The sequence below is a fragment of the Chelativorans salis genome (assembly GCF_025336525.1).
GTDB lineage: Bacteria > Pseudomonadota > Alphaproteobacteria > Rhizobiales > Rhizobiaceae > Chelativorans > Chelativorans salis.
Genome location: NZ_JAOCZP010000004.1, coordinates 277,660 through 334,618 on the forward strand (window position 1 = coordinate 277,660; position 56,959 = coordinate 334,618).

General features: G+C 64.1%; 50 protein-coding genes and 2 tRNA genes (2 of these 52 running past the window's edge). 24 read left to right on the top strand and 28 right to left on the bottom strand.

Annotated elements, in window-relative coordinates:
* From queC to N5A92_RS15115, 6 genes are all read left to right on the top strand, one after another.
* A protein-coding gene (gene queC / locus N5A92_RS15090) for a 7-cyano-7-deazaguanine synthase QueC (RefSeq protein WP_425248588.1) crosses the window boundary here: on the top strand, window positions 1-141 show its end. 606 nt of this gene lie to the left of the window's left edge; only the last 141 of its 747 coding nucleotides appear in the window; its start codon lies off the left edge, out of view; its stop codon occupies window positions 139-141.
* Between the two features lies 1 nt (window position 142).
* Window positions 143-709: a VUT family protein gene (locus tag N5A92_RS15095; RefSeq protein WP_260904217.1), complete on the top strand. Its 567-nt coding sequence runs from the start codon at window positions 143-145 to the stop codon at window positions 707-709.
* Between the two features lie 463 nt (window positions 710-1,172).
* On the top strand, window positions 1,173-3,641 hold the full coding sequence (locus N5A92_RS15100; RefSeq protein ID WP_260904219.1) for a DEAD/DEAH box helicase: 2,469 nt from the start codon (window positions 1,173-1,175) through the stop codon (window positions 3,639-3,641).
* Window positions 3,638-4,516, top strand: a complete 879-nt coding sequence (locus tag N5A92_RS15105) for a hypothetical protein (protein ID WP_260904220.1) — start codon at window positions 3,638-3,640, stop codon at window positions 4,514-4,516. The genes N5A92_RS15100 and N5A92_RS15105 overlap by 4 nt, the downstream gene beginning before the upstream one ends.
* Window positions 4,513-7,800 (top strand): hypothetical protein, encoded by a 3,288-nt coding sequence (locus N5A92_RS15110; RefSeq protein ID WP_260904222.1) that lies wholly within the window; start codon window positions 4,513-4,515, stop codon window positions 7,798-7,800. The genes N5A92_RS15105 and N5A92_RS15110 overlap by 4 nt, the downstream gene beginning before the upstream one ends.
* Entirely contained in the window at window positions 7,797-8,495 is a 699-nt protein-coding gene (locus N5A92_RS15115) for a hypothetical protein (RefSeq protein ID WP_260904223.1), read from the top strand. The genes N5A92_RS15110 and N5A92_RS15115 overlap by 4 nt, the downstream gene beginning before the upstream one ends.
* On the opposite strand, the gene N5A92_RS15120 is transcribed toward N5A92_RS15115, so the two are convergent.
* The 4 genes from N5A92_RS15120 to N5A92_RS15140 all read right to left on the bottom strand — a co-directional run bounded on the left by N5A92_RS15120 (window position 8,482) and on the right by N5A92_RS15140 (window position 19,106).
* Entirely contained in the window at window positions 8,482-14,799 is a 6,318-nt protein-coding gene (locus N5A92_RS15120; RefSeq protein ID WP_260904224.1) for an AAA domain-containing protein, read from the bottom strand. The two genes, N5A92_RS15115 and N5A92_RS15120, sit on opposite strands and share 14 nt — an antisense overlap.
* On the bottom strand, window positions 14,796-17,015 hold the full coding sequence (locus N5A92_RS15125) for a hypothetical protein (protein WP_260904225.1): 2,220 nt from the start codon (window positions 17,013-17,015) through the stop codon (window positions 14,796-14,798). The genes N5A92_RS15120 and N5A92_RS15125 overlap by 4 nt, the downstream gene beginning before the upstream one ends.
* A 473-nt stretch (window positions 17,016-17,488) precedes the next feature.
* A complete protein-coding gene (locus tag N5A92_RS15135) occupies window positions 17,489-18,673 on the bottom strand; it encodes a Fic family protein (protein ID WP_260904227.1) in 1,185 nt (394 codons plus the stop codon).
* A 358-nt stretch (window positions 18,674-19,031) separates the two neighbouring features.
* Window positions 19,032-19,106 (bottom strand) — tRNA-Gly (locus tag N5A92_RS15140).
* 206 nt (window positions 19,107-19,312) lie between these two features.
* On the opposite strand from N5A92_RS15140, the gene N5A92_RS15145 reads away from it, so the two are divergent.
* The 3 genes from N5A92_RS15145 (at window position 19,313) to N5A92_RS15155 (ending at window position 21,224) form a co-directional block, all read left to right on the top strand.
* Complete coding sequence (locus N5A92_RS15145; RefSeq protein WP_260904228.1) at window positions 19,313-19,810, top strand: prolyl-tRNA synthetase associated domain-containing protein; 498 nt, start codon at window positions 19,313-19,315, stop codon at window positions 19,808-19,810.
* Between the two features lie 90 nt (window positions 19,811-19,900).
* Window positions 19,901-20,893 (top strand): thioredoxin, encoded by a 993-nt coding sequence (gene trxA, locus N5A92_RS15150; protein WP_260904231.1) that lies wholly within the window; start codon window positions 19,901-19,903, stop codon window positions 20,891-20,893.
* A 121-nt stretch (window positions 20,894-21,014) separates the two neighbouring features.
* Window positions 21,015-21,224 (top strand): Trm112 family protein, encoded by a 210-nt coding sequence (locus tag N5A92_RS15155; RefSeq protein ID WP_260904236.1) that lies wholly within the window; start codon window positions 21,015-21,017, stop codon window positions 21,222-21,224.
* Between the two features lie 24 nt (window positions 21,225-21,248).
* Here the strand turns inward: N5A92_RS15155 and N5A92_RS15160 are convergent, their stop codons facing one another.
* Genes N5A92_RS15160 through N5A92_RS15170 form a run of 3 tightly spaced genes read right to left on the bottom strand, consistent with a single transcriptional unit; the run spans window position 21,249 to window position 26,987 of the window.
* Window positions 21,249-24,602: an error-prone DNA polymerase gene (locus N5A92_RS15160; protein ID WP_260904239.1), complete on the bottom strand. Its 3,354-nt coding sequence runs from the start codon at window positions 24,600-24,602 to the stop codon at window positions 21,249-21,251.
* A complete protein-coding gene (locus N5A92_RS15165) occupies window positions 24,599-26,080 on the bottom strand; it encodes a DUF6504 family protein (RefSeq protein ID WP_260904695.1) in 1,482 nt (493 codons plus the stop codon). Before N5A92_RS15165 ends, N5A92_RS15160 begins: the two co-directional genes overlap by 4 nt.
* Window positions 25,998-26,987, bottom strand: coding sequence for an ImuA family protein (locus tag N5A92_RS15170; RefSeq protein WP_260904241.1), 990 nt, complete (start codon window positions 26,985-26,987; stop codon window positions 25,998-26,000). The genes N5A92_RS15165 and N5A92_RS15170 overlap by 83 nt, the downstream gene beginning before the upstream one ends.
* A 183-nt stretch (window positions 26,988-27,170) precedes the next feature.
* Between N5A92_RS15170 and N5A92_RS15175 the strand changes: the two genes are divergently transcribed.
* Both N5A92_RS15175 and N5A92_RS15180 read left to right on the top strand, forming a co-directional pair.
* A complete protein-coding gene (locus tag N5A92_RS15175; protein ID WP_260904244.1) occupies window positions 27,171-27,614 on the top strand; it encodes a metallopeptidase family protein in 444 nt (147 codons plus the stop codon).
* Entirely contained in the window at window positions 27,607-27,945 is a 339-nt protein-coding gene (locus N5A92_RS15180) for a YunG family protein (RefSeq protein WP_425248594.1), read from the top strand. Before N5A92_RS15175 ends, N5A92_RS15180 begins: the two co-directional genes overlap by 8 nt.
* 6 nt (window positions 27,946-27,951) lie before the next feature.
* Here the strand turns inward: N5A92_RS15180 and N5A92_RS15185 are convergent, their stop codons facing one another.
* Together N5A92_RS15185 and N5A92_RS15190 are read right to left on the bottom strand one after the other, a co-directional pair.
* Window positions 27,952-28,158: a DUF1737 domain-containing protein gene (locus tag N5A92_RS15185; RefSeq protein ID WP_260904250.1), complete on the bottom strand. Its 207-nt coding sequence runs from the start codon at window positions 28,156-28,158 to the stop codon at window positions 27,952-27,954.
* On the bottom strand, window positions 28,155-29,045 hold the full coding sequence (locus N5A92_RS15190; RefSeq protein WP_260904251.1) for an HpcH/HpaI aldolase/citrate lyase family protein: 891 nt from the start codon (window positions 29,043-29,045) through the stop codon (window positions 28,155-28,157). Before N5A92_RS15190 ends, N5A92_RS15185 begins: the two co-directional genes overlap by 4 nt.
* Window positions 29,046-29,158: 113 nt before the next feature.
* Between N5A92_RS15190 and leuD the strand changes: the two genes are divergently transcribed.
* The 3 genes from leuD to leuB all read left to right on the top strand — a co-directional run bounded on the left by leuD (window position 29,159) and on the right by leuB (window position 31,353).
* Window positions 29,159-29,764: a 3-isopropylmalate dehydratase small subunit gene (gene leuD / locus N5A92_RS15195; protein WP_260904253.1), complete on the top strand. Its 606-nt coding sequence runs from the start codon at window positions 29,159-29,161 to the stop codon at window positions 29,762-29,764.
* Between the two features lie 13 nt (window positions 29,765-29,777).
* Window positions 29,778-30,170 (top strand): RidA family protein, encoded by a 393-nt coding sequence (locus N5A92_RS15200; protein ID WP_260904254.1) that lies wholly within the window; start codon window positions 29,778-29,780, stop codon window positions 30,168-30,170.
* A 70-nt stretch (window positions 30,171-30,240) separates the two neighbouring features.
* Window positions 30,241-31,353: a 3-isopropylmalate dehydrogenase gene (leuB, locus tag N5A92_RS15205; RefSeq protein ID WP_260904255.1), complete on the top strand. Its 1,113-nt coding sequence runs from the start codon at window positions 30,241-30,243 to the stop codon at window positions 31,351-31,353.
* Window positions 31,354-31,391: 38 nt separating this feature from the next.
* Here leuB and N5A92_RS15210 read toward each other — a convergent pair whose 3' ends face one another.
* The 3 genes from N5A92_RS15210 to N5A92_RS15220 are packed head-to-tail and all read right to left on the bottom strand — an operon-like array spanning window position 31,392 to window position 32,477.
* Window positions 31,392-31,535 carry a peptide ABC transporter permease gene (locus N5A92_RS15210; RefSeq protein WP_260904256.1) on the bottom strand — a complete coding sequence of 48 codons (144 nt, stop codon included), beginning with the start codon at window positions 31,533-31,535 and terminating at the stop codon, window positions 31,392-31,394.
* A gap of 57 nt (window positions 31,536-31,592) precedes the next feature.
* On the bottom strand, window positions 31,593-32,069 hold the full coding sequence (locus N5A92_RS15215) for a DUF6644 family protein (protein ID WP_260904257.1): 477 nt from the start codon (window positions 32,067-32,069) through the stop codon (window positions 31,593-31,595).
* 12 nt (window positions 32,070-32,081) lie between these two features.
* The gene (locus tag N5A92_RS15220) at window positions 32,082-32,477 is read right to left on the bottom strand and encodes a DUF6152 family protein (RefSeq protein WP_260904258.1); all 396 of its coding nucleotides are present in this window, start codon (window positions 32,475-32,477) and stop codon (window positions 32,082-32,084) included.
* Between the two features lie 381 nt (window positions 32,478-32,858).
* Here N5A92_RS15220 and N5A92_RS15225 point away from each other — a divergent pair, with 381 nt between their 5' ends.
* Both N5A92_RS15225 and N5A92_RS15230 read left to right on the top strand, forming a co-directional pair.
* Window positions 32,859-33,893: an aspartate-semialdehyde dehydrogenase gene (locus tag N5A92_RS15225; RefSeq protein WP_260904260.1), complete on the top strand. Its 1,035-nt coding sequence runs from the start codon at window positions 32,859-32,861 to the stop codon at window positions 33,891-33,893.
* Between the two features lie 4 nt (window positions 33,894-33,897).
* Window positions 33,898-34,353: a GNAT family N-acetyltransferase gene (locus N5A92_RS15230; RefSeq protein ID WP_260904264.1), complete on the top strand. Its 456-nt coding sequence runs from the start codon at window positions 33,898-33,900 to the stop codon at window positions 34,351-34,353.
* A gap of 6 nt (window positions 34,354-34,359) precedes the next feature.
* On the opposite strand, the gene N5A92_RS15235 is transcribed toward N5A92_RS15230, so the two are convergent.
* From N5A92_RS15235 to N5A92_RS15265, 7 genes are all read right to left on the bottom strand, one after another.
* Window positions 34,360-34,974, bottom strand: coding sequence for a class I SAM-dependent methyltransferase (locus N5A92_RS15235; protein ID WP_260904697.1), 615 nt, complete (start codon window positions 34,972-34,974; stop codon window positions 34,360-34,362).
* 73 nt (window positions 34,975-35,047) lie between these two features.
* The gene (locus N5A92_RS15240) at window positions 35,048-35,509 is read right to left on the bottom strand and encodes a MarR family winged helix-turn-helix transcriptional regulator (RefSeq protein ID WP_260904266.1); all 462 of its coding nucleotides are present in this window, start codon (window positions 35,507-35,509) and stop codon (window positions 35,048-35,050) included.
* On the bottom strand, window positions 35,506-36,090 hold the full coding sequence (locus N5A92_RS15245) for an amino acid synthesis family protein (protein ID WP_260904267.1): 585 nt from the start codon (window positions 36,088-36,090) through the stop codon (window positions 35,506-35,508). Before N5A92_RS15245 ends, N5A92_RS15240 begins: the two co-directional genes overlap by 4 nt.
* Window positions 36,083-36,970 (bottom strand): UPF0280 family protein, encoded by an 888-nt coding sequence (locus tag N5A92_RS15250; RefSeq protein ID WP_260904268.1) that lies wholly within the window; start codon window positions 36,968-36,970, stop codon window positions 36,083-36,085. The genes N5A92_RS15245 and N5A92_RS15250 overlap by 8 nt, the downstream gene beginning before the upstream one ends.
* On the bottom strand, window positions 36,967-38,493 hold the full coding sequence (locus N5A92_RS15255; protein ID WP_260904269.1) for a 6-hydroxynicotinate reductase: 1,527 nt from the start codon (window positions 38,491-38,493) through the stop codon (window positions 36,967-36,969). The genes N5A92_RS15250 and N5A92_RS15255 overlap by 4 nt, the downstream gene beginning before the upstream one ends.
* Window positions 38,490-41,234, bottom strand: coding sequence for a molybdopterin-dependent oxidoreductase (locus N5A92_RS15260; protein ID WP_260904271.1), 2,745 nt, complete (start codon window positions 41,232-41,234; stop codon window positions 38,490-38,492). The genes N5A92_RS15255 and N5A92_RS15260 overlap by 4 nt, the downstream gene beginning before the upstream one ends.
* Window positions 41,231-42,091: an FAD binding domain-containing protein gene (locus N5A92_RS15265; protein WP_260904272.1), complete on the bottom strand. Its 861-nt coding sequence runs from the start codon at window positions 42,089-42,091 to the stop codon at window positions 41,231-41,233. Before N5A92_RS15265 ends, N5A92_RS15260 begins: the two co-directional genes overlap by 4 nt.
* Before the next feature lie 257 nt (window positions 42,092-42,348).
* Here N5A92_RS15265 and pncA point away from each other — a divergent pair, with 257 nt between their 5' ends.
* The gene (gene pncA / locus N5A92_RS15270) at window positions 42,349-42,948 is read left to right on the top strand and encodes a bifunctional nicotinamidase/pyrazinamidase (protein ID WP_260904274.1); all 600 of its coding nucleotides are present in this window, start codon (window positions 42,349-42,351) and stop codon (window positions 42,946-42,948) included.
* Window positions 42,949-43,129: 181 nt separating this feature from the next.
* On the opposite strand, the gene N5A92_RS15275 is transcribed toward pncA, so the two are convergent.
* The 8 genes from N5A92_RS15275 to N5A92_RS15310 all read right to left on the bottom strand — a co-directional run bounded on the left by N5A92_RS15275 (window position 43,130) and on the right by N5A92_RS15310 (window position 50,767).
* Window positions 43,130-43,837 carry an ABC transporter ATP-binding protein gene (locus tag N5A92_RS15275; RefSeq protein ID WP_260904275.1) on the bottom strand — a complete coding sequence of 236 codons (708 nt, stop codon included), beginning with the start codon at window positions 43,835-43,837 and terminating at the stop codon, window positions 43,130-43,132.
* A gap of 2 nt (window positions 43,838-43,839) precedes the next feature.
* On the bottom strand, window positions 43,840-44,571 hold the full coding sequence (locus N5A92_RS15280; RefSeq protein ID WP_260904698.1) for an ABC transporter ATP-binding protein: 732 nt from the start codon (window positions 44,569-44,571) through the stop codon (window positions 43,840-43,842).
* A complete protein-coding gene (locus N5A92_RS15285) occupies window positions 44,568-45,521 on the bottom strand; it encodes a branched-chain amino acid ABC transporter permease (protein ID WP_260904279.1) in 954 nt (317 codons plus the stop codon). The genes N5A92_RS15280 and N5A92_RS15285 overlap by 4 nt, the downstream gene beginning before the upstream one ends.
* Entirely contained in the window at window positions 45,518-46,399 is an 882-nt protein-coding gene (locus N5A92_RS15290) for a branched-chain amino acid ABC transporter permease (protein WP_260904281.1), read from the bottom strand. Before N5A92_RS15290 ends, N5A92_RS15285 begins: the two co-directional genes overlap by 4 nt.
* A gap of 121 nt (window positions 46,400-46,520) precedes the next feature.
* Entirely contained in the window at window positions 46,521-47,825 is a 1,305-nt protein-coding gene (locus tag N5A92_RS15295) for an ABC transporter substrate-binding protein (RefSeq protein WP_260904284.1), read from the bottom strand.
* A 148-nt stretch (window positions 47,826-47,973) separates the two neighbouring features.
* Complete coding sequence (locus tag N5A92_RS15300; RefSeq protein ID WP_260904286.1) at window positions 47,974-49,404, bottom strand: hypothetical protein; 1,431 nt, start codon at window positions 49,402-49,404, stop codon at window positions 47,974-47,976.
* Window positions 49,405-49,484: 80 nt separating this feature from the next.
* Window positions 49,485-49,823, bottom strand: a complete 339-nt coding sequence (locus N5A92_RS15305; protein ID WP_425248589.1) for a hypothetical protein — start codon at window positions 49,821-49,823, stop codon at window positions 49,485-49,487.
* Window positions 49,820-50,767 carry a DUF72 domain-containing protein gene (locus tag N5A92_RS15310; RefSeq protein ID WP_260904305.1) on the bottom strand — a complete coding sequence of 316 codons (948 nt, stop codon included), beginning with the start codon at window positions 50,765-50,767 and terminating at the stop codon, window positions 49,820-49,822. Before N5A92_RS15310 ends, N5A92_RS15305 begins: the two co-directional genes overlap by 4 nt.
* A gap of 209 nt (window positions 50,768-50,976) precedes the next feature.
* On the opposite strand from N5A92_RS15310, the gene N5A92_RS15315 reads away from it, so the two are divergent.
* Entirely contained in the window at window positions 50,977-52,275 is a 1,299-nt protein-coding gene (locus N5A92_RS15315) for a Gfo/Idh/MocA family protein (RefSeq protein ID WP_260904306.1), read from the top strand.
* Between the two features lie 223 nt (window positions 52,276-52,498).
* On the top strand, window positions 52,499-52,681 hold the full coding sequence (locus N5A92_RS15320) for a hypothetical protein (protein ID WP_260904308.1): 183 nt from the start codon (window positions 52,499-52,501) through the stop codon (window positions 52,679-52,681).
* A 121-nt stretch (window positions 52,682-52,802) separates the two neighbouring features.
* Here N5A92_RS15320 and N5A92_RS15325 read toward each other — a convergent pair.
* Window positions 52,803-52,892: transfer RNA gene (locus N5A92_RS15325), tRNA-Ser, on the bottom strand.
* 272 nt (window positions 52,893-53,164) lie between these two features.
* On the opposite strand from N5A92_RS15325, the gene N5A92_RS15330 reads away from it, so the two are divergent.
* The 5 genes from N5A92_RS15330 to proB all read left to right on the top strand — a co-directional run.
* Window positions 53,165-53,845 carry a 50S ribosomal protein L21 gene (locus N5A92_RS15330; protein WP_260904311.1) on the top strand — a complete coding sequence of 227 codons (681 nt, stop codon included), beginning with the start codon at window positions 53,165-53,167 and terminating at the stop codon, window positions 53,843-53,845.
* A gap of 98 nt (window positions 53,846-53,943) precedes the next feature.
* A complete protein-coding gene (gene rpmA, locus N5A92_RS15335; RefSeq protein ID WP_260904312.1) occupies window positions 53,944-54,213 on the top strand; it encodes a 50S ribosomal protein L27 in 270 nt (89 codons plus the stop codon).
* A 117-nt stretch (window positions 54,214-54,330) separates the two neighbouring features.
* Window positions 54,331-54,918 (top strand): GNAT family N-acetyltransferase, encoded by a 588-nt coding sequence (locus N5A92_RS15340; protein WP_260904313.1) that lies wholly within the window; start codon window positions 54,331-54,333, stop codon window positions 54,916-54,918.
* Window positions 54,919-55,022: 104 nt separating this feature from the next.
* Window positions 55,023-56,060 carry a GTPase ObgE gene (obgE, locus tag N5A92_RS15345; RefSeq protein ID WP_260904314.1) on the top strand — a complete coding sequence of 346 codons (1,038 nt, stop codon included), beginning with the start codon at window positions 55,023-55,025 and terminating at the stop codon, window positions 56,058-56,060.
* Between the two features lie 205 nt (window positions 56,061-56,265).
* Window positions 56,266-56,959: the 5' portion of a glutamate 5-kinase gene (gene proB / locus N5A92_RS15350; protein ID WP_260904317.1), read on the top strand. The gene runs 470 nt beyond the window's last position; 694 of the gene's 1,164 nt are visible here — the first part of the coding sequence; its start codon is at window positions 56,266-56,268; the stop codon falls past the right edge of the window.

The following is a 56,959-nucleotide window of genomic DNA, read 5'->3' on the forward strand; positions in this document are numbered from 1 at the left end:
AGTCACACTTGCTATCAAGGTGAGCGTACAGTTCACGACTGGGGACGCGGATGTGGCCTGTGTCCCGCCTGCGATCTGCGCGCCCAAGGCTATCTGAGGTTCGTCGCCGATCCACATCTACAATCTCAAGCGAGCATCTGAAATGGCTGATGTAGACCGCATTCGCAGGTTGGAAGGCACCGTCTTCTTTTTGTGTTTCGCCGGATCGATCCCATTGTCGAACTGGCTCATCGGGAATGTAGGAACGACTTGCCTCCCTGACGGTCCATGCTTGATCCCAGTGGCGCCGGGACTGGAGGCGCCAAGCGGCGTTCTGACGGTAGGCCTTGCATTGACACTACGCGATCTTGTGCAGCGGCGACTTGGGCTCAACTGGTCAATTGTCGCAATTGCTCTTGGCGCATTTCTCTCCGCGACCTTTGCGCCTTCAGCGCTAGTCGTCGCGTCCACGGTTGCATTTCTGCTGTCCGAATTCGCGGACTTGGCAGTCTACACGCCGCTGCAGCGCCGACGATTCATTCGCGCTGTCATCTTAAGCAGCGTCGTGGGTCTCATTGTCGACAGTATGGTGTTCCTTTGGCTTGCTTTCGGCTCACTGGATTTCTTGGCTGGGCAGGTGGTGGGTAAGTCGTGGATGGTGCTGGCCGCTTTGCCAGTCTTGGCTTGGTTGCGGTCACGCGATCGTCGACTGGGGATTCAGCCCGCCTAAAGCTGAGAGATCTGCGCGCGACTTCTCGCGGTCTCATGCTACGCCGAAAGGGCAGAAGTTTCGAGTGGAGGCATCGACCGAGGCGGACATGGGCATGGTGACCGAGTGTGGTGGATCGGCCTTTCCCCCGGTATCGCATGTTGTACGCGCCCAAGCGCATCGTCATGCTCGGTGAGGCGCGAGCGGACCGGACTCGCTTCCCAACCAGCGTGTGATCGAGTTTGCGATCTACGGACTACACGACGGGAAGAGCCGGCGCTGAGTTCCTGCGAGCCAGGATGCTGCCTATCCGTGACCTTGCTTACCAAACAAATTGAGGAAGACCCTACTTTAGTGCCACGCGACACTTGCTTATCTGCCTGAAAGCCCACTGTTGCACTTGATGTTTCTTTGACGGCCGTGCCAGTTTCAATCCGCCAGAGGGATAGGGGGCGCTTCGATTTTGGCACGAGCACACGGTCAAGTGAATCAGGGCGGCGACTTGCAGCACGAACCGGGCTGGGTAGAAAGCTCGATCGCGCGATGTACCCGCGCATTGGCGTCGGCCACGAGAGCGGCGGACCGCCTTGCGCTGGTTCGCTCGTTGATTCGCTTAAGAGGTGGAAGGATCGACCTATCCGATCTTGATAGACCGCTCACGCTCGACGAGTTCGCTCTACTCTCGCGCTTTGGTCTTGCGCAAACCAATTCGGAACGTTCGCTGCGAATTATCGACGAAGAAGACGCACATGACCTCATTGGTCTGGGCGCCGCCTTCAAGTTTGACGCGGTTCCGCGGCAGGCCTACGAGCCTGCGACGCCCGATGGCGTCCTGCTGCGGCTGACCAATCATTCCCGCTATCGGACGGCGACGCAAAAGGCGGCGACGCGGGCGCTGCTGACTCAACCCCCGGGCTCGGGCCTATTGGTCAGTATGCCAACCGGATCAGGCAAAAGTCTCCTGTTTCAGATCGCCGCCAATTTCGAACGCGAGATCCATTCGGGCGCCTGCGCGATCGTTGTAACTCCGACGATCGCACTCGCATTGGACCATGAACGCACCTTGTCCGGAATGACGGGTCTCGAGCACAGCAAAGCGCTGACAGGAGATACGCCGCCCGCCGAAACAGAGGCAATCATCAACGACTTCCGGCGTGGACAGGTGCCCATTTTGCTTCTCTCTCCGGAGAAAGCACTTAACCCTTCTATCCTGCAATATCTGGTCGAGGCGGCCACCCCGCATTCGGTCGAATATGGACTAGACGCGCGCCTCACCCATATCTTCGTCGATGAAGCTCATATCATCGAGAGTTGGGGGCGCAGTTTTCGTCCCGATTTCCAACGGCTGCCTGCCCTGCTTGCACGACTAAGGATCGCTAACCCTGAAATCCGCGCGGTACTTCTGTCGGCAACTCTACCCGATAGTGCACGGAAGCTGTTGGAATACGGCTGGAAGCTTGATGGAGCCTGGCTCGAAGTTGATGCTAAGCTACCGCGCTTTGAGCATGACGTCGTCATTGCGCACTATGAATGGGAAAGCCAGCGCCGAGCTGCGCTCGACTATCTCGTAGACCGCGCGCCACGCCCATTGATCATTTATACGACGCAGATTGCCGACGCCGGTGTGCTCTACGCGCGCCTCAGGGATGCTGATCACGACTATGCGCGTGTAGCGCTGTTCACCGGCGACACCGGTTCGCGTGATCGCCGTCGCATCGTCGAGGACTGGGCGAAGGACCAGATCGACATTGTCGTTGCCACCTCAGCGTTCGGATTGGGCATAGACAAGGCCGATATCCGCTCTGTGATCCACGCTTGCCTGCCCGAAGGTCCCGCGCGCTGGTATCAGGAGATTGGCCGTGCCTCCCGCGACAATGGCCAAGGGTTCGCTGCCTGCTTGTTCGTTGAAGGCCCTGCCCTCAGCGACGTGAAACAGGCTTACAGCTTAGCAACCTCGGGATGGCTGACGCGCGAGCTCGCCGAGGAGCGCTGGGCGGGATTGCTGAAGGCCGCATCCAACCGGCGCTATGACGCCGAATATATGCAGATGACTCTCGACCTCGACGCTTTTCGCGAGGGGTTGCGACCGACCGCAGGCGACTGGAATCGCGGTTGGAACATGACTTTGCTGACACTCATGCAGCGGGCCGGTGTACTGCGTGTGCTGTCTATCCCATCAGAAGGCGATCAGCCCGACTTCTCGTGGAATATCGAGGTCCGTGATCCCCGCGCTCTGAACGGCGTCGACGACGATGTATGGCAGCGGATAAGTGATTTTCGCGATGCCGAACTTGCCGAAGCCCGGGCAGACCTGGACGCCTTCGTCGCGGTCATGCGCCATCCCGACCGGGCATGCGTTACGCGCACCGCTTTTGAGATCATCGAACCGCGGTCCTTCGCCCCACCTTGCGGGCGTTGCCCCGCCTGCCGCAAAAACAGCGTCAACCCGCCCATTCATCTGGTCGCGGCGGGGCTAGAAAAGTTCTGGCCCGACGCCTTGCCTCGACGCGGCCGCCTTCCCGCAGACGTGCTGCTGGTGACGCCGCTGGATGCTGATTTCGGGCGCGGTCTTCCCAGTCTGATCAAAACACTGACCCTGGTTGGTGTAGATCAGATTGTCGTGCCACACGGATGGGCGCCCAAAACCGCCGAGTCTATGGTACAATCAGGGACACGATTGGGATTCGTGCTCGACGAGCGGGAATGGGTAGGGGGTAATCAATTGGCTAATGTGACGACGGCAATACTCATGCCGGCGGATGCTTTACAAGCCCAGGCAATGCTCGATCGGATCGAAAATTGTCGCAGTAGCAGCAGCGTGCCGCTGCTGGTCGTTGCGCGACCCGAGCGCGTCTTGCGCGGCCGCCGACTCGATCAGACGATTTCGCGCTACGCTCCCTATGCTGAGGATCAGTTACTGGCGCTCGCGGGCGGTGAGGATGCTGGCAGATGACGCTGCTTTCCAGTCCGCAGGGAACGCCTGAACGCGTTTGGTCGTTGGTCGCCGGTCTGTCGGCCTTGGGCGGTACGTTGCAGCGGGCCACCTATGATGGTCTGCTCAATCCAGGCTTCGAGCGCGATGGCGATGAAGTGAAAGCGAAGGCGACCCTTGCGGCGGACGCGCACAATGCTGCCCTCAGCCTTAACCTTGTTGAGAGTAGCCGCGATCAGGTCACACTCTCTGTCAACGCGCCGCAAGATTTCATAGGCTTCGCCGATCTCGTGCATGACCGCCTCGTGGCGCTGGAGAGTGGCGATGCCGACACCACCATCCTCGAAGGCTTCGCCTGGATTGTTGCCGAAAGCGACCGGCAGGGCGGCCTTGAATGGATCTATCAGAGCGGACGTGACGAGTTTGCCGATAAGGCCAATGAAGGCCTCGTAGGCAAGGAAATGAACACTACCAAAGCGGTCGCGTGGCGTCGCTGGCTGACGTTTATGGGGCTCGGCATCACCCTGCCCCATGATCGTGCTGCACCAAATTTCCCGTCGCCCGCCGCGCGAATCGCGCGCGAACTGGGACGCTCGGGCTTTGTGGCTGCTACTAAGATGCCCGCCAAGGAATTCCTTGAACTGCTTACTCAACGAATGCCCTACCTTGATCAGGGCCGGCTGTTCGTACAGGCTTGTCAGCGCATCGGGTATGTGTCCACCAGCGGGCGTCTCTCGCCGCTTTTGAGCGCGGCGCTACGCGATCTTCATGATGACCATACCTTACAATTGGTGCCGAGTGGCGACGCCGCGGAGCGAGTGCGATTGAGTGAGGACAGCGCCCATACGATAGATACTTTTACAACCGTCATCCTTTTTCCCGGAGAGGCTGCATGAACGCACCAGTTGCCGCCTGTTGGCGTGCGGAGGATGCGCGCGCCATTTTCGTGACCGAAGCGCTCGAGGGCAATGACGCGATCTTCCTTGCCACTCACACGCCAATTGAAGGCTTCGATGTAGCCGGACGTGACGCCGGCGAATTCTCGGGACAGGACGAGCAGGCGATCCTTGAGGCACTAGGCGATCCGACGCGACAGCACGCATTCTGCGTCGTGCAAGGCGAGCCCGGTTCGGGCAAGTCGCATCTAATCCGATGGCTTTCGGTCAACTGGCCCCATACTGGTGATATCAAACTGCTGCTCCGGCGTGCGGACGGTAGCCTTGAAGGCGCGATCCGGCAGTTGCGCGACCGTCTGCCAAGTGAGTTCGCGCCACTGTTCGACAATCTCGGCCAGCGCCAGAAAGCGACTCTGCGAGGGCGCGCCAACATTTTCCTGAGCACTCTCGCCAATACGCTTGAACCTGGCCACTTCGATACGCCACTTCCGGACGAAGGCTGGTGCAAGCAATTTGCACCTGCTGAATTGCTCGCGCACCCAGCAATCCGGACCGGCTGGAATGCGCCGTCACGCATTCTCAATCTACTGGAGGGCGCGGGCGGCGAACGAAATTCTGCGACAGCGTCGTTCGACCTATTTGACATTCAAGAACTGGGTGATCTCTGCCGGCCGATACTTGGGGACGCATCGATCCCGCGTTGCCGAGATCTAGCGCGCCGGCTTGCGCGTGAGTCCGACACGATCCAAGCGTTCCGTGACCAGCAGTGGCTCCCCGATGAGCTTGCCGAAGAGCATCGTGACCAGTTTCCTAATAGCCTGTCGCTGATCAAGACGCTGAACCTACGACGTAATGACGCGATCCAGAATGTGCTCGGCGTATCGGCGCAGAGCCTGAAGACTCTATTCCGGCAGGTCCGCGAGGCGCTCGCCGAGCGCGGCCAGCGCCTGGTGTTGCTGCTCGAGGACATTACCAGTTGGGAGGGCCTCGACGACAGCCTGATCGATGTTCTGGTGTTCAACGCCTCGGCGCGGGGCGAGGCGAGCGAGAAGCCGGTTTGCCCGTTGATCTCGGTAGTTGGCGTAACGCCGGCCTATTACGACAAGCTTCAAGGCAATTATCGCCAGCGCATTACTCATGAGGTGCAACTCGGCCACGCTACGGATGGCCTGCAGGATGTGGCAACGCTGCGCGAAATTGGGACGCGCCGTCAATTTGCCGTGCGCTATCTGGCTGCAGTCCGCGCCGGACCCGCCGCACTCAACGGTTGGCTCGGCGAAGTGCGGGAGGGGCGAGAGATCGAACCGCCCAATCGGTGCAACACTTGCCCGCGTCAGGAAAGCTGCTTCGAGATTTTCGGTGACGAAGGGGGTATCGGTCTCTTCCCATTCACTGAGCACGCCTTCGACCGATTCTTTGATGCGCTCAAAGAGAACGACAATGGCCAGACGTGGAAAACGCCGCGTGGCATCCTCCAGGCAATTCTAAATCCCCATTTGCTACAACCGGACAGCCTGGCGGCCGGCAGCTATCCGGGAAGCTTCATCGAATCCGATGCCTTCCGCGCCGATCGGCGCTCCGACCTTGCGCTAGTGCCTCGGCTAGAGCAGATCATCGACAATAAGATCGAGGCGCCGGCAGAGCGTGCACGCATGCGGCGCGTGCTCACCTACTGGGCCAATCCCAACCGGACGGATACCGAATCGGTCAACGGGGATCTGACGTTCGCGGGCACACGGCGCGCAGTCTATGAGGCGTTCGGGTTGCCGTGGATTGGCGGAAACGCGGCGGGCGGCAATACTCAAGCTATCGCGGCACCGGTCATCATCGCGCAACCCATCATTGATCCCGCGGTAGAAGCGGAGGCCGATGAGGAGACGCCAGTTACACCGGCTATCGCGGTCCGGCCGGACATCCCTGCGCGGGCCCCACGGCCGATCGTCAGTGCGCCCAAGCCCAAAAGGTTGATGCCAACCAAGAGCGAACTCGACCAACTGCGTGAGCAGATCCGCAGTTGGACGGCCAGCGGCAACATTGAGAACGGCAATAGGTGGAATGAGATCCTCTATTTAATCACTGAGCAGATCGATCCGCGCGCCATTGGCGTGACGCCGCCGCTGTTCAGAAAGTTCGTTACGCGCGAGATGGTGAAGCTCCAAGGCACGACAACGCGTTCACTCGCCTATTTCATCCTTCCTGCTGAGGCTTGGGTTCGCACCGGCCTCGAGGCGTTCGTCTCGCTCAGACAAGACACCAGCATGAAGCTGGACGATGTTGAATATAACCGGCGTACCCTCGCGACGATGATGAGGCGGCTAGAGAAGAGCGTTGCGGCTTTTCTCGATGGGAAGATCCCCCGGCTTGCCGACGGCCAGCGCTGGTCGCCCGCCGTGTCCTTTACCCAGGTCCTGCTTGCGCGCGCCTATCTGCGCGGCGCCACCCATTTCGAGGCACCTATCCCTGAGCAAATGCGCGCGGTGCTGAGCGATGAGGGTTCGTCGGAGTCAGACTTCAGCGCCCGGAGCGTGCCATGGCAAGAATGGCTGACCGCGACCAAAGGCTTCCATGAGCGCCTGCGCGTTGAACTGCGTGCGATGGTCAGCCTTCACTTGGCCGACAGCAGCGTCGGAACTGGTGGTGCGGCGCTTGTCGACGCGAGCGAGATCGCCGGCGCGATTATGCGGTTCAGCGGAAGCGGCAAGTTCGATCCCGTTCCCAGCGAAAGTGGCGGGCTCCCGGACCTATACGTCAAGGCATGCGAACTCGCGCAATATTGGACCGAGAAGCGCCTTCAGATCGAGCGCACCGAGTTCAACCAGATCAAGGGACGCAGCGAAAGTCTCTCCGGCCTCTTACGCGGCAAGGATGTCGCAACGCATCTCGCACGGCTCGACCACTGCATATCGGGAATCGCCGAACAACTTCCGAACGCCGCGACCGACAAGGTGCAGGCCTGGAAACAAGCGCAGGCGCGGTTGAAGCTGAAGCTCGAGGATGGTGCGGGAGCGCGAGTCGAGGATCTCATCGTTGCGCTTGAGGAAGAGGAGCTCCCGGCAAATTTGCTGAAGCGTTTGGTGTGGCTTGCACGCCAACCGGCGCGCGATCTTGAGGACATACTGACTGTCGCCCAGACCGGAGAGCGCGCCGTCGAAGAGTTGCGTAACCACGCCCGCGACTGCGTGCGGGAGGCGGGCGGCAGTGGCTCGCTCGACGATGTAAAGCAAGTCGGCCGAGCCTTGCAGTTGGCTGTCGCCAAACCCTCGGCACCCGGGGGGGCCGCATGAGCGACGCGCTTATCGAAGCCGAGGCGCTGCTTGAGCAGCTTCCCGATGCGGTTTCACGTCGCACACTTGGCGAGCGGCTTGGGAAGGCGATCCAGGAATTAAGCAATGCCAGCCACCAAATGCAGCGGATGACCGCCTTAATTAAGACGGCAGAACTCATCGACTTCGGCAAACAGCCGCATCAGTCTGAGACGCTCGACGAGATGATCGATTGTGCACAGATGGTCGGCAAGGCGCTGGAGAAAGCGGAAGACGCTGAGGCGCTGCGCGAGGCAGTGTTCGAATATTCCAACGATCTCAAGCAAGCGGTCGCCACGCTTGAACGTTCGATTCGCGAGAATTTACGAACGTTTGGAAATGAGCGGTTCCAGCCCCTCATTGGTTTGGGCGAGTTGCTAACCTCGATGAATGTGTCCAACGATCTCGGGAGCCGGCTGATCGCTTGCGGTAACCAGGGCATGTCTGTGTCGAACGCCAGTTCGGCACCGCAACTTCACGCGGAGATCACGGCGGTGCTTGGCGACTATGACCTGCTGCATGCCGAGCGGGCGAGGGTAATTGGCGAGGATGAGGTAGGTGATTTCATCAACGCGCTCGCCGACAAGCGCGCCACGCTCGCGATGGTGACGCCAAAGGTCCGCGAATGGCTGACCGACCATGACGTTCTCGACCGTCTCGGGATCACGATACGCTAGCAAGAAAGCGCTGCAACAGCGAACGGCTGACGCTTGCCTCGGCAAGGCTGTCGCTCATAAGGTCGCTCGGTTGGTGCACGCAACTCCTGCACCCATCGGCGCAAAGCGGCGCCGCCAAGCGAAAAACCTGCTCGGCAAGCCGAGCCGCAGGCGTCAGCGAACCTTCAGCGTTGGGATCCAGAGCGTCATAGGCATCGAAGAGACGCCGCAGCACCGGCGCGGTGCCCGCCCCAGCGGCATGAACCGCTGCCGCCGCGAGTTCCCATCCAAGCACCGGCTGATCCGTGTCGCCGAAAGCGCGTACGCGAACATCCTCAATCTCTGCAGCGATATCATAGAGCGCGAACGGCTCGGCTTCGATGGCCTCCTGTGCAAAAAGGACGCGAACCACCACGGGCGGAAGGCTCTCGGCTTCCGGCGCAAGTTCAGCGGCGATGGCAGCGAGCGCGGTGGCGTCGCGGGGATCCGCTTGGCGCCAGGCTTCATGACGCTCCGGCATCGACCAGAAGCGGCGCACCAGACTGTCTTCGTCGGCATTGGGACAGGTGCCAAGATAGCCCGCGCCTATCAGCGCATCGAGTGAGTGCCAGTTGTCGACGACACCACGCACCGTGCCATCGCCGTGAGCGCCAGCCTCGCAGATGGTAATACTGCTTTCGGCATCGGCGCCGAACTGCAACGGTAGTTTGACATGGGCGAGCAACTGCCGTTCGTCGCCCTGACCGACCTGCGTCACCAGAAACTTTAGCCGCAGAGTAAGGCTGTGAAGGATCACCGATATGAAATAGGCGCGCAGGGCTTCGGGGTCGCGCACTTCCCTGACCGCTTCGCTAAAAATAGCGTGAAAGGCGTCGACGCCGAGCATGTCGGCAGCACGCTCTACTCTTGCAGCAGTCATCAATGGGTGTTGGCTCAGCAGTTGCTCCCGCACAGTCTGGAACAATGTCTTGAGCGCGGCCGGCGACCAGAACCGGGCAAGCCTCCGCAGTAGCGGCGCGAAGGTTGTGTGTGCGGCGGCCGCGGCGATGATGTCCGCACCGAGCCGGGCGTCATGGCCGGCGATTCCGATCGCACGACTGCGGCTTTCAATGAGGTAGCGAAGGAACTGCGCCTCGTGCCAAGGTAGCCGACCCTCGCCTTCGGCAAATTCGGTGATAGTTTGGTCGACGCAGCGCTCAAGTGTTTGACGGTCGATGGTGAAGCGTAACCCCTCGGTGGTAACCTGATAGCCATGCAGCAGTGGGCGTTCGGTTTCGGGATCGATGAAAATCTGCGAGAGGCTGAGCGGGTCGACGCCGCGGCGATCGAAACGGAGCTCCGCGTCGGCACCCCAGAAGACGCGCGCGACATTGAGCCCTGAGTCCGCTCCGGCAATGTCGTCACCAGTGAACGCACTGACGCCGGCTATGCCGGGCACGGAGGCCCCGGCAATCTCTCGACCGCGCGTAGGTTCGGCTGTAACCAGCAGGAAGCCGCGCAGACTAGCGCTACTGTCGTGGCGCAGTGGAATACTGTGCGGGTCGAGCGGGACGATTGAGGAATTTCGGTCCGATGCGCAGCCAACCTCCGCGGCCCAATGCGCGCCGGCCATCCAGCCCATCCGCTCGAGAGTGGCGACAATCGGCCGGCACAAGTCGCTGTGCAGGCCGGCGAGTGTGTCCCGGACATCAACCGGCAGTTCGGCGAGCAGTGCTTCGCTGTCGGATCGAAGTGGCTGGCGTTCAGCCTGGCCATAATCGGCAGTCGTCAGCCAAGGCGCGCGGCCATGAACCGGCGGGCACCAATGAACGATCGACGAATTGTAGCGGCGGGTGGCGTTCCCGGGCGCGATGGCGGCAAGCGCCAACCCGATATCCTCGCCCCTACCGCCCACCACATTTGGGCCTTCGACCGTCAGTGCCGGCAGGTTGATAGTGTCGAAAAGGAGGTCCGGCGCCCAACGCAGCCCGCGGCGGAGTTCATTTAGATAGCGGGCGCTCAAGGTCGGTTGTGCGGCTATCGCCGCCGCCCAGAAGCTTTGAGCATCGCCGACGCCGAACTCGGCCCAAATGCCGCGCCCAAGCACAGCTTCTACCAGCGCGCCGGCCCCGTCCAGCATCTCGCGTGTCGGTGCGGTGCCGGGGTTGAGATGTCCGCCGCGCGCGACGCTACGTGCAAGGCCGTCGAGCAGAGTGGTGAGCGCTTGGCCGCGACGAACGAAATAATTGTCGGGGTTGAGCGGAATGCGAAAACCCGCCGGCGAGATCATCTCCGCCGGCCGACGAAAGTACCAGCTGTCGCGCGGAGAATAGATGGAAAGCGTAACGGCCGTGGTCGGCCGATCGTCAACCCCGCGTCCGCCCCGACCCTTGCGCTGGATGAAGCTCGCCAAATTCTGCGGCGCATAGTGCTGGTAGACGAAGGTGATGTCGGGATCGTCATAGCCAACCTCGAGCGAGGAGGTCGCAAAGACAATGTCAGAACCTTTAACTACCGCTTCGGCATCGCTGCTGGTCCCCGAATAGATTGGCGTGTGCGCGACCCTAAGCGGCGTGGCCGGCACACGCCGCCCGTCCGCACCGCACTGGCGCTGATCATTGGCAGCGAACCACCAGCATTCTCCGTCAGCGAAGCGGTCGCAGCCGATTGGCTCCCTGCAGCATTGGGTCTGCGGTTGCCCATTCGCATCGTCACCATAATCGGAGATGCGCAGGGACGCGAGTTCCTTGCCTTCCTCGGCATCGACGTAGGCACCGTGCAGCCGCCGCATCTTGTCAATTGAATCGAAGAAGACAAGGCCGCGGTAACCACCTTCGGTCCCGGTCCGACGCCGCATACCATGGCCGATGCACATGAGGCTCTGGATGGTGGTCGATGCGCCGGCGATGTCGGCGCCGCGAGACTCCACTTCGGGCTGGATGAAGTAGAAGACCTCGCGACCACGCGGATTCGGGTCAAGCTCCGCCGCCTCGGGTCGGATGGTGCGAACCGTGTCACGGCCGATAAGCCGCCCCCAGGCCTCTGCCGGGTCCGAAATCGTCGCGCTCATGCCGATCGCGACCATCGGCCGAGTGTCGCGTCCGCTCGTCTCGGCGCGGCCGGCAAGCCGGCGGAGGGCCATGCCGACCTGTGCGCCGTGAATATGGGTGTAGAGATGGATTTCGTCAGCGAGCATCGCGCGCGGCGGCGAGAAACGTGGATCGTCGCCGAACAGCGCGCCATAGCGCGGATCGTGCAGCCATTGATGGAGGCTGTCGGTCGTCGGAAGGAACAGCGAAGGCGGACGCGTGCGTAGTAGCGCCTTTGAGCCAATCCAGCCGTCATAGCGCCAGTCGCCGGTGGTACAGACCAGCGCGTCGACGCCATGATGACCATCGCCGACGCGCAGATGAAGACCGCGACCGCAGGTGGGACAGGCGAAGAAGGGAAATTCGAAGCTATTTGATCCGGCCGGGCGCCAGGCTTCGCGATAGCGCTCGTGCATCTCCTCGAAGCTGTCAGGGACATCCGAGACCTGAAGACCTAGGGTCAGGAGCGGCAGGTTGGGGATGCTGGCCGAGGCGGCGAGATAGCCGGCGAGTCGCTGGGCCTGATTGGCAGCCAGGCGAATACGCGGATAGGCGAGGATCGCGCGGACGCCGGCAATACCTTCGAGCGCGTCGCCCAGCGCCCCTGCAATGAGCGGCAGCACCGCGGCTTCGGTCTTGCCGGATCCGGTGTCGGCTGAGATCGCGAGGCTGGGACTACCCTCCCCGCGCCATGCCTCAAGCCCCTCGAGCAAGCCCTTGCGCTGAAAGTCGGCAAGCGCCGCGCCCTCGCCCCACTGCCCAGCGAGGGCGCGATAGAGGCCTTCGAGCGCTTTCGCCTGAGACGGCGTCGAAGCCGCTATGGCCTCGTCGAACACCGGGCGCAGCGGCCGGTTCCGGACCGGCTTGTTGCGGTCGCGCAACTCGACCTTGAGGTTGCGTACCAGATATGGCCGATCGGCGGCATCATCGATCTTGAAGCGCTGCTTGACATGGCGCAATTCGCGGGCGATCTCAGCAATGCGGCTCCTCACCCGGGCATCCTCAGCCAACATCACATGGCCATTGGTCTCGAGGCGCGAGAGGGCACCGAGTGTATCCTCGGGGGAACGCTGCGCATCGCGCGCGAGCGTTATCGTCGAGGTCCAGGAATCGAATATGCCGAAGTTGATGCGCGCGGCCTCGATATCCTCGAGTCGGTTGAGCAGCCGATAATCCTCGTCGGCCAAGGGCGGCAACGGCTCGTCAGCAATGCTCTCCTCGACCTCGGCCGCTGTGATGGTCATGGCGATCGTCATGGCGCCGCCGGCTGCTCCCAAGGTCAGAAGCCCTTCGGCCTGAAGCGCCTGGACGACGGAGAGCAGGACATCCTCGCCACGCTCGGACATCCAGGCGAAGCGGTCGCGCGCTTGGTCGTAGAAGCAATATTTGCCCGAACGGGCTTCGCGGATGACTGTCGCGATCCGCGCGCGCACTGTGTCGATGTCCGTCGCATAAACCCGCCGCGGCACTTCGAATGGCTTTGCCTGCCAAAAGAGTCCGAAGCGGCTCTCGCGCTCGACAAGCGAGATCCAGCCGAGGAGATGCAGGACTCGGGCGTCGGCGAAGGGCTCGGCGGCAAGCGCCATTGCCTTGCGGACTTGGCTGAGCGTCGCGGTGCCATAGGCGTTGCTGGCCGCGACGCGGCGAATGGCCGAGAGCAGTCCTTCTAGCGCCGGCGTCATTTCGGGGAGCGCCTGCTCGGTCTCTGTGTCGGGAGTCAGGTCAAGCGCGAGGATGTCGCCGTCGAAGCCTCGCGCGCGGACCTGAGTCCGGATGCGGCGGCCCGCCGGACCATCAAGAACGGTCTCGGCGACCAGATCGCAGGAGTAGACGAATTCGCGCAGTAACTCAGCCTTGTCCATCGTCTCCTGCTCACCCGGCGCGGCTTCGAGCAGACGGCGGCTGATGATCAGCACAAGTTTGGTGCGCGCACGGGTCGAGGCGACGTTCAGCCGCTCGGGCGAGAAGATGAACTCGGCTTCGGCGAGCGCGAATTCGGGATCGGCGACGCAATAGGACAATATGACGGCGTCGCGTTCGTTGCCTTGGATGCGGTCGACAGTCTCGATGAACGCATCAGGTTTGAGAGCCGCCGGCATGAGCCCGCGAATGGCCGCGTTCTGCGCGCGGTGGGGGCTCACCACCGCAGCGATCTCGGACCAGAATTCCACCGGGGGCACCGGGCCGTTGGGAGTTTCGACGCGTTCGGCCAATTCTACGGTGAGTTTGGCGGCGAGATTTGCCTCGAACGGGTTGGAGGTGGCGGCGGCGGGGCCATCATGGACCAGCACGACGATCGGCAGGGCGGGATCGAGCGCAATACGAGAAACGAGGTCGAGCCCATCACGCCAGTGGGTGTGCAACGCGAGCCGAGCGTCGGGTGCTGCCGACACATAGCGGCCGGGATAGAACTTGCGCTCGGGAAACTTCGCGAGCGGCGCGTTGAGCCGGAAAGTCTCCTCGAGCGGGAATTCGGCGGCCTGAGCGGATTTCAGGAAGGCATAGAGCGATCCGCCCATCTCGCGATCGTCGATACGCGTCGAGCGCATCGCGCGGACCGGCGGGAGTTGCTGGTCGTCCCCTGAAACGACGATACGGCAAGCGGGCGCCATTCCGGCGAGCGCCATCAGCCCTTGGCCCAGCACCATCTGCGACGCCTCGTCAATGCAGACGAGGTCGAACAAAGGCGCGGTAGGGCCGTCGACCGCGGGGAGCACGCCCGACGCGATCAAGCGGTAGAGCGACCAGATGGTCGCGCCGATGGCGGTCCGGCCGCTCGCGATTTCCTGGGCGACGTCCGCCTCTTCGCCACGCCCGAGAAGTTGCACGCCGGCGGCCACGCCGCCGCTCGGCGGCGCGCCATAGAAGATCGGGTCGGGCGCCGATGGGTCGTGGAGCGCCTGGCGCCTGGCTACCGCATCGAGGACATTGCCCACGGCACTTTTGGTGAAGGCCGTGACCAGAGTGCGTGCGGGACGCTGACGCGCCGTGCGTAAAGCACCAAAGCCGGTGATGAGCCAGGATAGGAGATGGGTCTTGCCGGTGCCGGGCGGCCCCAAGACCAGCCCGACACGGTGGTCAGCAAGGCCGCGCCAGGCCGCCTCTTGCGCGAGGCGCAAACTGCGGTCTCCTGTCCGAGCGATCGAGGGGTTGGCGAAGGTGTCGAGGCCCTCGACCCAGAGGTCGCGGTCGGCGGCGGTCGCGGAAAAGGCCGAGGGATCGCGCAGGAAGTGCAAAATATCGTCGCGCGTCGTCATGGCTGCACCTGCCCGCCAAGGAAGGTGAGGAAGGCGTCGGCCTTCGACGAATTGAAATCGACAAAACTCTGATCGAGCCACCAACCGTCCTGGCCGGCGCGCCGTTTGACCTCCTGAAAAACCTGGCCGTTGAAAATGGGCCGGAACATGCGCAGCCGCAGGAAATTGGGCGGGTCCCCGTTCCACGGATCCGTGAGATCGCATCGCAAGCTCGACCAGAGCCTGGGCTCGAGCACGAGGTCCGGTTCGCCGTCGCTGAGGATGAGGCCGAAGGCGCCGGAGGAGAGGTCTGCATCTTCGGCTTCGCGCGGGATCGAAAAAAGCAGATAAGCGTAACGGCCCTTCTCGCTCACATTGATTAGTCGCATCGGGCCGATCGCGCGCCCGGCGTCGCGGCGCACGCGCGACGGGCGGGCGAGTTGGATCATGGTGTCAAGGAGGCCGGCGCGATTCTCGAGCAATTCGAACGCGCGCAGCAGGTCGAGGTCTCCGGCATCAAGCGGATTGAAACTCGCCTGCAAACGGAAGGGCTGCTTGTTGAGGCGTAGCATGGGAGGCTCGCCGGCGGTAATGCGGCGCTGGTGCTCGGCACGCAGCCACTCGGCGATCGCTTGGGTCGCGTCGAGCCGCGCGCTCACATCCGCGCGAATAGCGTCGGCATCGGGCCCGGTGCTCCGCCCTTCGCGCAAATTCCGGCTGACATCGAGCGCGAGCAGAGATGAGAAAGGGCGCTCGAAAGCGGTCGTCGGAGCGTAGCTATGTGCGACGAGCCCCGCACGACGGAGCGCCGCTGAGACCTGGCGCAGATCATAGGACACGGTGACCGGTAGCGAAAGCAATTGCTCGACGACGCTGCGCAAGGCGGTCGCCGGCAAATGTTGCATGCCGCGAAACTCGGGTTCGGGCACGACCTCCTCGGGCGGGAACAGGCGTACCATGTGGAGCAGGCCTGTGCGCACACGCGGATCCTCGAGATGGCGCTTCACAGCATCTTGTAGCGCCAGCGCCTCGGTCGCCTCATAGAGGAATATATGGGCATAGAGGCTGGCGGGATCGCCGGGATCGCCGATAGCTTCATTGTGCGCGTCGATCGCTTCTAGGTCGCGCACAAGCCGGCCAAAAACCGATACCAGAGCATTGGCTTCTTCGCGCCGGTCGGAGCTCGGCAATATCTCAATATGCTCGCGCACCCCACTCGCGTCGACATAACGGTAGCCGAGCGTTACAAGCGTGTCATCGACCGGGTCGCTGTCGGCAACGAGATAGATAGCTGCGTCGGCGCGCGGCGGCATCAGGAAGCTATGCGGCTCTGGCCCCGGCTGCACGCTGTCGTCGCGCAACGCCCGCGCGCGGCTCACGAGTTGATCGGCGCGGCGTGACAGCGACCAGCCGGCGCCATCGATGCGACCAACGCCCGACCCGAGTTGAGCGAGCCCTGCGACAGTACCGGCGCCTATCGAGAGCAGCGTGCGCTTTGCCTCATGGCTGAGGCCCGCGACCGCCGAGACGTCGCGCAATCGGGCCGGCCGGGCCGGGCCTACGGCATCGAAACAATGTGGAAGATAGGCACATTGCTCGCACTTGAAATAAACATGGAAGAAGGTGTCGTCGCGGCCCGATGCCACGGTCTTGCCGGCGATCGCGGGAAGCGTCGTGCGGCAGAAATCCTCTACCAGGCGAAGATAGGGCTTGAGCGCGAAGGCCTCGACCGCGCAAGCGTCGCCCTCGGCGTCGCCATCGTCGGGAATTCGCCAGATCTCCCCCATCGCCTCGACCATACCGACTACGCCGAGTTCGGCTAGCATCGAGCGCAGCAGCAACACGTAGAAGGCGACCTGTGTCTTGTGGAAGGCGCGCGCTGCTCGCGTCGCTTTGATGTCGATGACCGTGAAATGCAATCCCGTCGAACGGACTTCACGCCGGATAAGATCGGCGAAGCTCCGGCGCAAATTGATGTCGGCGCCGTGCATGAATTCGGGTTGGACGCGGGGACGGAGATTGACTTGCGCGGCATAATCGGCCGAGCCCTGACCCTTGAGAAAAGCGATCGCATGGCGCTCGAGCAGACCATCGTCACCATGGGCCGGACGAAGCACGCTGTTTTCGCGAGCGAGGCGGGCGATTATGCGCTGCTCATATTCGACCCCGAGTGTCGCCCAGGGCTGTTCGCGCTGATCCTTAGCGACGGGAACCGCAGCAAGTTCGCTCGGATCCATGATCTCGTAGCGCGTCTTGCGCTCGCAGCGATACTGAAACCAAGATTTGATTGTTGAGCCACTCAGGCCTGAAGCCACGATCCCCCCGCTCGCCGGTACTCCCGGCCTTTTGTTGCGCCGCGTGGCTTGCCACGAAGCTGGTCCAGCCCTTGAGGCGCAGGTCGCAGGCGGGACATCTACCGCAACCATAACCCCATTCATGCAGCGTGCCCATGTTCACCCAGATAGCAAGTGTGAGTGTGCAACATCGTGAATTTGGTCGACGAGGGGCTGCCCGCCCTCTCGTCGGGCTGCGCCCGCGAGCCCGCCTTTTGTGACGGGCGCAGAGGCCGCGTCGAGTGGCGATAGGGGCCTATCAAATCAATCCGTGTAGATTGAGAGATCGCTGGCCTCGAATGCGGAGCCGCCGCCACGCGATGGTCGCGGCGAACGTTGGCTTCGGTTCCGCGAGCGATCAGGCTTGTTCGGCGCGGCTAGGTCTCTGCGGGAAGCGGATCCGTACCTTCACCTAGAATGGCAAGATAGCCGCGGTAGCCGAACACGCGCCCACGCCTGCGGCCGGTTACCTCTTCGACGATACCAAGTCGCTCTAGATCAGCGAGGGCGGCGTTGACGGTTGGCATTGAGAGTCCTGTCCGCTCGACGAGTTGTCCGGCAGTCATGAACGGATGCCGCTGAAGAAGCTCATGGACGCGCAGCGCCGAACCGGCGCGGTCGCTCTCCGCAGTAATCTTCTCGCGATCCCCTTTAAACAAGTCTGCAATGCGTGCCGCGGCATCGAAGGCCTGGTTCGCTGTTTCCGCGACACCATCGAGAAAGAATTCGAGCCAAGGCTCCCAGGCACCCCGTTCACGCACCTCCTGCAGGAGGCGGTAGTAATCCGCCCGGTGGGTCTTCAGATAAAGGCTGAGGTAAAGCAACGGTCTTCGCAGGACGCCGTGGACGCACAGATAGAGCGTCACCAGCAGGCGCCCGATGCGGCCATTGCCGTCGAGAAACGGGTGGATCGTCTCGAACTGCACATGGAGCAGTCCAGCCTTGATGAGCGCCGGCAAGCGCGACTGGTCTTCGTGCATAAAGTTTTCGAACGCGCCGAGGCAGGCATCGAGTTCAGTCACCGGCGGCGGCACAAAGAGTGCGTTCCCGGGTCGGGTGCCACCGATCCAGTTCTGGGAACGGCGGAACTCGCCGGGGCTTTTCGTCTCCCCACGGCCGTTTTCAAGCAGTCGGGCATGCATTTCGCGGATGAGTCGAAGCGAAAGCGGCAGCTCCGTCAGCCGTTCCAATCCGTACATCATCGCGTCGACATAATTCGAAACCTCGCGGATGTCGTCGATCGGCTGACCTGCTTGCGCTTCCGTCTCGAACCGCAAGAGGTCTGTCAGGGTCGACTGCGTGCCCTCGATCTGGGAGGAAAGCACAGCCTCCTTGCGTACGTACATATAAAGGAAGAGTTCCTGGCGCGGCAGGAGCATCGTGATGCCGTCGAGGCGGCCTAGCGCCCGCTCTGCGAGGCTGAGGTGCGGCAAGAGGGACAGAATGTCGATCGGCGGCCGCGGCGGGAGCGGAGGTGGCACGAAGGCGCGCACGACGTCACCTCCAATCGGGGTTTCGACGAAGCGGCCGAGCCGCGAATCGGTAGCAACGACATTAGCCATCTCGGCATTATGGCCGAGGGACCGTTATTTAAGCAAGCCGCTCTTGGATTAATTAGCGAATATGCTATGGTAAGCCCGCTTAATTAGCGAAACAGCAGCGAGGCGGGATCGTAGGCGTGAGCAGTATGAAGCTGAACGTGTCGCTCCGATCGCGAACTTCCCCGTCCAAGTCGGTGGCAAGTGCATACATTTCGACGCTGAGACAGCGGCCGCTAAGCCTTGTTTTTGCTGCACCGCACACATTCTCAAATTCATCCGCGTGCTTCCCCCCTGCTTCCCCGCATACGCGGAGGGGGCCGGGGAAGCAGAAAACGCCCCGTAGGGCGTCTATTAAAAATCTGTTTTTCTTGAAGAAAACTGGAGCGGGCGAAGGGATTCGAACCCTCGACCCCAACCTTGGCAAGGTTGTGCTCTACCCCTGAGCTACACCCGCTCGCACGGCGAAAGCCGTAAGCGGCGCTTATATGGCTGAACTGCCGGCCGATTGCAACAGGGAATTCGTGCCGTTTTTACATTCACTCGGCGGACTGGTGCTTCAGCAAACGTCAGTTGGTTCGCTGCCGCTGGCAGTCGTGCTTGCAAAAGGGTGGCGGTAGCGCATACACCGGCATGGGCGCCAGCTATTCGAAGCGAGAGATCATGCCGAGATCACCGGAAGAACTGTTGGATTTTCTCGCGGGGCTCGGCATCGAGGTGACGACCCATCGCCATCCTCCACTTTTCACAGTCGAGGAATCGCAGGGCTTGCGCGGTGAAATTCCCGGCGGGCACACAAAAAACCTGTTCTTGAAGGATAAGAAGGATAAGTATTTCCTGGTGACGCTCGAAGAGGATGCGCAGGTGGACCTCAAGTCGATTCACCACGTGATCGGTGCGTCCGGCCGCGTGTCCTTCGGCAAGCCGGACAGGCTTATGGCGCTGCTCGGGGTCACCCCCGGCGCCGTCACCGTCTTCGGCATGGTCAACGATAGCGAGCGGAAGGTCACCGTGGTGCTCGACGAGGCGCTCCTGGAACATGAGGTCGTCAATGCGCATCCGCTTCACAACGAGGCGACGACCTCGATCCGCAAGGCCGACCTCTTGCGTTTCCTCGAAGCGACCGGGCACCGGCCGCTCGTCTTGAAAGTTTCGCAATGATCGCCACATCACGTTTCTGTTCTTGTCGGCGAGACGGCGCTCCGGCGCCGCGTGGACGAGCAGGCGCGTGAAGCATACGAAGGGGCAGAGATGAGCAACCATGATAATCCCTACGGCGGCGCGGGCGGCCAGATGACGGCGAATGTCAGCTTCGGCGGGCCCGGCGGCGGCGAGCCGCAAAGCGGCGACGGTCTTATGGGGACTGCGCCCGCGGCGTCGGGGCTTATCAAGGACACCTCTACGGCTTCCTTCGCCGCCGACGTGATCCAGGAATCACGCCATCAGCCGGTGCTGGTGGATTTTTGGGCGCCCTGGTGCGGCCCCTGCAAGCAGCTCACGCCGGCGCTCGAGAAGGTGGTGCGTGAGGCGGGTGGGGGCGTCAAGCTCGTGAAACTGAACATCGATGAGCATCCAGCCATTCCCGGGCAGCTCGGCATCCAGTCGATTCCCGCCGTTATCGCCTTCAAGGACGGCCAGCCTGTCGACGGTTTCATGGGTGCCGTTCCTGAGAGCCAGATTCGCGACTTCGTGAAAAAGCTCTCGGCCGGCGGTGGCAACCGCGTCGAAGAGGCGATGGCCGCGGCGGCGGAGGCGCGTGAGGCCGGCGACCAGCAGATGGCGGTGCAGATCTATTCGGCGATCCTGCAGCAGGAGCCGGAGCATGTGGAGGCGCTAGCGGCCCTTGCCGACCTTCTGTTCGAGGCGGGGCAGGCCGATGAGGCCCGGGCCGTGCTCGAGCGGGTGCCGGACGCGAAGAAGGATGCCGCTTCCGTGGCTGCGGTGCGGGCCAAGATGGCGCTGGCCGAACAGGTGGCGGGGCTCGGCGATCCGGCTGCCCTGCAAAGGCGGCTCGATGCAGACCCTGCCGACCATCAGGCGCGCTTCGACCTGGCGCTCATCCGCAATGCGGAGGGAAAGCGCGAGGAAGCGGCCGAGCACCTGCTCGCCATCGTCAGGGCCGACCGGAGTTGGAATGACGACGCGGCGCGGACGAAGCTCCTGGAACTCTTCGATGCCTGGGGCATGAGCGATCCGGCGACCCTTTCGGCCCGGCGCAAGCTCTCCTCGCTGTTGTTTTCCTGAGTGCCATTTCGCCGCTCCATTTGGCCAATGGCGCAATGTCTATCAGCCTCTTGCTCGTCCCGCCGTCATGCTATGGTTAGGCGGAAGGTGCATTCTATGAACATGCGGAGACCTGACCGGCATGACTGACGGAGGACGGAGCGAACAGGCTTTGATCGAGCCGAAGCTCCTGGAGCTTCTGGTCTGCCCCCTCACCAAAGGACCGCTGAAATGGGACCCGGTGGGGAACGAACTGATTTCTGCAGCGGCCCAGCTTGCTTATCCAGTGCGCGACGGCGTGCCCGTCATGCTGCCGTCAGAAGCACGGCCGTTGGGTTCCGACCGTCCCTGAGGCAGCGTCCTTTTCAGCCTGGTTTTAATGGAAATTCCGCCCCTTGGGCATGACGGCGGCGGTTTGCGACCGTGCGGGCCGTGAAACTCCCTCCAATGGCGGCGACCCGCCTTGCGCAGCCGTAGTGTCCGGCTGTTTCGCCCCGATCCGTGTCTCGCCCTCTCTTTGTCGGTCGTCCTTGACCAGGATGTCGAGCCAGGTGCTCAGGTCCTCGATCCGTTCGGCAATCAGGTGAATGACACCCGAGGCCGCCTGCAGACGGCCTGTGATGCGCACGAAGCGGGCGCCCAGCACCTGCGGCCGGAAACGCTCGAAGGTCTTGTGCCAGACGACGGTGTTGGCGATGCCGGTTTCGTCCTCGAGGGTCATGAAGATGACGCCTTTAGAGGTGCCGGGGCGCTGGCGGATGAGCACCAGGCCGGCGACGGAAAGGCGGCGTCCGTTGCCTATCGCCGACAGACGCTCGTTGGCGGTCACGCCTTCCGCATCTAGGCGGGTGCGCAGGAAGGAGACGGGGTGTGCCTTGAGCGATAGGCCGAGCACGCGGTAGTCGTGCACCACGTGTTCGCCGAGCGGCATGGGCGGCAGGCGCACCTCCGGCTCGCGGTCGGCAAGGCTCAGGTTTGGCCGCCCGAAAAGCGGCAGGCGTTCGGCGGCCGCCTTCTCGTCCAACGCCCGTGCGGCCCAAAGGGCCGAACGCCTGTCGAGGCCGAGGGAGCGGAAGGCGTCCGCCTCCGCCAGGCGGGCGACGGTGCTTTTGCCTAAGCCGGCGCGCAGCCACAGGTCGCGCACGGAATCGTAGCCGATGTCGCGATTTTCCACGAGCCGCTTCACATCCTCCTCCGAAAGCCCCTTGATCTGGCGCAAGCCGAGACGCACGGCGTGCCGCGTCTGGATGACAGGACGCATCTCCGCGTGCCGTTCCGCCACCTGGGCGGGGTCGAAGGAAACCTCTTCCAGCGTGCAGTCCCAGTCGGACAGGTTGATGTCCGCGGCACGAATCTCGACACCATGCTCGCGCGCATCGCGCACGAGCTGCGCCGGTGCATAGAAACCCATGGGCTGGGAATTCAGGATCGAGGCGCAGAAGACGTCGGGATAGAAGGCCTTGAACCATGCCGACGCATAGACGAGGAGGGCGAAGGAGGCGGCGTGGCTTTCCGGGAAGCCGTATTCACCGAAGCCCTCGATCTGTCTGAAGCAACGCTCGGCGAATTCGCGGGGATAGCCGCGCGAGGCCATGCCCTCGATCATCTTCTGCTCGTAGTTTTGAATCGTGCCCGTGCGCCTGAAGGTGGCCATGGCGCGTCGCAGCTGGTCGGCTTCCCATGGTTCGAAGCCGCCGGCTTCGATGGCAATCTTCATCGCCTGTTCCTGAAAGAGAGGCACGCCCTTGGTCTTGCGCAGGATGCGCTCCAGAACTTCGCTGTGATATTCGACAGGCTCCTTGCCCTCACGCCGCCTGAGGTAGGGGTGCACCATGTCGCCCTGGATGGGCCCCGGCCGCACGATCGCTACCTCGATGACGAGATCGTAGAAACAATCGGGCTTCAAGCGCGGCAGCATCGACATCTGCGCACGCGATTCCACCTGAAAGACGCCGACCGTGTCGGCGCGGCTGATCATATCGTACACGGGCCGCTCGTCCTGAGGGACCGTGGCGAGCGTCAGTTCTTCGGTATGGTCGGGGAGATAGTGCTTCTTGTGGAGCTTGAAGGCGCGTTGCAGACAGGACAGCATGCCGAGCGCCAGCACGTCGACCTTGAGCAGGCCGACATTGTCCAGGTCGTCCTTGTCCCACTCGACCATTTTGCGCTCCTCCATCGCCGTCTTGACGATGGGCACGATCTCGTCGAGCCGGTCCTTGGTGATGACGAAGCCGCCCACATGCTGGGAGAGGTGGCGCGGAAAGCCCATGATCTGGTTGGCGAGGGTCACCAGTTGCCTGGTGCGGGGGTCGGTCCTGTTCAGGCCGGCGGCATTGGTCGCTTTGTCGCCCACTTCCTCGCTCGACCAACCCCAGATCGAGCCGGACAGCGCAGACATGACGTCTTCGGAAAGGCCGAGCGCCTTGGCCACCTCGCGGAGCCCCAAACGGCCCCGATAGGAGACGACGGAGGCGGCAAGCGCCGTATGCTTTTCGCTGTACTTCTCATAAATGTAGGCGATGACTTCGTCACGCCGTCCGTGCTCGAAATCGACGTCGATATCCGGCGGCTCGTTGCGCTCCTCGGAGATGAAGCGCTCGAGAAGGTGGTCCATGATGTCCGGCCCAACATCCGTTATGCGCAGGCAGTAGCAGATGAGGGAGTTGGCCGCCGAACCGCGCCCCTGGCAAAGAATCCCGTTTGAGCGCGCGAACTTCATGATGTCGTGGACGGTCAGGAAATAGCGCGCATAGTTCTTCCGCTCGACGAGAGCGAGTTCCTTGCGGATGAGGTTCTCGTGCTCCGCAGACAAACCTTGCGGGAAGCGTTCCTTCGCACCCTCCCAGGTGAGGCGCTCCAACTCGACCTGGGGCGGAAGCCCCGATTCCGTCGGCTCGTCGGGATAATTGTGCTCAAGCTCGCTCAGCGAGAAGGAGAGGCTTTCGGCAAAACGAACCGTTTCGGCCAAGGCTTTGGGATAGCGGCGGAAAAGCCGGACCATCTCTTCCGGCGGTTTCAGGTGGCGTTCGGCGTTGGCTTCAAGGGCAAAGCCCGCCTCGGCGACCGGCGTGTTTAGGCGGATCGCGGTGAGCACGTCCTGCAGGGGACGCTGTTCCGCCGCGTGGTAGAGCACGTCGTTGACCGCCATCATCGGCAGGCCGGCGGCATCGGCCAGATCAGCCGCCTGGGCCAGCCGCCAGCGGTCGTTTCCCCAGTAGGCGGGGGCAACGGCGAGGCGGAGGTTGTCCTTGAACCGGTCCTTCAGGGAGCGCAAGAAGGCGAGTGTCTCTTCGGGCGGGCCGTCAAGATCTGGCAGCACGGCAAGCGACATGCGATCACCCCATTCGAAAAGGTCGCGCGCGAAGATGAGAGGAGCACCCTTCTCGCTTTCCTCACGCATATTGGCCTGGGTCAGCAAACGACACAGGTGCCCCCAGCCCTGACGATCTTGAGGATAGGCGAGGATGTCGGGCGTGCCGTCGGCAAAAACGAGGCGGCAGCCGGGGTGATAGGGTAGCTGGACCACCTCCGCCGTCTCCGGCAGCTCGATATGCTTCGACTGGCTCCAGGCGCGGACTGTGCCCGCCACCGTGTTGCGGTCGGCAAGGCCCATGGCCACATGGCCGTAGAGCTTTGCCGCGATGACCAGTTGCTCCGGCTTTGAAGCGCCGCGCAGGAAGGAGAAATTCGACTGCACGGCGAATTCGGCATAGGGGGAGGCCGTGCTCATGGGAAAATCCCGTGCATGAACCAGCGCGGCATTTCTTCCGCGGCGCCATAGAGGCCCTGGCGGTAGAGCCAGAAGCGGCGGCCTTCGGCATCCTCGACGCGGAAATAGTCGCGCGTGGGGGCATTGTCCGCCTCGCGCCACCACTCCGGCGCCAGCCGCTCGGGGCCCTCGGAGCGGGCGACGTGGTACATGGCACGGCGCCAGCGGAAATGGAGCGGCGGGCCTTCCGGTACCTCGGCGGCGATGACCTCGACTGGCTCGGGGCGGGAGAAGAGGCGGATCGGTCGCCCCAGATTGGCAGGAGCGTCCGCGGGCGGTGCCTTCTTCCTCGCAAGGGTGGTCTTATCGGAGACGGCGAAAGGAACCATCCGGACGGCGCGTTCGGGAATGTGGCTTTCGATCGGCGCGGGCTGCATCAGCGCATTCCCGCCGAGGCGGGCGCGCACGCGGTCGGCGAAAAGGGCAAGGCCTTCTTCGCCCTCGGCGCTTTCGCCGGCGAGATCGACCTGCTCAACGGCGAAGGGAGAGGCTTTGAGAACGGAAAGCCGGACCAGCTCAAAGCCGTAGCCGGCGTCGACCTCGTCTCCGGTCGCGGCAAGCTTCTCGTGGAACAAATTTCGGATAAGGCCCGGCTCGCGCAGGGGTAGCGACGTACGGATCACGTGCCGGTGCACCGCGCCGTCGACCCGGAACAAGGAAAGCTGCAGCGCATCGGCCCCCTCGCCGCGGCGCTCGAGATCCTGGCGCAGGGTGACGGCGAGCATATGGGTGAGGCTCTCGATATCCTCGGCTGTCGCCACCGGCTCGGCCAGCTGCCGCTCGGCTGAAAGTGGCGGCACGGGCAGGCGCGGGGAGATCGGCTCCTCGCTTCGCCCCAGCGCCTGGTCGAGCCGCCTCATAAGGTCGGCTCCGAAGCGGCGTGCCAGCGGTATGCGGGGCGCATCGAGGATGGCGCCTGCCGTGTGCAGACCCACACTTTCCAGCCCGGCACGGCTGTCGGGGTCGATGCGTAAGGCGGAAAGGGGAAGCGGCGCAAGGGCATCCGCTTCCCCGCCGGGCGGGATCACCGAGGGGCTCAAGAAACGTGCCGCCGCCCAGGCCGCACCGGGGCAGGAGGCGAGGCCCGCGCGCGCATCGAAGCCTTGGGCAAGGAGGGGGGAAAGGATGTCCTCCATCATCTTCTCCTCGCCGCCGAAGAGGTGGGCGCAGCCAGTGATGTCCAGGAATAGGCCGTCATCGCCATCGAGGGCGACGAGGGGCGTATAGCGGTCGCACCAGTCAGCCAGCCCCGTAAGCAGGCGGCGGTTTGCTTCCGGATTAGCCTCGATGATCTCAAGGGAGGGGTGCATGGCGCGCGCGTCGGCCACGCCAAGACCGGGCCTCAGCCCTAGCGCCTCAGCTCGCTCGTCGAGAGCGGCGATGCGCTGGGCGTTCTTTTCGCGGTGGCTGATCGCTAGGGGCGGATACTTTGCCGGCAGGCCGCAGCGCCACGATCGCCCCGCCCGTTGCCGGAAGATGCGGTCGGTGGCCAGATGCGGGAACCAGAGCGCGAGAACGCGCTGGGCGGATTTCGTGGAAAGTGAAGGCATCGGAATTCCACTCCAGAACGAATTGTCCCGGCAGGGCAGTGCGGCTCTTGCCGATGACGACGGTGAAGGCGGGATGGCCGATCGCATCCTCCAAAGGGCCGGCCAGGGTCGAGCGCGGCGAGGCGGGGGCTGCGGAAACCTGGAGGCGCACGGGCGCCGCCGTCGGCTCCGCCAGGGCCGCCTCACGGAGGAGAAAAACGGGGCGGCCGATCTCCTGCGCCCGCCGGTGGAGACGGCGGGTCGCCGTGAGATCGAGGCGGGCGGGGTTGCCGCGAAGCTCTAGGATGACGGCGGAGAAATCCTTCAGACGGGCAGCCTCCTCGGCAACCCACAGCGCATCGGCAAGGTGTTCCACGGGGGAGAACAGGAGATTGTCGGGGGAGAGGCCGAACAGCTTTTCCAAACCTGGAGCATAGGGACATCCCGCCTCGCGGAAGAGGTCCATCGTGCCGATCCAGCAGACAGCGTTTCTCCCTTGGCTGCCGCTCTTGCGCAATAGGGCGACGAGAGCGAGGACGAAGCCGGCCGCAGCACCCGCGTCGCGGGTTTCCTTACCGTGGATTTCGGTGAGTGCGGCCCGCGGCAAGCCGCCGGCCAGGGCGGCGTCGAGGCCCGACACGCCGGTTTCCAGGAAGGCGGAGGCCGCGGCTTGGCGCGTGGCCGAGATGCCACGGCGCAGCACCAGGCCATCCCCTTCGTCCGGCGCGGCAAGCCGCTCGGGCAGGGTCCCCTCAATCCTGGCGATTTTCCGGCGCAGGGCGCAAATCGTCTCCTGCGCCATGGCAGTGCGTGCCATGCCGTCCGCTCCGGCCTTTTATTGTGTTCCTGTTATGTTCCTATCGATTCCAGAGCTTTGTCCCAGAGTCAAGAAGGATTTTATTCCTTCCTGGAATGCGTTCTTTTCCCAAAGAGGAAAGGAACCACCTGCACTCTCGAATCCGCCGCCGGAAAACGCTATATGCGCGGCAAAGGACACAAGATGGCACGCATCTACCAGACACGCGCCTGGCACGACCAGCTCTCTCCCTCCCTCGCCGAGTTCGAGCTTCTGGCGATGGAGACCTATGCCAACCTGCCGGAGGAGTTTCGTAAACTCACCGGCGACATCGTCATCCAGATCGCCGAGTTTCCCACCGAGGAGATCATGGACGACCTGGCATTGGAAACGCCGTTCGATCTGCTCGGCCTGTTCGAGGGGCGCGGCATCGCCGAGCGTTGGAATCCGGCCACCGGGGACGGCCCAAACCGCGTCACGCTCTACCGCAGGGCCATCCTCGACTACTGGGCCGAAAACGAGGAGACGCTGGGCGATATCGTGGCGCATGTGCTGATCCACGAAATCGGCCATCATTTCGGCCTGTCGGACGACGACATGGCGCGTATCGAGGAGAGCGCGGGTGAGTGGCCGAGCGCCGGTGCGTGACTTGCAGGCCTTCGAGGAGCACCTGCGCTCCGCCTGGAGCGCAGAAAGCTCCGGTAAATGGAGCGCGGAAAATCCTGCCAGCGGCCAGTGCAGCGTTACCGCGCTGGTGGTTCAAGATCTTTTCGGTGGCGAAATCCTGAAGACCGAAACGCCTGCCGGCTCGCATTTCTACAACCGCATCGGAGGCCGGCGGTGGGATTTCACCCTTAGCCAGTTCGGCAGGCCCATCCTGTTTGACGACACACCATCGAGCCGGCAGGAGGCTCTCGCTGATACGACCCCGGCGCAGTACGAAGCGCTGAAAGCACGGCTTGGAACGTCCATCCCATAGCCCAGTTCAATAATCGCCCAGCTTGACGTCCGGCGAATACTCCTCCCCTTGCACCTCCTTGTAGACGGCCTGGCCGCAGCGCATGGTCTGCGCTTCCGCGTCATAGGCGTAGGCAGGGCCGCCGTGGAGCAGCCAGCCCTTGTTCAGGGCCGCGGTGACCTTGTGGCAGAAGCTGGAATCGTCGGGCCCGGTCAGGAAGCGGTAGAGCCTCATTCGCCTTTCTCCTTGATCTGTTTCGCCTTGGCGAGCAGCCCTTCGGCCATCTCCAGATGCAGTCGCTCTACCATGCGGCCGTTCAGCGAGACGACGCCGCGGAAGCGGTTTTCCGGTTTGGCGAATTCGGCGACGATCGCTTTGGCCTCCTCCACCTCCTCCTTCGTCGGCGCAAAGGCGGCGTTGGCGGAGGCGATCTGCGCCGGGTGGATGAGCGTCTTGCCGTCGAAGCCCATGCCGCGCGCTTCAGCGCATTCGCGGGCGAAGGCTTCAAGTTCGCGGAAGTCGTTCGACACGCCGTCGAGCACGGTGAGGTTGCCGGCGCGGGCGGCGAGCACAAGCTGCATCAGCCACGGCAGGAGGTTGGTGCGGCCGGGGCCGGGGGCGATGCCGGTCTCCTTCACCAGATCGTTGGTGCCGGCGACGAGACAGGCGAGCCGCGCTGCCGGGTCGCGACCCAGTTCGGCGATGGGGCCGGCATTGAGGAGGGAGCGCGGGGTCTCCATCATCGCCCAAAGACTGAGCGAGCGCGGCGCATCGGTCTCGTCCAGCGCTGCGCCGGCGTCGAGGATGTCGCGCGGGCCGTCCACCTTGGGCAAGAGGATGGCATCGGGTTTCACCGCGCGGGCGGCGAGGAGGTCTTCCGTGCCCCATTCGCCGGAAAGGGTATTGATGCGGATGACGACCTCGCATTGCGGACGGCCGGGGCCGCTGAGGAATGCCCGCAGCCGCTCGCGCGCCTCCGCCTTCTCTTCGGATGCGACGGCGTCCTCGAGATCGAAGATGACGGCATCGCAAGCAAGCGCAGCACTTTTCTTCAGCGCCTTTTCGTTGCTGGCCGGGACGAAGAGGACGGAACGGCGGAGGCGGGTAAGGGGCTCGTGCATGGCGCATTTCATGGCCGAGGGCGGGGGCGGACGCAAGAGCCTTTGCGTGAGCACCAAGCTTGATGTACATGGTGGCTCGACCCACTCTGCAAGATCAGACAGGCACCAGGCCCATGGAAAAGTTCACCACGCTCACCGGCGTCGCTGCGCCGCTCCCCATCGTCAATGTCGACACCGACATGATCATTCCCAAGGATTATCTGAAGACGATCAAGCGCACGGGGCTCGGTAGCGGGCTTTTCGCCGAGATGCGGTACAACGAGGACGGCTCCGAGAATCCGGACTTTGTCCTGAACAAGCCGGCCTACCGGAACGCGAAGGTCCTGGTCACAGGCGATAATTTCGGCTGCGGGTCGAGCCGCGAGCACGCGCCGTGGGCGCTCGCCGACTTCGGCATCCGTTGCGTCATCTCCACCAGCTTCGCCGATATTTTTTACAACAACTGCTTCAAGAACGGCATCCTGCCCATCGTCGTCAGCCCGGATGAGCTGGAGAAGCTGATGGACGACGCCGAACGCGGCGCCAACGCGACGCTGACGGTCGACCTCGAAGCCCAGGAAATCCGCGGGCCGGACGGCGGCGTGATCACCTTCGAGATCGATGCCTTCAAGCGCCACTGCCTCTTGAACGGGCTCGACGATATCGGGCTGACGCTGGAAAAGGCACCGGCCATCGAGTCGTTCGAGCAAAAATACACCAAAAGCCGTCCCTGGGCGTGAGCGGACAAGCCCTGTGCGCCGCCTGATCTCCACCGGCTCTCCCTTCGAGAAGACCGCCGGCTACAGCCGCGCGGTGGTTGACGGCGACTGGTGCTTCGTCTCCGGCACCACCGGCTATGATTACGCCACCATGACCATGCCTCCGGGCGTGGAGGAGCAGACGAGGAACTGCCTCGCCACCATTCGCGCCGCGCTTATGGAGGCCGGGTTCGAAATGGCCGATGTGGTGCGGGCGCACTACTACGTGACCGACCGCGCCTATGTGGACCGGGTCTTCCCTATCCTGGGCGAGGCCTTCGGCGACATCCGGCCGGCAGCGACCATGGTGGTTTGCAAGCTCGCCAAGCCGGAAATGAAGGTCGAGATCGAGGTGACGGCGCTGAAGCGCGACCGCGCCGGCGGCTAACGCCGCATCTTGCGCAAGCTCGCCCCGCCGTTTAGCAAGGGCGCGATCTTACATCGGCAAGAGGCATCCCATGGCATCGCGCAAGCTCCTCCTCCTTCCTGGCGACGGTATCGGTCCCGAGGCAATGGCCGAGGTCACGAAGCTCATTACTGTCATGAACGCCGAATTCGGCGCCGGCTTCGAGACGGAGGCGGGGCTGGTCGGCGGCGCGGCTTACGATGCGCATGGCGAGGCTATCTCCGACGCCGATATGGAGCGGGCGCTCAGCGCCGACGCGGTTCTTTTCGGCGCTGTCGGCGGGCCGAAATGGGACGATGTGCCTTACGAGGTACGGCCGGAGGCGGGGCTCCTGCGCCTGCGCAAGGAGATGGAGCTTTTCGCCAATCTGCGCCCCGCCATCTGCTATCCCGCACTTGCCGAATCCTCCTCGCTGAGGAAGGACGTGGTCGAGGGGCTCGATATCCTCATCGTGCGGGAACTCACAGGCGGCGTCTATTTCGGCGAGCCGAAGGAGATCATCGACCTTGGCAACGGCCAGAAGCGGGGCATCGACACGCAGGTCTACGATACCTTCGAGATCGAGCGCATCTCGGGTGTGGCCTTCGAGCTGGCGCGCACGCGCCAGAGCAAGGTGTGCTCGATGGAGAAGCACAACGTGATGAAGTCCGGCGTGCTGTGGAAAGAGGTTGTGGCGGAAACCCACAAGGCGAAATATTCCGACGTGGAGCTCACCCACATGCTGGCGGATGCCGGCGGCATGCAGCTCGTGCGCTGGCCTAAGCAGTTCGACGTCATCGTGACCGACAATCTGTTCGGCGACATGTTGTCGGACGTGGCGGCGATGCTGACCGGCTCTCTCGGCATGCTGCCGTCGGCCTCCCTCGGCGCGCCGGATCCGAAGACCGGCAGCCGCAAGGCGCTCTACGAGCCGGTGCACGGCTCCGCGCCCGACATCGCCGGCAAGGGCATCGCCAACCCCATCGCCATGATCGCCTCTTTCGCCATGTGCCTGCGCTACTCCTTCAACATGGTCGCGGAAGCCGACCGGCTGGAGAAGGCGATCTCCGACGTGCTGGACGAGGGCTACCGCACCGGCGATATCATGTCGGAGGGCATGCGCGAGGTGAGCACCTCGGCGATGGGCGACGCTGTGGTGGAGAAGTTCCGGGCGCTTTCAGCCTAGGGTTGCCGCACACCCTCTCCAGCTGGCGCATAGCCTTCTCAGGTGAGCGCCAGCAAGAGAGACAGCAAGACGATGCCGATAAGGCCGCCGAAGAAAATCAGGCGCCGCAGCGGTGTCTTGAGGACGATGTAGCCTTGGCTGGCATTGCGTGCGGAAAAGGTTCTTTTCTGCTTTTCGGCCATGCGCACACTCCTAATCGAGCAATGTGCGTGGCGGGCGAAATGTTCCCCTCCCGGCATTCAGAGGAAGGCGATCCAGCGGCCAGCGAGGAGTGCGCTGATCCAGATGACCAGCGACAGCGCTGCACCGGCCTTGAGGCGAGGGCTTATGACGCCGGCGGTCGTGGCCTTTTGCCAGCCGGAGCTGAGGCGAATGAAAATCGCATTCGCCGCGCCGAGCACGATGAGCAAGACCTTGGTCAGGAATGCTGCGTTATAGGCATATTCCAGCGGCTGGACCGAGAACAGCAGGAAACCGGTGACGACAGCGAGCAGCAGGCCGATGGCGGAAATCGTCGCCATCAGCCGCAGGAACGGTGCCGCGGCGATATTCGGGAACAGCCCCAGCATCCTCAGGTCCGCCGGCAGGATCGCGCCGATCAGCAGCGTCAGCGAAAAGATGTGCGTGGCGTTGAGGAGCGGATAGACGTAGAGCGAGCGCCGCAGAAGCGCGGCCACCTGCCAGTCATGCAGTGCCTGCAGCCACTCCGCCAGCATCTGCGTTTGCCCTCAGGCGTCCGGCACGCGGTTGGGATAGACGTCGTAGGTCTCGCCGTCGATGACCACGCGCGCCGCTTTCATGCTCATCTCGCCGCGATCGCTGGAGCGGAAGCCGACGCAGGTCACGGTATCACCGATCTCCGCGGCGCCCTCGTCGAAACCGGCCCGAAGCGTGGGCGCGAGGGGCGCAAGGTCGACATGCCAGAGGCCGTCTTCGGCGCGCACGCTGAGCGTGACATGGGGGTTGCCGATATAGATATCCTCAATGGAGCCGGTGAGCTCGAAAGGTTCGTTCTCGGTCCAGGCCCAGCCGTGGTGAGCGAGTGCCGGAACGGCGCCGGCGGCGAGGCCGACACCCAGAGCGAGGATGCGCGGTAGGAAGCGTCTCGGCGTGTGATGTCTCATGGGCATCTCCCTGATCTGTTCCCGCCGAAGGGAACTTACGACGAGGGAGCGCACGGCCAAAATCACGTTCAAGCGAGCGGCCGGACGGCCGCACGATTGACTTCGCGTCGATTCAGCGTAAAACCCGGCGCGGAAACGGAGATTGCACGGCTCATGCGCGCCCACCTTTCAGCGCACTTCATCGCCAGCCTGCTCGACGCCGCCGGGAACAGCGGCGCCGGTTTCCGCTTTACCGAGACGACGGCCAAAACGACCGCCAAAACGGTCTGACCTTCCTTGGCCCGCTCGCACTCTCCCCGAGCAAGGCCGGGGAGGCGAGAAGCCCGCGCGGCCGGCGGGCTCCATCCAAGCCAAGCGGAGAGGGACAGGAGTTAATAACCCATGGGTTTCAAGATAGCCGTTGCCGGCGCCACCGGAAATGTCGGCCGCGAAATGCTCAACATTCTGGAAGAACGCGGCTTTCCCGCCGACGAGATTGTGCCGCTTGCCTCGCGCCGTTCCCTCGGCACGGAAGTCTCCTACGGCGACAAGACGCTGAAGGTGAAGGCGCTCGACAATCACGACTTTTCCGACACCGACATCTGCCTGATGTCGGCGGGCGGCTCGGTATCCAAGGAATTCTCGCCGAAGATCGGCCGGCAGGGCTGCGTCGTCATCGATAACTCGTCGGCCTGGCGCTACGATCAGGACGTGCCGCTGATCGTGCCTGAGGTGAACCCGGACGCGGTGGAAGGCTTCCGCAAGAAGAACATCATCGCCAACCCCAACTGCTCAACTGCGCAGCTCGTTGTGGCGCTGAAGCCGCTGCATGACGCGGCCAGGATCAAGCGTGTGGTGGTCTCGACCTACCAGTCGGTCTCCGGCGCCGGCAAGGAGGGCATGGACGAGCTCTTCGAGCAGACGCGGGCCGTCTTCGTGGCCGATCCCATCTCGACGACTAAATTCACCAAGCGCATCGCCTTCAACTGCATCCCGCATATCGACGTCTTCATGGAAGACGGCTTCACCAAGGAAGAGTGGAAGATGGTGGCCGAGACCAAGAAGATGCTCGACCCGAAGATCAAGCTGACGGCCACTTGCGTGCGCGTGCCGGTCTTCATCGGCCATTCCGAGGCGGTGAACCTGGAATTCGAGAAGCCGATCACGGCGGACGAAGCGCGCGAGATCCTGCGCGAGGCGCCAGGCTGCTTGGTGGTCGACAAGCATGAGGACGGCGGCTACGTCACGCCCTACGAGTCGGCCGGCGAGGACGCCACCTATATCAGCCGCATTCGCGAGGATCCCACCGTTGAAAACGGCCTCGCGCTGTGGGTGGTGTCCGACAATCTGCGCAAGGGTGCGGCGCTGAACACGGTGCAGATCGCCGAGCTGCTCGTCGCGCGCGGGCTGATCACGCCCAAGAAGCAGGCTGCCTGAGGCGATGACGCGCGAGATCGTCCTGCGTCCGGGAAGGCGAGCGGACGCGGACGAGATCGCACGGGTCATGCGGGCGGCGCTGAGCTCCTTCAACTGGATGCCGATGGTGCATACACCGGAGGAGGACAGAGCCTTCATCGGCAACCACGTGCTGCGGCATCAAAAGGTTACCATTGCCGAGGCAGAGGGCGAGATCGTCGGCTTCATCGCCGTCGAGGGCGAGTGGGTCGAGCAGCTTTATCTGAAACCAGGATGGACCGGCCGCAGCGTAGGGAGCCGACTGTTAGACCATGCAACCGCCGTCATGCCGGTCGTCAAGCTTCATTGCTTCCAGGCCAACAGCGGCGCTCGCCGTTTTTATGAAAGGCATGGGTTCGTTGCGGAGGTCTTCGGCGACGGCAGCGGCAACGAGGAGAAACTGCCGGACATCCGCTATGTACGGTACCGGGCCGAACGTTGAGAGCCGTCAGGCCGCACGCTCGAGCGAGAAGACGGCGCTGTTCTTCATCGGCGCGTTCTTGATGTCGCCGACATCGGGCACCGGATATTCGGCGAGCATGCGGAGCCGTGGGCGGGGCAGATAGACGCGGCCGGGATCACCGATAAGCACCTCGATGCTGGCGGCGAGACAGCGATCGAGGAAGGCCGTCACCCGCTCGGCGAGGGCGCGTTCATAAAAGAGGTCGCCGGCTACGACCAAATCCACCGCAAGCGGCGGTCCCGCGGTGAGATCCTGCGCGACCACTGCGACGGTAACGCCGTTTGCAAGGGTATTGAGCGTGAGCGCAGCGACGGCGTGGCGGTCGATTTCGGCCGCGGTTACCGCGCCCGCGCCGGCTTTCGCCGCGGCGATTGCGACGATGCCGGAGCCGGCGCCCAGGTCAAGCACACGGCGGCCGGCCACCGTCTCCGGCCGGTCGAGGAGATAGCGGGCAAGCACGGCACCGCCCGGCCACGGATATGCCCAATAAGGCGGTCCGAACCCTCCCTCGTCTTCCTCGGCAAGGCGGCGCAGGCCGCTCCCCGGATGGGCGGTGTAAAGCTGGATCTCGGGAAGCGACGGGACCGGCGCAAGGCGCATGTTCGCGCGGATGAAATCCAGCGGATCGAGTGCTCTGTTCAGCACAGCCTCCTTCACATCAGCGCCTCAGGCGCTACCCGTCCGCCAGCTTGGACAGCAGGCGCAGGAACGTGGCGGCTTCGCGAGGGGTGAGGGGGGCGAGCGTCTCGTCGGTGACCTCGTGAGCGATCGGCAGGAGCGCTTCGATCGCCGTGCGGCCCTCGTCGGTGAGATCGACCAGGAGGCGGCGGCGGTCCTGCGCGTGCGGGGTAAGCGCGACGAGGCGGCGCGCCTTCAGCCGGTCGATTACGCCCTTGATGGTCGCCGCGTCCATGGCGATCAGCTGGCCGAGCCGGTTCTGCGAGGTCTCGCCGACCTCGTAAAGCTTGGCGAGAGTGGCGAATTGCGGCGGCGTGAGGTCACCTATCCTGGCGGCGAAGATCGCCAGATGGCGCTGGTTGGCCTTGCGCAGGACGAAGCCCACCTGTTCGTCCAGGCGGTAGTCTTCTGCCTTGCGGTCTTCCTCCACCAGTTTCAGCTTGCCGGGGACGCTCATCTAAGGCCGTCCTCCCCCTTCACGTCCTCGGCCCTGAGACCGCCCATGCGCGCGTGAACGCGCGGCCCGCAAGCCATGGCGAGGCAGAAAAGGATTTCGTCGGGCCTCGGCCCGTCGGCGATCCCCACCTCCATGGCGTCGAAATGGCTGCGCACGTAAGCGGCGTTGATGTGGCCGAGTGGCACGTCGAGACGGGCGCCGAAGGCTCCGACCTTCTTGGCCGAGGGCACGATGGCTTTGGAGTCGCCCAGCCGCTCGCGCATGGCATAGCCGCCCGGCACATGCCACAGGGCGCCGTGCTCCAGCTCGCCCGCCACCCCGACGATGGCGCCCTTGCCGAAGCCGTCGATCAACGAGATGTCGCCGCCGAGCGTTTCGATAAGGCGGTCGGTAAGCTGCAGGCCGAGCGGTTTCAGATCCTCCATCGCGCTTTCGAGGTCTTCCGCATAACGGCCGGCAAATGGGTTCTTCACCAGCGCCATGGCCGCGGCGCGGCGGCGTGGGGCGGCGGGAGCAGGCCCGCCCTCGTGGAAGATTTCCTCCGACAGAACGGCGATCTTTCGGGCGGTGAATTCAGACATGACAGACGGTCCTCCAGGAGAGCTTGTAGGCACTGCCGCCGGCTGCCGCAAGCGGGCCGCAGATGCGGCTTTCGCCGCGCAGGAAAAGGGCGGCGGAATGGATCAGGCCGCGTTCGGCCATGGCATTCGCGGTCGCTAGGCCGCGCTCGAGCGCGGCGGCCACCTCGACGTCGGAAAACGGGCCGACATCCTGCGTCACCAGCCGGTCGCCGAGATCGCTGTCGGGGTCGATTTGCGAAGCGGGCACGCGGGCAATGCCCGGATGGCCGGGCAGATCGACGACGTTGGCGATCAGCGTTGCGGCAACATCGGCTTGTGCCGCGTTCTCCGCCAATACGGTGACGGCATCGGCGATGCCCAGCGAATGACTGCGCCCGCGCCAGCCGCTGGTGGCGATGCCGCGCACGGAATCCTCCGCGCTAATGGCCAGATGATCTGCGAAGCCGTGGCCGGTGCCGGCGATCGCCGCGTCCATGTGTTCGCCCGGCGCCAGGTAAAGCGCGACGTCACCGCCATTGTTGACATAGGCGCGCCGGAGACGGCGGCCTGCGACCAAGGCCGTCAGCATCTCGTCCGCCACGCCGCCTGCCACCGCCGCCATGGGTGTGACGAAGGTCGGGGCGTGGCTCCTTGCTGCCTCTTCCATGCGTCTCGCCGTGGAGAAGCGGAGGGTGCGGGAGGCTTCGCTCACGGGCTGGCGCAACAGGGGAAGTTCCGTGACCAGCTCTTCCAGAACGGTTCCGAAACGATTCGCGGCCTGGGTGTAGGCTGCCTGCCGCTCGACCTCGGCGCCGAAGGCTTCGACGATGAGATCGATGGGACCGTGGTTCATGTGCAACCGGCGGCGGTCTGCAAGCCAGGTGACGGCGGGACCGTTCATCCCTTCGGCTCCCGGCGCAGTTGCTGCAGCAGTGGCCAGGGGTTCCCTGCGGGCGCGGCCTTCTCTTCGCGGCTGTTGAAATACTCGCCGCCCTTTTCCAGCACGTCCTCGATCGAGCGGATCTCGTCCGCATAGCCGCCGAGGCGGATATAGTCATCGCGGCGCAGCGTGAATTCGATGGGTGCCACGAGTGCGGGTGTGGGCACGTAGCCGAAGGCGTTGTCGGGCATGCGCGTGACGTCGACCATTAGCGTAATGCCGCCGCCCGGCCAGACATAGACCGGCGCACCACCGCAGGTGACGTAGGTCCGAAGCCCCTGCACGGAACGGGTGAGATTGACGGGGTTTTCAGTCACGCCGGCGCGAAGCGAGCCGCCCGCTCCGCCCATGAAAAGCACGGTGCAAAGGGCGGGTTCGCAATTTTCCTCGATGAGGTCGACGGATTTGCGCAGCCGCTCCGGGAACTGCTTCTGCACGGGCTTCAGATCGTCGTCGAGCTCGTAATAGGCGAACTGCTCGCCCGTGGTTGAGACCATGAGTAGGGAGAGGCCCGGCCGCGCCCCTTTCTTGGCGTTGAAATCGCCCAGAATTTCCAGCGGATCGGAGATCGTCGTGCCGCCCCAGCCGAGCCCCGGCTCGGAGACCTTGAAATAGCGACCGGGGGTGGAGCGGCGGCCGATGATCTTTATGCCGGTATCCTCCCAGCCGATCACCTTGCCGGCCTGGTGCTCGGAGACGACGCCGGTGATATGGTCGTCGACCACCACGACCTCGTCCACCAGCCCGCGCCACTGGGTGGCGAACATGCCTATTGCTGCCGAGCCGCAACCGACCCGCATGCGCTCCTCGCGCCTGCCGTCGATGATCGGGGCGGCGCCGGCTTGGACGACGACCGTGGCACCGCCGTCGATGGAAAGCTCTACCGGCTTCTTGTTGCACAGGTCCATGAGTGTGCTGCAAGTGACGCGGCCTTCCGCCTTGGAGCCGCCGGTGAGATGCTTCACGCCGCCGAGCGAGAGCATCTGCGAGCCGTACTCGGCGGTGGTGACGTGGCCCACCGGCTCGCCTTCGGCGCGCACCATGGCGGTCTCGGGGCCGAGATGCCGGTCGGTGTCGATCTTCACCTTGACGCCGCAATAGGAGAAGATGCCCTCGGTGACGACGGTGACGAGATCGACGCCTTCAACTTCCTGAGAGACAATGAAGGGCGCCGGCTTATAGTCCGGATAGGTGGTGCCGGCGCCGATGGCACTGACGAAGCGGCGCTTGGTGTTGACCAATTCGCCGTTCCACGGCTCCTCGCCGCCGAAGGGGACCAGCGGGGCGCTCTCCTCCTCGGCGTGTTCCAAAATGGTCACGGGGTCGCAGCGCGTTATTTTGCCGCCGAAATTGCCGTAGCGGTCGCAGGCGCCGGTGCGGCCCTCGGCGATGTAGCACATCACCGGACAGGCGTCGCAGCGCAGCTTTTCGCCGGCGGGCTTTTGCGGTGGCTCGACCTCGAAACGCTCGAAAAGCTCGTTCATAAGGCTTTCTCCACCGCCTGAATCGCCTCAAGCACGCGTGCGGGCGTGGCCGGCACTTTTGTGATCTCGGCGCCCGTGGCGTGGCGGATGGCGTTGAGAATCGCCGGTGCGGTCGGAATAAGCACGTGCTCGCCCAGCCCCTTGACGCCGAACGGGCCTTCCGGGTCCGGCACTTCCACCAGAATGGTCTCGATCTCCGGTACGTCGCCGATGGTAGGGATGAGATAGTCGTGCAGGTTTTCGGTGTGGCCTGGAATGTACTCCTCCATCAGCGCCAAGCCGATGCCTTGCGCGATGCCGCCTTCGATCTGGCCCTCGGCGAGAAGCGGGTTGACGGCGCGGCCGACATCATGGGCGGCGGTGAACTTCAGGAGCTTCACCGTGCCGAGCGTCACGTCCACCTCCAGCTCCACCAATTGGGCGCCATAGCCGTAGACGGCGTAGGGCTTGCCCTGGCCCTTTTCGTCGAGGGCCTCAGTCGGCGGGTCGTAGGTGGCCTCAGCGGCGAAGGCATAGCCGTCCGCGTCCAAGGGTAGCGAAGAAAGGGCGATGCTGCGCCGCACCTCGCCTTCGCTCACCAGTAGGTGCTGGCCCTCGATGGCAATCTCCGCCGCTTCCGAGACGTTGGCGAAGCGCAGGATCTTCTCGCGCAGCTGACGGCCCGCAAGTTCCGCGGCCTTGCCGGAGACAAAGGTCTGGCGCGAGGCCGAGGTCTTGCCGGCGTCCGGTGTTATCCCCGTGTCGCCGCCCAGAAGCGTGAAAGTGGAAAGGGGGAGGCCGAGAGCGTCGGCGCAGATCTGGGTCACGACAGTGTTCGAACCCTGGCCGATGTCGACGGCACCCTGGTGCAGGACGACGCGGCCGGACGGCGTTATGCCGAGCCTGATGGTCGAGGGGTTGGGCAGCGAGGTGTTGCCGCAGCCATACCAGCAGGAGGCGACGCCGACGCCGCGGCGGGTCTTGCCGGCGGTGGCGTTGAGACGGGCGGCGGTGTCGAGGGCGCGCCGCCATTGCGGGCGCAGCTCTTCCAGGCACTGGCGGATGCCGACACCGCTTGTCAGAAGCTGGCCGCAGGTCGTCTTCTGTCCGTTGGTCAGGGCGTTGAGGATGCGGAATTCCAGCCGGTCGAGGCCGAGCTTTTCGGCCAGCCGGTCGTAGAGCGTCTCCTGCATGATCGTTGCCTGCGGCACGCCGAAGCCGCGGAAGGCGCCGGAGATCGGCCCGTTGGTGTGGATGGCGCGGCCGACGGCGCGGTAGTTGAGTGTGACATAGGGGCCGGAGGCGTGCACCGGCACGCGATTGGCCACTGTCGGCCCCCAGCTCGCATAGGCGCCGGTGTTGAAATCACCCTCGAAGACCATGCCGGTGATGCGGCCCTCTGCATCCGCGCTGATGGTGGCCTTCATGGCGGCGGGATGGCGCTTGGTGGTGGAGCGCATGGAATCGCCGCGCGTATAGACGAGTGCTGCCGGCCGGCCGGTCTTCAGCGCCACGAGGCCGATCAGCGGCTGCAGTGAGATGTCGAGCTTAGAGCCGAAGCCGCCGCCAGTCGCCAGCGGCACGATGCGCACCTTCTCGGGCGGCAGACCGAGCACGGCGGCAGTGTCGTCGCGGTCCATATAGGGGGCCTGGGTGCAAGCCTTGATGATGAGCGTGTCGCCCTCCATGGCGGCAAAGCCGGCCTCGGGTTCGATATACGCATGCTCGACATAGGAGGTCTCGACGGCGCCGCTGACGGTGGCATGGGCATTCGCCAGGGCAGCCTCCGGGTCGCCGCACTCGACATAGCCCTGCGTCAGAAGGTTGCCGTTGCGGCCCTCGTGCAGCGGCGGGAGAATCTTCGCCTCATCGGGGGAAAGCGCGTGGGGAAGCTCCTTCCAGACGATCGGGAAATCGGCCGGGTCAAGATCCTCGATCGCCGCGCGCTCGCCGGCAATCAACGCCACGGCTTCACCACGGAAGCGCGCCCGGTGTTCCGCCAGCGCAGGCTGATCGGCGAAGGGCGGGATGACGCCGAAGCGGTTGCGGCCGGGGATGTCGGCGGCGGTGAAGACGGCCAGGACGCCGGGATGGGCGCGGACGAAAGCCTCCGTGTCACCGATCTCGAACGCCGCATGCCAGTGCGGCGAACGCACCACCAGAACTGAAAGCGCATCCTTGGGCCGCTCGTCGGCACCGAAAATCTCCGCACCCGTCACCTTGCGCTCGCCGTCGAGACGGATGGGCGAGGCCCCGACGGCGGCACGGGAGGGGATGAGTGCGGTGTCGAGTGCAGTTGGACCATTGGCGTTCGTCACCGCCCGCACGATCTTCCGGTACCCCGTGCAGCGGCAAAGAACGCCACCCAAGGCATCCTGCACCTCCGCCTCGCTGGGCGCCGGGTTCTTCTCCAGAAGCGCCGTCGCCGTCACCAGTAGGCCCGGCGTGCAGATGCCGCATTGGGCGGCGCCATGGCGCAGGAACGACTGCTGCAGGGCGGACAGGCTGCCGTTGGCAAGGCCCTCCACTGTGCGTACGCTCGCTCCTTCCACGCTGGCGGCGGACATCAGACAGGCGCACACCACTTCGTCGTCAACGATGACCGAACAGGCGCCGCAATCGCCGGCGTCGCAGCCGACCTTGGTGCCGGTCAGGCCGAGTTCATCGCGTAGGACGGCCGAGAGGCGCTCCACCGGCGAGACGTCGATTGCGACGGTCGTGCCGTTGATCTCGAAGCAGAGGGGGATGGTTGCGAGGCTCATGCGGCAAGCCCTCCCTCTGCGTCGCCGCCCGTCGCCTGGAGCGATGCGCGGGCGACGATCTCGCGCGCCGCCTGCAAGCGGTAGCTCGCCGTGCCGCGCACGTCGTCAATGGGCGAGAGTTCGGGGAAGTTGTAGGTGGCGACGATGCCGGAGCACGCCTGCGGCGGCTCACCCTTCAGCCTTTCCTCCAGACCAACAAGGCGTTGGGCGACGGCCGAGCATGAGCCGACGGAGATGGCAGCTTCGGCGACCTTTCCTTCGGCGACCACCACGCGCGCCGCCGCCATGGCGATGGAGATCACAAGATAGCGGCGGGCGCCGAGCTTGACGAAGCCGGACGTGCCGGAAGCTGCCTGCCTGGGGATGCGGACGGCGGTGACCATTTCGCCGGGCCCAAGCGCTGTCTTTCGGTTGCCGAGGATGAAATCCTTCAGCGGCAGGATGCGCTTTTCCCTTGCCGAGCGGATTTCCACCTCGGCGTCGAGGATGAGGAGCGGCGGCACCCCATCGGCGGCGGGCGAGGCGTTGCAGAGATTGCCGGCGACTGTGCCGCTGTTCTGGATTTGGATCGAGCCCACCTCGCGCGCGGCCAGCTTCAGCGCGTCGAAGGCGGGTGGCAGGGGATGGCGCAGAAGCTCCGTCCAGGTGGCGCGGGCGCCGATGACGATATGGTTCTCGGTCTCCGAAACACCCTTCAGGGCGGCAAGGCCGTTGATGTCGAGAACGTCATCACGTAGCGGCGCGCTACCGAGTGCGGGATAGAAATCCGTGCCGCCGGCGAGGATCGTCCACCGCGCCTCGCCCAAAAGCCGAAGCGCTTCCTCAAGGTCGGTTGGTTTCGCGTAGCGTATCGCCATGCCGCGCTTGCCTGCTCGCTCCCCGTCGCGCCTTCTCTTGTCGTTCGTATGGGCGCGGAATTCGTTCGTGTACAAATGATATACCTCGCGGCTGGCTTGTCAAAGGGGAACATTGGGCTAGGTTGCCGGAGGAACCAGACAAGATCGGATCGTCGTTTCACGGGATCGATGATCCGATCCAGTCCTTTGTTTTGTCGCAATTCCGGACGGAAAACCGGTTTCCGCTTTTCCTGGAATTGCTCTAACGGAGACGCGGCATGGCCGACGAGGCGCTCATCGTCATCGACGTTCAGAACGATTTCTGCCCCGGCGGGGCGCTGGCCGTGGAGGCGGGGGACGAGGTGGTGCCGCTGATCAATCAGCTGATCCAGCGCTTCGACCATGTGGTGCTGACGCAGGACTGGCATCCGGCCGGCCACTCCAGCTTCGCCTCTTCGCATCCGGGCAAGGCGCCGTTCGAGACGATCGGGATGCCGTACGGGGAACAGACACTGTGGCCGGACCATTGCGTACAGGGGACGAGAGGCGCGGCGTTCCACGAGGGGCTTGAATGGACCAAGGCGGAGCTCGTCATCCGCAAGGGATTCCGCAAGGAAATTGACAGCTACTCGGCCCTTTTCGAGAACGACCACGAGACGCCGACGGGCCTCACCGGCTATCTGCGGGAGCGTGGCATCGCCAGGGTGACGCTCGCAGGCCTCGCAACCGATTTCTGCGTGGCGTTTTCAGCGCTCGACGCGCGGCAGCAGGGGTTCGAGGCGACTGTGCTCCTGCAAGCCTGCCGGGGGATCGATCTCGGCGGTTCGATGGCGGCGATGATGCAGCGGATGCGGGAGGCGGGAGTGGTGCTCGCCTGAACTCCCTCCCCTCGAGGGGAGGGATGGACGGACCGAAGGTCCGGGGTGGGGGCCTTGCGGCCGCGCTCGGCGTTGACAGGCAGCAGCGGAGGAGATGCCAAGGTCGGCACGCGGGCTGCGGTGACCCCACCCGTCCAGCCGCCGGAAGGGGGCTGTCCACCCTCCCCTCAAGGGGGAGGGATCAGCCGACCCCCACATAGCGGTGCACCATCTCGGGATCCTCGCGCAGCCGCTCCACCTCCACCGTCTCCCGGTTCTGCCCGTTCTCGATGAAAGATACCCGGTCGGCGACGGGGAGCACGGCGTCCACACGCTGTTCCACCAGTATCGTGGATACGCCATGCTCCCTCAGACCGGCCACGGTCTCGCGGATGCGGGCGATCATGGAGGGCATGAGGCCCTCTGTCGGCTCATCGAGAAGGAGCACGTCCGGCTCCAGGCACAGTGCGCGGGCCATGGCGAGCATCTGCTGTTCGCCGCCGGAAAGGGTGCCGGAGCGCTGTTTCAGCCGCTCGCGCAGGACGGGGAAGAGGCCGAGCACGTGCTCGTGCGTGGCTTCCCCCTTGTTGCGGGTCATCAGGCCGATTTCCAGGTTTTCGGCGACGGTGAGCTCGGCGAAGAGGCGGCGTCCCTGCGGCACATAGGCGACGCCCGCCTTGGGCACCTGGTGGGCGGGAAGGCGCGACAGCTCGGTCTCGCCTTTCAAGATCTTGCCAGCGCGCACCGGCAGGAGGCCCATGACCGCCTTCAGGGCGGTGGTCTTGCCGGCGCCGTTGCGGCCGAGCAGGCAGTGCACCTCGCCCTGCCGCAATTCGAGCGAGAGGCCGCGCAGGACCTGGACTTCGCCGTAGAAGCAGTCGATCGCGTCGAGTTTCAGCGCCGTCGCCATCGTCAGCCTCCGAGATACGCTTGCTGGACGGCCTTGTCGGCGCGGATTTCGGCCGGCGTGCCCTCGGCGAGGATGCGGCCCTGGTCCATGACGGTGATGCGCTCGGCCAGCGCCATTACCACGTCCATGTTGTGCTCGATGAGGAGAACCGTGGCGTCCCGGCCGATCTCGCGCACCAGGGCGATGAAGCTGTCGATCTCACCGTCGGAAAGGCCCTGCGTCGGCTCGTCGAGGATCAGGAGGCGCGGCTTCAGCGCCAGGCCCATGGCGACTTCGAGAAGCCGCTGATGGCCGTAGGCAAGGTTGCCGGCGCGCTTTTCCGCGAAGGCCGCCAAACCGGTCTTCTCCAGCGCCGCCATGCCGTCTTCCTTGAGCGCATGCGCCGTCGGGCGCGCCTCTCTGTCGTCGAGCAGATGGCGCTGGACGGCGAGCGCCACATTGTCGAAGACGGTGAGGCCCGAAAAGATGCTGGTGATCTGGAAGGTATAGGCAATGCCGGCGCGCACGCGCTTGTGGGCGGGCAGGCGTGAGACGTCGCGGCCGTCGAAGACGACGCTTCCCGACGACGGCAGGATGCGGCCGCAGACGAGGCTGACGAAGGTGGTCTTGCCGGCGCCGTTGGGGCCGATGATAGCGCGGATCTGCCCTTCCGGCAGGGCGAAGTCCACCTCCTGCACCGCCTTCAGCCCGCCGAAGGCGCGGCTCAGGCCCCGCGTCGAAAGAAGCGGCGTCACGGCAGCCATGGCAGCCACCTTTCGCGCACCGTGCCGGCGATGCCCTTCGGGAAATAGAGTATGAGCAGGATGAGGGCGAGGCCGACGACCAGCAGATACGCGGTGGTGTAATCCGACGCGGTATCGATGATGTAGAACATGAACAACGTGCCGACGAAGGGCCCCAACGTGGTCGCGGCACCACCGAGAAGAACCCAGAGCAGCGGCAGGATGGAATACTGGATCGAGGCAAAGCCGGAGCCGACATAGCCGAAGAGCACGGCGTAGGCCGCGCCCGCGGCAGCACAGATAAGGCCCGAGATCACTACGGAACCGAGCTTGTTGGCGAACACGTCGTAGCCCAGCATGCGCATGCGCTCCTCATTTTCGCGGATGGCGATCAGCGCCCGGCCGTAGGGGGAGCGGACGAGGAAGAGTGTGAGGCCGAGCGCGATTGTCAGCAGCGCCAGTGCCGCCATATAGCGGGTGGTCGGGTCGGTCAGGCTGAAGCTCGCGCCCGGCAGGGCGAGCGTACGCATCGCCTGCGGCAGGACGAGGCCCTCCTCGCCACGCGTGTAGGTCGTGAAGTAGAGGGTGGTCAGGTAGAAGACCTGGGCGAACATGAGCGTGACGATCATGAAGGCGACGCCCGTGGTCCTCAGCGCCAGAAAGCCGATGACCAGCGCGAGAAGGGTGCCGGCGAGAAGGCCGGCGCCGAGGGCCGGCCAGACGCTCCACCCTAGATGATAGATGGTGAGACCGGTGCCGTAGAGGCCGGCGGCGAAGAACATCGCGTGGCCGAGGCTCAACAGCCCAGTATAGCCGAAGGCCAGATTGTAGCCCATAGCGAAAACGGCCAGCACCATGACGCGGGAGAAGATGCCGCGGTGGTATTCCGGCAGCAGGAAGTTGAGGGCGAAGAGTAGCAGAATAACAGCTGCGTGGAGCCAGAGGCTTCGTGCATCCCTCATCGCGCCACCGTCCCGAACAGGCCTTGGGGGCGGAAGACCAGCACCAGAGCGACCAGGAGAGTGGCCAGCATCTTGGCGAGCGTTGGCGAAAAGAACATGGAGATGATGCCGTCCGAAAGGCCGATGAGGATCGCCGCGACCACCGTGCCGCGCAGCGAGCCGAGCCCACCGATGATAACGACGATGAAGGACAGAAGCAGCGGGTCGAGGCCCATCAGGTAGTGGGCCTGCTGGATGGGGACGATGAGGACTGCTGCGACGGCCGCAAGTGCGGCGCCGAGTGCGAAGACGCCGGCATAGACGCGGTCGACGGGGATGCCGAAAGCCTGCGCCGTCTCGCGGTCGAACTGGGTGGCGCGCATGACCAGGCCAATCTTCGTGCGCGTGAGCAGAACCCAGGTGGCGAGCATCATGAGAGCAGAGGCGGCGATGACGGCGAGCTTATAGGCCGAGTAGCCGAACCAGGGCAGGCTGATGCGCATGTCGAACGGCGCCTGAACCGGCCGCGCCTCCGGCCCGTAGAAGGTGAGCGCAAGCTGCTGGAGAATATAGAGGAGGCCGATGGTGGCGACGATGGTGGCTTCCGGCTCGTAATTGAGCCGGCTCAGCACCAGGCGCTCGGCAATGAAGGCGACCGCGGCGACGACCAGCGGGCTGAGGATGAGGGCGAGAAGGAAGCCGATGGCCGGATGACCGCTCACGAGGCTGGCAAACCACCAGGCGAGCACGGCGCCCAGCATGTAGAACTCGCCATGGGCGACGTTGACAACGCGCATGACGCCGAAAACCAGCGACAGGCCGAGCGCCATGAGCGCCAGCACCGCCGCCGTGACGAGGCCTTCAAGGGTGGCGAGGAGGAGGTACGGTCCAAAGGCCATGGGCGGTTGGGTTTCCGGGAGTGCGTCTTCTGCGGTCTCGGGTTATCGTCGCGCGGCCACTCGGACCCCCTCCGGCAGGCCGGAGGGGTTTAGGTGTCAGGCGTCAACACTCCGGCCCTGATCAGAACGACATCGTTGTGTAATCCGCCTCCGGCTCGTACAGCCCGTCGTCGATCGACGTCCGGTGCACCACCTCCAGCTTGCCGTCCTTCACCTGGCTGATGTTCTGCTCACCGAAGACCTGGTGGATCTTGCCGTTGAAGACCTTCGGGCCCTGCGGGTGCTCGCGCCCGGCCTCCATCTCCGTCATTGCTTCGGTGGCCTCGATCAGCTTGGTGCGGTCATCCGGCCCCTGGTAGTCGGCGGTCTCCATGGCGGCTTTGATGACGTAGAGCGTTTCCCAGCAGCCGAACATGTGGGCTGCGGTGGAAACGTCCTGCGGGTCGTTCCGGCTTGCGCCGTTCTCGTCGATGCCGACGGTCTCGCGGTAGAACGTCATATAGTCCGGCTGGTCCGGCTGCGCATAGCGCGGCATGCCTTCCCAGAAATGGCTGCCCTCGAGGAACTCGAGGCCGGGGCTGTTGATGTCGACGGCCTCCAGCGAATCGATGAAGCCGAAGAGCTGCGGCCCGCCGGAGCCGAAGAACTCGCCCATCTCCTTGACGAAGGTGAGCACCGCCGGGCCGACCATGACGTGGTAGATGACGTCGGTATCGCGCGGGATCTGCGGGAAATAGCGGGTAAACGAGGTCTCCGTCGGCGGGATCGGCACCTTGGCGATCACCTCGCCGCCCTGTGCCTGGATCGCCGGCTCGAAGAAATCGCGGTGGTCGTGGCCGAAAGCGTAGTCGGGATAGACTAGTGTGACCTTCTTGCCGAGATTGTCGGCAATCCACGGAGCGACGGAGCGCACCTGCGCCTTCACATCGGTGATGCCCGGCTGCACACAGTAGCGGTTCATCTTGCCGGAGGCGACGTGGTAGCCCTCGCTCACCACGTAGTAGGGGATCTTCAACTCGCCCGCCATCGGAGCGGAGCCGACGACAACGTGCGAGAAGAGCGTGCCGTAGACAAGGTCCACCTTGTGCTGGTTGGCGAATTTCTGCACCACCTCGGAGCCTCGCGCCGGATCCGTGCCGTCGTCCTCGATGACGATCTCCAGCGGCCGCCCGTTGATGCCGCCCTCGTCGTTGATGAGCTTGGCGGTGGCGGTGGTCACGCGCTCGTACCAGCGGCCATAGGCAGCGCCGATACCGGTGCGGTGGCACTGGAAACCGATCCTGATGGGCTCCGAAGACTGCGCTTGGGCATAGCGCACGAAGCCGGGTGCGGCCATCAGACCGGCGGCGGCGCCGAGACCCTTGAGCGCTGTCCTGCGGGTGAGCCCGCTACTTGAAAGAATGTTGGAATTGCGATCTTCCCTCATGCCGGTTCCCCTTCATCGGCTGTCGTGGCCAAGTGTCCAGGCTGTTTTGCGCGATGTTTTTTGTTGCCGAAAATCACTTGTGTACAAACTAAATCACCAATCGCGGCTTTCGGCAATACGGCATCGCACAAGCGGAGTGCTGCGCATCTTATCCGGCTGTCGGCGTCGAGAGAAGCCACAGGCCGAAGACGGTATAACCGATCATCAGAACGGTCATGGGTATCTGGCTCAGGCTGGCGCGGCGGACCGAGCCGTAGAGCCGGTAGGCCACGGCATGGGCGAGAACGACCGCCAGGACGTGGCCGGCGACGATGGCCGCGGCCTGTGCATTCCAGATTACCCAGGCGGCGCGGGCACCCAGCACCATGCCCGCATCGACATGGGCGATCGACGTGCCGAAGAGGTTCCAGCCCTTGAAGAAGGGGTCGGACAAGGCGGCGAGCGCATACTGGCCGTTGACCAGAAGGGCCGTGAGATAGTGGGAGAAGTGATAGGCGAGCGCGATGGGCACGATGGACCAGACGAGGAGACCCGCCGCCCGGCTCCATTCACGCCCGCCGGCCAGACGCTCGCCCGCCCATGTGGCGAGCGCGAAGGCGGCCCCGAGGCAGAGGAAAACGGCGAGGAGGCCGAGCGTGTTCTGCCACATCACCGCGGAGCGGCCGGGAAACTCCAGCGGGTTGATGCCGATCAGGCCGAGCCAGAAGAAGGTGCGCATGAGGCCATCGAAGGAGACGGAGGCGAGGCCCAGAAGAAGAAATGCGACGCCGCTTGGCGGCAAAGGCTGCGCTTCCATAAGCTTGCCGCCGGGCAGGCCGAGGGATAGGCGGAGGCCTTTCGGCGTCTTGCGGGCCTCGAAGAGGGAGAGCCGGGACAGCATGCGGAAGAAGACGGAGAGAAACTCCATGCGCCCGGTCCACGCCTCGTAGCCGAAAAGGCACATGCCGGCGAACGCGAAAAGCCAGTAGGCAAGGGCGGCGGCGGCCAACCGTGCCGGGTCGTCCGGGGCGGTATCGATCAGCTCGAACCAGGCGAAGGCGAAGAGCAGGAGCAGGGCGGGCTTGTAGCCGAGCCGCGCGGGAAGTTTGAGCCATCCGGTCTTTCGGCCCGTCAGGTGCGCGAAGAGCGTCCATGGACCGTACCAGGGATTGAGCCACCCCCAGAGGTTTCCGAACAGACCATGGGCGAGGGTGAGGCCCACCCAAAGCAGCGTCCAGACCGTCAGCGGCAGCGGATTGGCGAGCGGATCGCGGCTGCCGGATATGCCGGCGTAAAGGAGGAGCGTGAAGAAGACGAAGGAGAGGAAGCTTACGGCAGCGCGCTTGTCTATAGGCAGGTTGGCGAGCGGCAGGCGCCTTTCGCCCAGCCCCGCAACGGTTCGCGGCGGCAGGAAGACGAGCGCGATGAAGCTCGCCGCCACCGCCACCGCCCCGCCGAGGGCGTAAAATTGCGTCGGCAGAAGAAGCACATGCCCCCGCTCCGAGGCATGTGCGAAGGCCGGTCCACACAGGGCGAGAACTGCGAAGGGTGTGCCGGAGACGGAGAGGAAGGCGCGGCAGCGGGCAGCGGAGAATCGCATGCCGCCAATGTGGCCGAGGCGGGGCGATTTGAAAAGCAGGCGGGCGCGCGCCCCGCTTCAGAAGCGCGCGCCCGGGTTCGTTATATTCCGAGAATCGTCTTTGCTTCGTTCAGTGATGCTTCGGATGCGGCGTGGTCGCCGGCCTGGTGCTGCTGTTCGCCCGCGGCGCGCAGCTCCATGACCCTTGCCCTTTCCTCGTCCGAGAGGCTGGCCGTCTCCAGGGCCGCGTCCACCTCCGCCATGAGGGCGGGGCATTGACCGGCCAGGGCCACTACGGGGAAAGCAAACAGCGACAATGCGAGAATGATGGAACGCAACATGGAAAGTTCCTCCTTTGCCAGCGTGGCATCTGCTGCAATATGCCGGCGTAATGGACCATACCGCCGCACCCGGGTGCTGTGAAGAAGCAGCGCGCTCACGATTGCGCGAGCTTTTCCGGCACGGGTGGCGGCCGGCCAGCTGCTTCCGCCAAGTCTTGGCGCTGGGGTGCCGCCCCCACACGCTTGGCAAGCGCGTCGGCATCGAAGGGCGCACGCACCTTCACGTCGTTGTCGAAATAGACAAAGACATCGCGCCCGCGGTCGAGTGGTTTGGTCGGGGGGAGCACACGCTCGGCATCCTTGGGTTCGCCGCCGCGCTCCCAAGCCCGCACGCGTTTTGCCCAGCGGTCGAGTGCCTCGTCATCATAGCCGCTCGTGTAAAGCTGTTCCGAGCCGTGCAGCCGGCAATAGACAAAGTCCGCCGTCAGATCCATGAGCAGAGGCCATTGTGGCGTGTCGGCGCAGACCATCGCCACGCCGTAGCGGCGCAGAAGCTCGATGAAGGCCTCCGTGCGGAAGCTGTCATGACGGATCTCGATGGCATGGCGCAGCGGGCGCTTGGCGTCGGGCTTGAGCCAGGCGCGCCCGGACACGCGCTTGTCATGCCGCCGCGCCAGCCGCGCGGCCTCCTCCGTGTCGTGCGGGAGGAGGGCGAGGAAGGCTTCCAGGCGGTCGGCGTCGAACGCCGTCTGCGGCGGGAGCTGCCAGAGGATAGGCCCCAGCTTCGGCCCCAGCCGCAAGACGCCGGAGGCCAGGAAATTGGAGAGCGGCGTCCGCGCGTCCCGCAGCTTCAGCATATGTGTGATGTAGCGCGAGCCCTTGATCGCGAAGACGAAGTCATCCGGCGTTTCCTCGCTCCAGCGGGCAAAGCTCCCCGGCCGCTGCAAGCTGTAGAACGTGCCGTTGATCTCGACCGAGCGGAAATGCTCTGCCGCATAGGCGAGTTCTCTCTTCTGGGGCAGTCCTTGCGGATAGAAGACGCCGCGCCAGGGCGGATAGGTCCAGCCGGATATGCCGATGCGGACGGTTCCTGCTTTCGTCATCCTGGCTCCTTCAGCCGAAAGAGGGGCCGGCAACTCGATCGGGGAACGGATGCATGTCCGTATCGTTCCGCCGGTCTCGATCCCCGCTGATGCGGATATGGCTGCCCGCCGATCTTTACATTTGTCGCGGAACGGTGATGATTTACGCCGCCGGCGGCGGCAAAGCCCGCGGCGCGTCTCATTACAATTCTCGACCGGGAGCTCGTTCCTTGAAATATGCAATCGTAGGCACTGGCGCGCGACATCAGATGTTCCGGCGTGCCATCACCGAAACCTATGGCGGGCAGAACGAGCTGGTTGGCCTGTGCGACACGAACGACAGGCGGCTGGCGCTTTCGGCGTCCGCCATTCCCGACCAGAGCGGCAACGGTATCGCTACCTACAAGGCGCCGCAGTTCCGGCAGATGCTGGACGAGCAGAAGCCGGATGCGGTGGTCGTGACAGTGCCCGACTACCTGCACCACGAATACATCGTCGCCGCCATGCGGGCAGGATGCGACGTGATGACGGAAAAGCCGATGACGACGGATCTCGGCAGGCTCAAGGCCATCCTTGATGCGCAGAAAGAGACCGGCCGCTCCGTCATCGTCACCTTCAACTACCGCTACACGCCGGCGCGCACGCAAATCAAGGAGATGCTGCAGTCGGGCGCCATCGGAACGATCGCCGCCGTCGACTTCAGCTGGCATCTCGACCGGGTGCACGGCGCCGATTATTTCCGCCGCTGGCACCGCTACAAGGACAAGTCCGGCGGTCTTCTGGTGCACAAGTCCACGCACCATTTCGATCTCGTCAACTGGTGGCTCGATTCCTCCCCCAAGGCCGTTTCGGCCAACGGGCAGCGCGCCTTCTACCGGCCGGAGACGGCGGCGCACCTGGGGCTCGAGGATCGCGGACCGCGATGCCACGACTGCCCGGCCGCCGAGCGCTGCGACTTCCGGCTCGATCTTGCCGCCGACGAGGCGCTGCGCGAGATCTATCTCGAGGCGGAGGATATCGACGGTTATTTCCGCGACCGGTGCGTCTTCGACGACGACATCACCATCGAGGACACGATGCAGGTGCAGGTCGGATACGAAAGCGGCGCCATGCTCAACTACACCCTGTGCGCTTACAGCCCGTGGGAGGGGCTGGAGGTCCGCTTCCACGGCACCAAGGGGGAACTCGTCCATCGCCACGTGGAGGTGCACGGCGTTTTCGGTGGCAAGCGGGAAAGGCCGGTCGAGGACGCCATGACCACCGTGCTTCACGTGGCGGGCGAAAGCCCGCGGAAGATCGAGGTGTGGACCGGCGAGGGCGACCATGGCGGCGCCGACCCGGTCATGCTGGGCTATCTGTTCAGCCCCGACGAGATGGAAGAGGATCGTTATGGGCGCGGTTCGACACATGTCGACGGCGCGTGGTCGATCCTGACCGGCATCGCCGCCAACGCCTCTATGGCAAGCGGGGAGACCACGCACGTGGCACGCATGCTCGGCGAGAACGGGATCGAATTGCCGCGGCGGTAGCGCCGACAACCGCCCTACGTCTTTCCGCTGAAAGTCCCTGAGACGGAGCGGCCCGCCACGCCTGCGGGCCGCCGTCTCCGCGTGCCGCAATGCTGACGTTGCGGGGCTATCGCCTCTGGTTTTCGTGCAGTCTTTTGGCTTCCCCTACTCCTAACCAAGGGGAGGGATCATCGTTGCGTTCGGCTGCCTCAGCAACCACACCAGCGATGTCAGGCGTGCCATTGTGAGAAAAGTCGGCGGCTTGCCCGTCGATAACCGTGATTTAGGGGCTGAAGAGTTTTCCGCCTTCGACAGGATCGGAATCTATGCCGGACGACTCGAAAGCAAAGAGTCGGCGGCAACCAACATTGGCTACGGATGGTATAAGTCCTTATTGCCGAAACTCATTGACGGCATTTACCCCTAGAAACGCCAAGGCAATTGCCAGTGCAGCAATGCTTACCGCAAAACTGGTCACTCAATTGGTCGCAACGCTTGTGACCGGAACCGCCAAAACGTTAGGAAATAAAAGGATTTTGGGGCTTGACTGGCGGAGAGGGAGGGATTCGAACCCCCGATACCCTTGCGAGTATGCCGCATTTCGAGTGCGGTGCTTTCAACCACTCAGCCACCTCTCCGCGGGGGCACTCGGAAGCGCCCCGATGCAGCGGCGCTTAGATAGCGGCGAAGCGGTTTCGATACAAGGCCAAATGCGGCGCAATTCGCCCTCCTCCGCCTTGACCTTGCCGCCCTCATCCGGTATGGACCCCATCACCTGCGGCGTGGGCGCATCCCGCGCCGCTTATTTCGTGGGCCCATAGGCCTTGAACCCTAACGACTGACAAAAAGACGGCAGGCCGCCTCGGAAATCGAGCGCCCAAGCCGGACCGGACACCGAAAGGCAAGAAAGATGTTCGCAGTCATCAAAACCGGTGGCAAGCAGTACCGCGTCGCCGCCGAGGACCTCCTGAAGGTCGAACTGGTCGCCGGCGAGCCTGGCGAGATCATCCAATTCGGCAACGTGCTTGCCGTGGGTGAAGGCGAGGACGTGACGATCGGCGCGCCCTTCATCGATGGCGCCAGCGTGGCGGCCGAAGTGGTGGAGCAGGGCCGTGGGCCGAAGGTCATCGCCTTCAAGAAGCGCCGGCGCCAGAACTCGCGCCGCAAGCGCGGCCATCGCCAGCTTCTTACGACGGTGCGCATCTCCGAGATTCTCGTGGGCGGCGCCAAGCCTTCCAAGAAGGCGGCGGCGAAGCCTGCGCCGAAGACGGAAGAGAAGGCGGCGGAAAAGCCCGCCAAGGCCAAAAAGGAAGAGGCGCCGAAGGAAAAGGCAGCCGCGCCGGCGGAGGCCAAAGCCGAAAAGGCTGCCAAGCCGCTGTTCACGGCGCCCAAGGGCGAGGCCGACGATCTGACCAAGATCAAGGGCATCGGCCCGGTGGCCGCCGGCCAGCTCAAAGAGCAGGGCATCGCCACTTTTGCGCAGATCGCAGCGCTTTCCGACGAGGATATCGCGAAGATCGACGAGGCCATGCCCTTCAGCGCCGACCAGATCCAGGACTGGCGCGAGCAGGCCAAAGAACTGGCGCAATAAGCTCGGGGCCGCTGGCCCCAGGAACGGATTGCAAATGAACGCGTCTGCGTTCATAAGGGAAATGAAGGCGCTCCTCGCGGGCGCAAAGGAGTAGAGTCATGGCACACAAGAAAGCTGGCGGTTCCTCGCGCAACGGACGCGACTCGGAGTCCAAGCGCCTTGGCGTGAAGAAGTTCGGTGGCGAGAAAGTGCTCGCCGGCAACATCATCATCCGTCAACGCGGGACGAAGTGGCATCCCGGCGCCAATGTTGGCATCGGCAAAGACCACACGCTCTTTGCGCTTGAGACGGGCGCAGTGTCCTTCGCCAAGAAAGCCAACGGCCGAACCTACGTGTCGGTAAACCCGATTATGGACGCAGCGGAGTAGCCGGTTCCGCACCAAACACCGGCAACCCATCTTGGGGGCCGGTGTCCGGAAAATCCGGAAAAGGTTCAGGGGAGATGGGTTGCCATCTCCCCTTTATTTTTGTCCGGAGGAAGAGAAATGATCGCCGAAAGTGAAGAGGTCGAGAGTGAAAGTCTGAGTATAGAGTGCCCTGTTCTCGTCACCGAGAGGTTGGTGCTGCGCCCGCCGCACGATGACGATATCCCGGAGCTGGCGGAACTGGCCAACAACCGGCGCGTGGCCGAAATGCTCTCGCGCATGCCCTATCCCTACGATGAAGCGGATGCGCGGGCCTTCGTGCGCGGCAGCCGGTCACGGGAGCGCTCGGGCTGCCATTATGCGGTGGCGCTCGCCGACAGCGGCGCCTTCATCGGCTGTGCCGGGCTCGACACCAGGCAGTTCGGGCTGGAGCTCGGCTACTGGTTCGGCGAGCCCTACTGGGGGCGCGGCTATGCGACGGAGGTGGCGCATGCACTGGTCGATCTCGCCTTCCGCGCGACTGATGTCGACCGGCTGCATATTTCGTGCCGCGTCATCAACAGTGCCTCGCGCCGCGTCATCCACAAGTGCGGGTTCCAGTATATCGGCCAAGGCATGATGGACTCAGTGGTGGCCGGCAAGGTGCCAGTGGAGCGCTATCAGCTCGACCGCAAGACATGGGTGAGCCTCAGAAGCTGGGGCGCCTGAGACTTGAGCGCGGGTCGCCATCCGGCGGCCCGCGTCTTTCTCTCGCTCTCGCGCTTTACTGCGCGATGCGCTAGAGGGAGGCCGAAGAATGGAAGGCACGCGCCATGAAGTTTCTCGATCAGGCCAAGGTCTATATCCGCTCCGGTGACGGCGGGGCAGGGTCGGTGTCGTTTCGGCGCGAGAAATTCATTGAGTTCGGCGGGCCCGACGGCGGCGACGGCGGGCGCGGGGGCGACGTGTGGGTGGAGGCGGTGGAGGGTCTCAACACCCTCATCGACTACCGCTATCAGCAGCATTTCAAGGCCAGGCCCGGCACGCACGGCATGGGCCGCAACCGTACCGGTGCCAAGGGCGCCGACGTGTTCCTGAAGATGCCGGTGGGCACGCAGGTCTTCGAGGAGGACAACGAGACGCTGATCTGCGACCTGACGGAAGTGGGCCAGCGATGCAGGCTCGCCTCCGGTGGCAATGGAGGCTTCGGCAACCAGCATTTCAAATCCTCCACCAACCAGGCGCCACGCCGCGCCAATCCTGGCCTGCCAGGGGAGGAGCGTTGGATCTGGCTGCGGTTGAAGCTGATAGCCGATGCCGGGTTGGTGGGCCTGCCCAATGCCGGCAAGTCAACGTTTCTCGCAGCCGTTACGGCAGCGAAACCAAAAATCGCCGATTATCCTTTCACCACGCTGCACCCCAATCTGGGCGTCGTCCGCATCGATGCGCGCGAATTCGTGCTGGCAGACATCCCCGGCCTCATCGAAGGCGCACATATGGGTGTCGGCATTGGCGACCGCTTTCTCGGCCATGTGGAACGCACGCGGGTACTCCTGCATCTCGTTTCCGCGCAGGAGGACGATGTCGGGCAAGTCTACACCACGGTGCGCGACGAGCTTGCGGCTTACGGCCACGGGCTGGAGGAGAAGCCGGAGGTGCTGGCGCTCAGCCAGGCCGACCTGCTCGACGAAGCGGCGCGGGCGGAGAAGCTGGCGGCACTGAAGCAGGCGGCGGGGCGCGAGGTGCATCTGCTGTCCTCGGCGACGGGCGAAGGCGCGCAGGAGGTGCTGCGCGCGCTGATGCGCGTGGTGGAGGAAGCGCGCCAGGAGGAAGCGGCGGAGGAGACGGTGGACGAGCGGTGGCAGAAGTGAATCGGTCTGTGAAACACGATACCCATTTTTCTTCCACGTGCGTCATCCCGGCCAAGGGAGCTTTGCTCCCGCGAGCCGGGATCCATTCGGTGACTCCTCCACGTTCCGGAATGGGTCCCGGACAGCCTCCGCATCGCTCCGGCTTCCGGGATGACCAGTGCGGAGAGGCAAGGGCTGAAATAGTTGCCGGCGAGGGCGCTTTGCAATGAGCCCTCTCTCCCTCCCATCCTATCGCCGCGTGACCGTAAAGATCGGTTCCGCACTCCTGGTCGACCGGACCGCGGGTTTGAAGCGGGCGTGGCTGGCAGCACTTGTCGATGACATTGCGCAGCTCATCGCGGCCGGGGCGGAGGTGATGGTGGTCTCTTCGGGCGCCATTGCGCTCGGCCGCACGGTGCTGGGGCTTGGCAGGCGGACGCTCAGGCTGGAAGAAAGCCAAGCGGCTGCCGCAGTGGGGCAGATCGCGCTGGCCGGCGCCTGGGCGGGCGAACTCGGCCGCCATGGGCTCACCTCCGGCCAGGTGCTGATGACCTTAGGCGACACGGAGGAACGGCGGCGCTATCTCAACGTGCGCGCGACCACCTCGACGCTCCTGAAGATGAAGGCGGTTCCGGTCATCAACGAGAACGATACGGTGGCGACCAGCGAGATCCGCTATGGCGACAACGACCGGCTGGCCGCGCGTGTCGCCACCATGATGGGCAGCGATCTGCTCATCCTGTTGTCGGACGTGGACGGGTTCTACACGGCGGCGCCCGAGCGCGACGCGGATGCCCGATTTATCCCCGTGGTCGAGGCAATCACCCCGGAGATCATGGCCATGGCGGGCAACGCGGCGTCCGAGCTTTCACGCGGCGGCATGCGCACCAAGCTTGATGCCGGGCGCATCGCCACCGCCG

Coding starts and splice junctions, on each gene's coding strand:
- N5A92_RS15095 (WP_260904217.1), top strand. CDS start 143: ATGGCTGATGTAGACCGCATTCGCAGGTTGGAAGGCACCGTCTTCTTT.
- N5A92_RS15105 (WP_260904220.1), top strand. CDS start 3,638: ATGACGCTGCTTTCCAGTCCGCAGGGAACGCCTGAACGCGTTTGGTCG.
- N5A92_RS15110 (WP_260904222.1), top strand. CDS start 4,513: ATGAACGCACCAGTTGCCGCCTGTTGGCGTGCGGAGGATGCGCGCGCC.
- N5A92_RS15115 (WP_260904223.1), top strand. CDS start 7,797: ATGAGCGACGCGCTTATCGAAGCCGAGGCGCTGCTTGAGCAGCTTCCC.
- N5A92_RS15120 (WP_260904224.1), bottom strand. CDS start 14,799: ATGACGACGCGCGACGATATTTTGCACTTCCTGCGCGATCCCTCGGCC.
- N5A92_RS15125 (WP_260904225.1), bottom strand. CDS start 17,015: ATGGATCCGAGCGAACTTGCTGCGGTTCCCGTCGCTAAGGATCAGCGC.
- N5A92_RS15135 (WP_260904227.1), bottom strand. CDS start 18,673: ATGGCTAATGTCGTTGCTACCGATTCGCGGCTCGGCCGCTTCGTCGAA.
- N5A92_RS15145 (WP_260904228.1), top strand. CDS start 19,313: ATGCCGAGATCACCGGAAGAACTGTTGGATTTTCTCGCGGGGCTCGGC.
- trxA (WP_260904231.1), top strand. CDS start 19,901: ATGAGCAACCATGATAATCCCTACGGCGGCGCGGGCGGCCAGATGACG.
- N5A92_RS15155 (WP_260904236.1), top strand. CDS start 21,015: ATGACTGACGGAGGACGGAGCGAACAGGCTTTGATCGAGCCGAAGCTC.
- N5A92_RS15160 (WP_260904239.1), bottom strand. CDS start 24,602: ATGAGCACGGCCTCCCCCTATGCCGAATTCGCCGTGCAGTCGAATTTC.
- N5A92_RS15170 (WP_260904241.1), bottom strand. CDS start 26,987: ATGGCACGCACTGCCATGGCGCAGGAGACGATTTGCGCCCTGCGCCGG.
- N5A92_RS15175 (WP_260904244.1), top strand. CDS start 27,171: ATGGCACGCATCTACCAGACACGCGCCTGGCACGACCAGCTCTCTCCC.
- N5A92_RS15185 (WP_260904250.1), bottom strand. CDS start 28,158: ATGAGGCTCTACCGCTTCCTGACCGGGCCCGACGATTCCAGCTTCTGC.
- N5A92_RS15190 (WP_260904251.1), bottom strand. CDS start 29,045: ATGCACGAGCCCCTTACCCGCCTCCGCCGTTCCGTCCTCTTCGTCCCG.
- leuD (WP_260904253.1), top strand. CDS start 29,159: ATGGAAAAGTTCACCACGCTCACCGGCGTCGCTGCGCCGCTCCCCATC.
- leuB (WP_260904255.1), top strand. CDS start 30,241: ATGGCATCGCGCAAGCTCCTCCTCCTTCCTGGCGACGGTATCGGTCCC.
- N5A92_RS15210 (WP_260904256.1), bottom strand. CDS start 31,535: ATGGCCGAAAAGCAGAAAAGAACCTTTTCCGCACGCAATGCCAGCCAA.
- N5A92_RS15215 (WP_260904257.1), bottom strand. CDS start 32,069: ATGCTGGCGGAGTGGCTGCAGGCACTGCATGACTGGCAGGTGGCCGCG.
- N5A92_RS15220 (WP_260904258.1), bottom strand. CDS start 32,477: ATGAGACATCACACGCCGAGACGCTTCCTACCGCGCATCCTCGCTCTG.
- N5A92_RS15225 (WP_260904260.1), top strand. CDS start 32,859: ATGGGTTTCAAGATAGCCGTTGCCGGCGCCACCGGAAATGTCGGCCGC.
- N5A92_RS15230 (WP_260904264.1), top strand. CDS start 33,898: ATGACGCGCGAGATCGTCCTGCGTCCGGGAAGGCGAGCGGACGCGGAC.
- N5A92_RS15235 (WP_260904697.1), bottom strand. CDS start 34,974: ATGCGCCTTGCGCCGGTCCCGTCGCTTCCCGAGATCCAGCTTTACACC.
- N5A92_RS15240 (WP_260904266.1), bottom strand. CDS start 35,509: ATGAGCGTCCCCGGCAAGCTGAAACTGGTGGAGGAAGACCGCAAGGCA.
- N5A92_RS15245 (WP_260904267.1), bottom strand. CDS start 36,090: ATGTCTGAATTCACCGCCCGAAAGATCGCCGTTCTGTCGGAGGAAATC.
- N5A92_RS15250 (WP_260904268.1), bottom strand. CDS start 36,970: ATGAACGGTCCCGCCGTCACCTGGCTTGCAGACCGCCGCCGGTTGCAC.
- N5A92_RS15255 (WP_260904269.1), bottom strand. CDS start 38,493: ATGAACGAGCTTTTCGAGCGTTTCGAGGTCGAGCCACCGCAAAAGCCC.
- N5A92_RS15260 (WP_260904271.1), bottom strand. CDS start 41,234: ATGAGCCTCGCAACCATCCCCCTCTGCTTCGAGATCAACGGCACGACC.
- N5A92_RS15265 (WP_260904272.1), bottom strand. CDS start 42,091: ATGGCGATACGCTACGCGAAACCAACCGACCTTGAGGAAGCGCTTCGG.
- pncA (WP_260904274.1), top strand. CDS start 42,349: ATGGCCGACGAGGCGCTCATCGTCATCGACGTTCAGAACGATTTCTGC.
- N5A92_RS15275 (WP_260904275.1), bottom strand. CDS start 43,837: ATGGCGACGGCGCTGAAACTCGACGCGATCGACTGCTTCTACGGCGAA.
- N5A92_RS15285 (WP_260904279.1), bottom strand. CDS start 45,521: ATGAGGGATGCACGAAGCCTCTGGCTCCACGCAGCTGTTATTCTGCTA.
- N5A92_RS15290 (WP_260904281.1), bottom strand. CDS start 46,399: ATGGCCTTTGGACCGTACCTCCTCCTCGCCACCCTTGAAGGCCTCGTC.
- N5A92_RS15295 (WP_260904284.1), bottom strand. CDS start 47,825: ATGAGGGAAGATCGCAATTCCAACATTCTTTCAAGTAGCGGGCTCACC.
- N5A92_RS15300 (WP_260904286.1), bottom strand. CDS start 49,404: ATGCGATTCTCCGCTGCCCGCTGCCGCGCCTTCCTCTCCGTCTCCGGC.
- N5A92_RS15310 (WP_260904305.1), bottom strand. CDS start 50,767: ATGACGAAAGCAGGAACCGTCCGCATCGGCATATCCGGCTGGACCTAT.
- N5A92_RS15330 (WP_260904311.1), top strand. CDS start 53,165: ATGTTCGCAGTCATCAAAACCGGTGGCAAGCAGTACCGCGTCGCCGCC.
- rpmA (WP_260904312.1), top strand. CDS start 53,944: ATGGCACACAAGAAAGCTGGCGGTTCCTCGCGCAACGGACGCGACTCG.
- N5A92_RS15340 (WP_260904313.1), top strand. CDS start 54,331: ATGATCGCCGAAAGTGAAGAGGTCGAGAGTGAAAGTCTGAGTATAGAG.
- obgE (WP_260904314.1), top strand. CDS start 55,023: ATGAAGTTTCTCGATCAGGCCAAGGTCTATATCCGCTCCGGTGACGGC.